At 71.7% G+C, this 57,671-nt stretch carries 48 protein-coding genes and 1 tRNA gene (1 of these 49 running past the window's edge); 14 read left to right on the forward strand and 35 right to left on the reverse strand.

Annotated elements, in window-relative coordinates:
* Positions 1-72 precede the first annotated feature (72 nt).
* The 11 genes from ACFWIS_RS17975 to ACFWIS_RS18025 all read right to left on the reverse strand — a co-directional run bounded on the left by ACFWIS_RS17975 (position 73) and on the right by ACFWIS_RS18025 (position 11,917).
* Entirely contained in the window at positions 73-450 is a 378-nt protein-coding gene (locus ACFWIS_RS17975) for a DUF2304 domain-containing protein (protein ID WP_380459346.1), read from the reverse strand.
* Complete coding sequence (locus ACFWIS_RS17980; protein WP_380459348.1) at positions 447-1,136, reverse strand: glycosyltransferase family 2 protein; 690 nt, start codon at positions 1,134-1,136, stop codon at positions 447-449. The genes ACFWIS_RS17975 and ACFWIS_RS17980 overlap by 4 nt, the downstream gene beginning before the upstream one ends.
* An 84-nt stretch (positions 1,137-1,220) precedes the next feature.
* Entirely contained in the window at positions 1,221-2,543 is a 1,323-nt protein-coding gene (locus ACFWIS_RS17985; RefSeq protein ID WP_380459351.1) for a hypothetical protein, read from the reverse strand.
* Between the two features lie 135 nt (positions 2,544-2,678).
* Positions 2,679-4,748 (reverse strand): hypothetical protein, encoded by a 2,070-nt coding sequence (locus ACFWIS_RS17990; RefSeq protein ID WP_380459354.1) that lies wholly within the window; start codon positions 4,746-4,748, stop codon positions 2,679-2,681.
* A 173-nt stretch (positions 4,749-4,921) separates the two neighbouring features.
* Positions 4,922-5,368 (reverse strand): GtrA family protein, encoded by a 447-nt coding sequence (locus ACFWIS_RS17995; protein ID WP_380459357.1) that lies wholly within the window; start codon positions 5,366-5,368, stop codon positions 4,922-4,924.
* On the reverse strand, positions 5,365-6,324 hold the full coding sequence (locus ACFWIS_RS18000) for a glycosyltransferase family 2 protein (RefSeq protein ID WP_380459359.1): 960 nt from the start codon (positions 6,322-6,324) through the stop codon (positions 5,365-5,367). Before ACFWIS_RS18000 ends, ACFWIS_RS17995 begins: the two co-directional genes overlap by 4 nt.
* 188 nt (positions 6,325-6,512) lie before the next feature.
* Positions 6,513-7,706 (reverse strand): elongation factor Tu, encoded by a 1,194-nt coding sequence (gene tuf / locus ACFWIS_RS18005; protein ID WP_326846505.1) that lies wholly within the window; start codon positions 7,704-7,706, stop codon positions 6,513-6,515.
* A 197-nt stretch (positions 7,707-7,903) separates the two neighbouring features.
* Positions 7,904-10,009 (reverse strand): elongation factor G, encoded by a 2,106-nt coding sequence (gene fusA / locus ACFWIS_RS18010; RefSeq protein WP_380459362.1) that lies wholly within the window; start codon positions 10,007-10,009, stop codon positions 7,904-7,906.
* 39 nt (positions 10,010-10,048) lie between these two features.
* Positions 10,049-10,519 (reverse strand): 30S ribosomal protein S7, encoded by a 471-nt coding sequence (gene rpsG / locus ACFWIS_RS18015; protein WP_030055803.1) that lies wholly within the window; start codon positions 10,517-10,519, stop codon positions 10,049-10,051.
* 2 nt (positions 10,520-10,521) lie between these two features.
* Positions 10,522-10,893, reverse strand: coding sequence for a 30S ribosomal protein S12 (rpsL, locus tag ACFWIS_RS18020; RefSeq protein ID WP_014144289.1), 372 nt, complete (start codon positions 10,891-10,893; stop codon positions 10,522-10,524).
* Positions 10,894-11,371: 478 nt separating this feature from the next.
* Positions 11,372-11,917: a DUF1707 and DUF4190 domain-containing protein gene (locus ACFWIS_RS18025; RefSeq protein WP_380459364.1), complete on the reverse strand. Its 546-nt coding sequence runs from the start codon at positions 11,915-11,917 to the stop codon at positions 11,372-11,374.
* Positions 11,918-12,189: 272 nt separating this feature from the next.
* Between ACFWIS_RS18025 and ACFWIS_RS18030 the strand changes: the two genes are divergently transcribed.
* From ACFWIS_RS18030 to ACFWIS_RS18045, 4 genes are all read left to right on the forward strand, one after another.
* Entirely contained in the window at positions 12,190-13,020 is an 831-nt protein-coding gene (locus ACFWIS_RS18030; RefSeq protein WP_380459366.1) for an ABC transporter ATP-binding protein, read from the forward strand.
* A gap of 17 nt (positions 13,021-13,037) precedes the next feature.
* A complete protein-coding gene (locus tag ACFWIS_RS18035; RefSeq protein ID WP_380459369.1) occupies positions 13,038-14,657 on the forward strand; it encodes a transporter in 1,620 nt (539 codons plus the stop codon).
* A gap of 69 nt (positions 14,658-14,726) precedes the next feature.
* Complete coding sequence (locus ACFWIS_RS18040) at positions 14,727-16,025, forward strand: DUF2786 domain-containing protein (RefSeq protein ID WP_380459372.1); 1,299 nt, start codon at positions 14,727-14,729, stop codon at positions 16,023-16,025.
* A 49-nt stretch (positions 16,026-16,074) separates the two neighbouring features.
* A complete protein-coding gene (locus tag ACFWIS_RS18045; RefSeq protein WP_380459374.1) occupies positions 16,075-17,190 on the forward strand; it encodes an ADP-ribosylglycohydrolase family protein in 1,116 nt (371 codons plus the stop codon).
* On the opposite strand, the gene ACFWIS_RS18050 is transcribed toward ACFWIS_RS18045, so the two are convergent.
* The 4 genes from ACFWIS_RS18050 to ACFWIS_RS18065 form a co-directional block, all read right to left on the reverse strand.
* Complete coding sequence (locus tag ACFWIS_RS18050) at positions 17,191-18,498, reverse strand: serpin family protein (RefSeq protein ID WP_380459376.1); 1,308 nt, start codon at positions 18,496-18,498, stop codon at positions 17,191-17,193.
* 36 nt (positions 18,499-18,534) lie between these two features.
* Positions 18,535-19,533 carry an ADP-ribosylglycohydrolase family protein gene (locus tag ACFWIS_RS18055; protein WP_380459378.1) on the reverse strand — a complete coding sequence of 333 codons (999 nt, stop codon included), beginning with the start codon at positions 19,531-19,533 and terminating at the stop codon, positions 18,535-18,537.
* A gap of 20 nt (positions 19,534-19,553) precedes the next feature.
* A complete protein-coding gene (locus ACFWIS_RS18060; protein WP_380459381.1) occupies positions 19,554-20,768 on the reverse strand; it encodes a cytochrome P450 in 1,215 nt (404 codons plus the stop codon).
* A gap of 102 nt (positions 20,769-20,870) precedes the next feature.
* The gene (locus ACFWIS_RS18065; RefSeq protein ID WP_380459383.1) at positions 20,871-21,611 is read right to left on the reverse strand and encodes an NAD-dependent deacetylase; all 741 of its coding nucleotides are present in this window, start codon (positions 21,609-21,611) and stop codon (positions 20,871-20,873) included.
* Positions 21,612-21,723: 112 nt separating this feature from the next.
* Between ACFWIS_RS18065 and ACFWIS_RS18070 the strand changes: the two genes are divergently transcribed.
* Positions 21,724-22,788 carry an ATP-binding protein gene (locus tag ACFWIS_RS18070; RefSeq protein WP_380459386.1) on the forward strand — a complete coding sequence of 355 codons (1,065 nt, stop codon included), beginning with the start codon at positions 21,724-21,726 and terminating at the stop codon, positions 22,786-22,788.
* Complete coding sequence (locus ACFWIS_RS18075; protein ID WP_380459388.1) at positions 22,785-24,578, forward strand: hypothetical protein; 1,794 nt, start codon at positions 22,785-22,787, stop codon at positions 24,576-24,578. Before ACFWIS_RS18070 ends, ACFWIS_RS18075 begins: the two co-directional genes overlap by 4 nt.
* 47 nt (positions 24,579-24,625) lie before the next feature.
* On the opposite strand, the gene ACFWIS_RS18080 is transcribed toward ACFWIS_RS18075, so the two are convergent.
* From ACFWIS_RS18080 to ACFWIS_RS18095, 4 genes are all read right to left on the reverse strand, one after another.
* Positions 24,626-25,237 carry a hypothetical protein gene (locus tag ACFWIS_RS18080; protein ID WP_380459390.1) on the reverse strand — a complete coding sequence of 204 codons (612 nt, stop codon included), beginning with the start codon at positions 25,235-25,237 and terminating at the stop codon, positions 24,626-24,628.
* A gap of 120 nt (positions 25,238-25,357) precedes the next feature.
* Positions 25,358-26,038 (reverse strand): response regulator, encoded by a 681-nt coding sequence (locus tag ACFWIS_RS18085; protein ID WP_380459393.1) that lies wholly within the window; start codon positions 26,036-26,038, stop codon positions 25,358-25,360.
* A complete protein-coding gene (locus ACFWIS_RS18090; RefSeq protein WP_380459395.1) occupies positions 26,035-27,222 on the reverse strand; it encodes a sensor histidine kinase in 1,188 nt (395 codons plus the stop codon). The genes ACFWIS_RS18085 and ACFWIS_RS18090 overlap by 4 nt, the downstream gene beginning before the upstream one ends.
* Before the next feature lie 82 nt (positions 27,223-27,304).
* Complete coding sequence (locus tag ACFWIS_RS18095) at positions 27,305-27,979, reverse strand: DUF4097 family beta strand repeat-containing protein (protein ID WP_380459397.1); 675 nt, start codon at positions 27,977-27,979, stop codon at positions 27,305-27,307.
* Between the two features lie 251 nt (positions 27,980-28,230).
* Between ACFWIS_RS18095 and ACFWIS_RS18100 the strand changes: the two genes are divergently transcribed.
* The 6 genes from ACFWIS_RS18100 (at position 28,231) to ACFWIS_RS18125 (ending at position 35,042) form a co-directional block, all read left to right on the forward strand.
* Positions 28,231-28,950: a Crp/Fnr family transcriptional regulator gene (locus ACFWIS_RS18100; RefSeq protein WP_380459400.1), complete on the forward strand. Its 720-nt coding sequence runs from the start codon at positions 28,231-28,233 to the stop codon at positions 28,948-28,950.
* Between the two features lie 111 nt (positions 28,951-29,061).
* A complete protein-coding gene (locus tag ACFWIS_RS18105) occupies positions 29,062-29,871 on the forward strand; it encodes a hypothetical protein (RefSeq protein WP_380459403.1) in 810 nt (269 codons plus the stop codon).
* Positions 29,868-32,078, forward strand: a complete 2,211-nt coding sequence (locus ACFWIS_RS18110; protein WP_380459406.1) for a hypothetical protein — start codon at positions 29,868-29,870, stop codon at positions 32,076-32,078. Before ACFWIS_RS18105 ends, ACFWIS_RS18110 begins: the two co-directional genes overlap by 4 nt.
* A 50-nt stretch (positions 32,079-32,128) precedes the next feature.
* Positions 32,129-33,079: a hypothetical protein gene (locus ACFWIS_RS18115; protein ID WP_380459409.1), complete on the forward strand. Its 951-nt coding sequence runs from the start codon at positions 32,129-32,131 to the stop codon at positions 33,077-33,079.
* Positions 33,080-33,150: 71 nt separating this feature from the next.
* Positions 33,151-33,672 carry a Pycsar system effector family protein gene (locus ACFWIS_RS18120; RefSeq protein WP_380459411.1) on the forward strand — a complete coding sequence of 174 codons (522 nt, stop codon included), beginning with the start codon at positions 33,151-33,153 and terminating at the stop codon, positions 33,670-33,672.
* A gap of 74 nt (positions 33,673-33,746) precedes the next feature.
* Complete coding sequence (locus ACFWIS_RS18125; protein ID WP_380459413.1) at positions 33,747-35,042, forward strand: M48 family metalloprotease; 1,296 nt, start codon at positions 33,747-33,749, stop codon at positions 35,040-35,042.
* A 64-nt stretch (positions 35,043-35,106) separates the two neighbouring features.
* On the opposite strand, the gene ACFWIS_RS18130 is transcribed toward ACFWIS_RS18125, so the two are convergent.
* From ACFWIS_RS18130 to ACFWIS_RS18190, 13 genes are all read right to left on the reverse strand, one after another.
* Positions 35,107-39,000 (reverse strand): DNA-directed RNA polymerase subunit beta', encoded by a 3,894-nt coding sequence (locus tag ACFWIS_RS18130; protein ID WP_380459415.1) that lies wholly within the window; start codon positions 38,998-39,000, stop codon positions 35,107-35,109.
* Positions 39,001-39,116: 116 nt separating this feature from the next.
* Positions 39,117-42,593, reverse strand: a complete 3,477-nt coding sequence (gene rpoB, locus ACFWIS_RS18135) for a DNA-directed RNA polymerase subunit beta (RefSeq protein ID WP_380459417.1) — start codon at positions 42,591-42,593, stop codon at positions 39,117-39,119.
* Positions 42,594-43,281: 688 nt separating this feature from the next.
* The gene (gene rplL / locus ACFWIS_RS18140) at positions 43,282-43,665 is read right to left on the reverse strand and encodes a 50S ribosomal protein L7/L12 (protein WP_380459419.1); all 384 of its coding nucleotides are present in this window, start codon (positions 43,663-43,665) and stop codon (positions 43,282-43,284) included.
* A gap of 90 nt (positions 43,666-43,755) precedes the next feature.
* Entirely contained in the window at positions 43,756-44,319 is a 564-nt protein-coding gene (gene rplJ, locus ACFWIS_RS18145) for a 50S ribosomal protein L10 (RefSeq protein WP_350503606.1), read from the reverse strand.
* 359 nt (positions 44,320-44,678) lie between these two features.
* A complete protein-coding gene (locus ACFWIS_RS18150) occupies positions 44,679-45,557 on the reverse strand; it encodes a hypothetical protein (RefSeq protein WP_380459421.1) in 879 nt (292 codons plus the stop codon).
* 134 nt (positions 45,558-45,691) lie between these two features.
* A complete protein-coding gene (locus tag ACFWIS_RS18155; protein WP_380459423.1) occupies positions 45,692-46,633 on the reverse strand; it encodes a hypothetical protein in 942 nt (313 codons plus the stop codon).
* 105 nt (positions 46,634-46,738) lie between these two features.
* Complete coding sequence (locus tag ACFWIS_RS18160) at positions 46,739-47,584, reverse strand: hypothetical protein (protein ID WP_380459424.1); 846 nt, start codon at positions 47,582-47,584, stop codon at positions 46,739-46,741.
* Between the two features lie 104 nt (positions 47,585-47,688).
* Positions 47,689-48,471, reverse strand: a complete 783-nt coding sequence (locus tag ACFWIS_RS18165) for a hypothetical protein (protein WP_380459426.1) — start codon at positions 48,469-48,471, stop codon at positions 47,689-47,691.
* A 198-nt stretch (positions 48,472-48,669) separates the two neighbouring features.
* Positions 48,670-49,392, reverse strand: a complete 723-nt coding sequence (gene rplA / locus ACFWIS_RS18170; protein WP_380459428.1) for a 50S ribosomal protein L1 — start codon at positions 49,390-49,392, stop codon at positions 48,670-48,672.
* 106 nt (positions 49,393-49,498) lie between these two features.
* A complete protein-coding gene (gene rplK / locus ACFWIS_RS18175) occupies positions 49,499-49,933 on the reverse strand; it encodes a 50S ribosomal protein L11 (protein WP_218198317.1) in 435 nt (144 codons plus the stop codon).
* A 165-nt stretch (positions 49,934-50,098) separates the two neighbouring features.
* Complete coding sequence (gene nusG, locus ACFWIS_RS18180) at positions 50,099-50,989, reverse strand: transcription termination/antitermination protein NusG (RefSeq protein ID WP_380463331.1); 891 nt, start codon at positions 50,987-50,989, stop codon at positions 50,099-50,101.
* A gap of 207 nt (positions 50,990-51,196) precedes the next feature.
* On the reverse strand, positions 51,197-51,523 hold the full coding sequence (secE, locus tag ACFWIS_RS18185; RefSeq protein ID WP_380463328.1) for a preprotein translocase subunit SecE: 327 nt from the start codon (positions 51,521-51,523) through the stop codon (positions 51,197-51,199).
* Between the two features lie 150 nt (positions 51,524-51,673).
* Positions 51,674-51,746, reverse strand: a tRNA-Trp gene (locus ACFWIS_RS18190).
* A 286-nt stretch (positions 51,747-52,032) separates the two neighbouring features.
* Here ACFWIS_RS18190 and ACFWIS_RS18195 point away from each other — a divergent pair.
* Together ACFWIS_RS18195 and ACFWIS_RS18200 are read left to right on the forward strand one after the other, a co-directional pair.
* Positions 52,033-53,280: a pyridoxal phosphate-dependent aminotransferase gene (locus tag ACFWIS_RS18195; protein ID WP_380463326.1), complete on the forward strand. Its 1,248-nt coding sequence runs from the start codon at positions 52,033-52,035 to the stop codon at positions 53,278-53,280.
* Between the two features lie 163 nt (positions 53,281-53,443).
* Positions 53,444-54,499, forward strand: a complete 1,056-nt coding sequence (locus tag ACFWIS_RS18200; RefSeq protein ID WP_380463323.1) for an adenosine deaminase — start codon at positions 53,444-53,446, stop codon at positions 54,497-54,499.
* Here ACFWIS_RS18200 and ACFWIS_RS18205 read toward each other — a convergent pair.
* The 3 genes from ACFWIS_RS18205 to ACFWIS_RS18215 all read right to left on the reverse strand — a co-directional run.
* The gene (locus ACFWIS_RS18205) at positions 54,496-55,539 is read right to left on the reverse strand and encodes a UDP-N-acetylmuramate dehydrogenase (RefSeq protein ID WP_380463320.1); all 1,044 of its coding nucleotides are present in this window, start codon (positions 55,537-55,539) and stop codon (positions 54,496-54,498) included. The genes ACFWIS_RS18200 and ACFWIS_RS18205 overlap by 4 nt on opposite strands.
* A gap of 62 nt (positions 55,540-55,601) precedes the next feature.
* Entirely contained in the window at positions 55,602-57,077 is a 1,476-nt protein-coding gene (locus ACFWIS_RS18210; protein ID WP_380463336.1) for an MFS transporter, read from the reverse strand.
* 250 nt (positions 57,078-57,327) lie between these two features.
* A protein-coding gene (locus ACFWIS_RS18215; protein ID WP_380463334.1) for a TetR/AcrR family transcriptional regulator crosses the window boundary here: on the reverse strand, positions 57,328-57,671 show its 3' portion. The gene runs 199 nt beyond the window's last position; only the last 344 of its 543 coding nucleotides appear in the window; the start codon falls outside the window, past its right edge — the gene reads right to left on this strand; its stop codon occupies positions 57,328-57,330.

Consider the following 57,671-nt stretch of genomic DNA (forward strand, 5'->3'; position numbering starts at 1 on the left):
CGGGCGTCGGTAGGGTTGTGTGCCGGCACCCCCGTCGGGGGTGCCGGCCCTCAGCCGTTCGCGAGGTCCGTCTCAGTGGTCGGAGCTGACCGGGACGTTGAGCCGGTCGTTGTTGTGGCGGACGCCCTCGGTGATGGCCACGGTGCGGGCCAGGTCGGTGAGCTTCTTCTCCAGCGAGCGGAAGCGCAGGTAGGTGTTGAGGGTCAGGAAGCCCATGGCGATGACCATCAGGTAGAGCACCAGGTCGGTGCCGCGGCCGACGCCCAGCGCGGTGGCCAGCTTGGTCACGCCGGTCGGCCAGAGGATCGCGACGACGTTGACGATCACGAAGAGCGTGAAGGCGATGCGCTTCCACGCCCGGGTGTTCGCCTTGTCCCAGCGCCAGACGAACACGAGCGCCATGACGACGGCCGCCACGACGAGGATGAGCTGGATCCAGAGGTGGTTCATCGGCCGTTACGCTCCCGCAGCGAGATGTCGAAGAGGATGTTCACGCCGTTGATCAGGGACTGGCCCTTGGCGCGCGAGTAGTCGGTGTAGAGGATGTCGACCGGGAGTTCGGCGACCCGCAGGTCCGAGCCGGCGAGGAAGGAGACGATCTCCGAGGCGTGCGCCATGCCGTTCATGGTGATCTTGATCCGGCTGGCGGCCTCGCGGTTCATCACCCGCAGACCGTTGTGCGCGTCGGTGAGCTTGAGCTTGCGGGCGGTCGGGCTGACCGCGGCGGCGGTGCGCAGCACCACCCGCTTGATCCACGGCACCTGGCCGGTCTGCTCGATGAAGCGGGAGCCGAGCACGATGTCGGCCTCGCCCTCGCGGAGCAGCGCCACCATCTTCTCGACGTCGGCCGTCTGGTGCTGGCCGTCCGCGTCGAAGGTCGCGAAGTACTCGGCGCCCTCCTGCGACAGCGCGTACTTCAGACCGGTCTGGAGCGCCGCACCCTGCCCCAGGTTGACCGGGTGCCGCACCAGGTGGGCGCCGGTCGTCATGACGTGCTGGGCCGTGTCGTCGGTGCAGCCGTCGTCGATCACCACGATGTTCGGGAAGGTCTTGCGAGCCCCCTCCACGACCTCGGCGATCACCTGGCCTTCGTTGTAGGCCGGGATCACCAGCCAGACGTTGTCATACTCGGACACAGGTGCTCCATGCTTGGCGAACGGCACGGCAGCCCGTGCCTCGGGTCTGTCTATCGGTGATGGATCGCATCGGGCCCCCGTACCTCAGGAGGTCCGCAGCGGCTCTGCTGCGGTCCGGTCGGCCGGGTCGGCGACGGGGCGGGAGGGGAACGCGCGGTACAGCGACCACAGCATCAGTACGGCACTGACCAGCGAGCCGGCCAGGTACGCGAGCTCCGCGCGGAGGCCGACGGCACCCGGAGCGAGCGCGACAGCCACCAATGCTACGGAACCGGCCGTCCAGCCCACCAATTGGCGGCGGTGCTGCGCGCTCGACATCAGGGCCTGGCCGAAGACCGTCGCGAGGACGTAGCAGAGCGTCCCGAACACCAGCCAGGTGAAGTCCAGCGGGCCGAGCACGTCCTTGGCGTTGAAGAGCAGCGGGTTGAGCTTGGAGCCGAGCACGATCACCGGCAGGCCGCCGCCGATGCACATCGCGGCGACGATCGCGGTGGTGCGGGTCAGCACCTTGCGGAACTCGGCGTGGTCGCCGGCCGCGGCGGCGCCGGAAAGCGCGGAGACCATCGAGGCCTGCAGGGCGCTGTAGGCGAACAGCGGCGCCCGGGCCATCACCACGGCCTGGCCGACCGCGAAGACCAGCGCGTCGGAGGCCTCGGAGTGCTTCGGCGAGAGCAGGCGCACGCAGACCACGGTCGCGTTGACCACCAGCTGGCTGAGCATCACCGAGGCGATCAGCAGGCCGAGGCCGCTGGTCAGCTGCTTCCAGGACACCTCCGGGCCCGGGGTGCGGTCGGCGAGGGTGTCGCGCAGGCCGATCAGCGAGGCGACCAGCGGGGAGACGAAGAGGATCAGGCCGAAGGCCATCGCCGAGTGCAGGCCGACCGCCGCGGCCAGCGCGGCCAGCCCGATCCGCAGCCCGCCGTCGACCGCCAGCTGGGTGCCGTACGGACCGAACAGCCCGAGGCCGGCCAGCGCGCCGCGGGCGACCGAGCTCACCGCGAGGCCGGCCAGGCCGCCGGCCAGCGCGACCACCAGGGTCCGGTCGCCGCTGAACAGCTGGTCGGCGATCGGGCGGGCGGCGACCGCCAGCACCGCGCACACCGCGACCAGGATCGCCATCGCGAGCAGCAGCATCCGGCGCACCGCGGGCAGGGATCCGTGCCCGGCCACCTTCCGGGCGGCCACCAGCCGGGTCAGCTCCAGCTCGACCGGCTGGAAGAGTCCCCACCCCACGGACATCACGATGGTCCAGAGCATCGTCACCCTGGCCGCGCCCACAGTGCTCAGGCTGTAGCCCACGAGCGCCATGTAGACGTACGCCGAGGCTCCGAGCACGACCGTGCCACCGACCACGAGCCGCGCCCCCGGGGGGAGCACCCCCAGCAGCCTGGCGATCGGGTTCTTCATCACATGACCACCGAATTCACCGGCCGGCCTTGCCACACGTTTCCGCACGAGGCCGGCCAGGCCGTGCGATTGCTGTGAATAGTAGCGGGTGGCCGTGAACGCTCGGTGCGCACGGACCCCTTCCCCGACGACGACTCAGACGCCGGGGAAGGTACGGCCCCACGGCTGGGTCCAGAGCAGGCCCGGATCGCTCTGCACCTTGACCGCCAGGCCCTGCTTGGCCAGGTCCCGCTTGATCCGGTCGCCCACGGACTGGTCGGCGGTCAGGATGGTCACCGGCGGGTGCGGCGCGGGGAGCTGCTCGATCGCTCCCTTCAGCCGGCCGAAGGACCGCTGGTAGTCCTCCTCCTTCACCTGCGGCCCGCCGATGTCCACCCAGTGGATGTCGTACAGCGCCTTCATGTCGCCGCCGCGCCGGTTCAGCAGCGAGGCGAGCCAGGTGGCCTTCAGGTTCTTGTAGTCGTCGTTGGAGACGAGGGCGATCACCGGGCCGCCGGTGCCGCGCAGCGGGGCCAGCGCCTCGATGCCCTTGGGGCCCATGTCGCTCTCGTACTCGCCGCGGCCCCAGGCCACCAGCGGGTTGCCGGACCAGGCGGACGGGTTGTCCTTGGTGGCCAGGAAGCCCCACTGCACGTTGGCGAAGAGGCTCAGCGCGGCGGCGACGGCCAGCCCGGAGAGCACCAGCTCGTTCAGGCGCCGGGTCAGCGTGCGGCCGCTCCCCCGGGACGCCGTCCGCAGGAAGGTCCCGACGGCGCCGAGCGAGATCAGGGCGACCACGACGCCCACGGCCGTCATCTTGTGGAAGTAGTACGAGTACCGCCCGATGCTGTGCAGCTGGTACGCGGCGAAGGCGGTGAGCAGGCCGCCGGTGCCGAGCAGCACCGCGAGGTGGGCCTGGCCGGTGGCGGTCCGGCGGTTGCGCGGCATGGCCGCCGCCAGCAGGCCGAGCAGCCCGCCGCCGATCAGGACCGAGCGGTCCGCGGCGACGCTCGGGCCGCTCATGTTCGAGGCGTCGGCGACGTTCAGGTTGCCGAACACCGACAGGACGCTCGGCAGCGCGGCCACGCCCAGCGCGCACGCCAGCGCGCCGAGCGTCCACCACCAGTGCCCGGCGAACCGGCGCCGGTGCACCACCAGGGCGCCCAGCAGGGCCACGCCGACGAACGCGCCGTAGATGTTGTAGGTGTAGGTGACGGTGATCAGCCCGGCCGAGGCGGCCAGCACGAACTCGGTGCGTCCCATCGCCGGCCGGACGAGCACCGCCAGCGCGAGCGCGATCAGCAGCAGGCCGATGAAGGTCGAGTCGAAGCCGTGGACCAGGAGGTCCAGGTAGTTGCTGGCGAACATGATCGACGCGACGCTCGCGCACACCGCGGCGGCCTGCCAGCCGCGCAGCCGCGGCCCGCCGATCCAGCGGGCGGCCCAGACCAGGGCCGTGCAGAACAGCGCGTACGCGACCAGCAGGTACAGCAGGTACCGGTTCATGGTCTGGAGCATGTCGCCGGGGTTGGCGGCGGAGTGCACCAGCGTGTCGGTCCAGGCCAGCAGGAAGTGCGAGCCCTGCGGGTAGGTCACCTCGGACGGCGGGATCAGGTACGCCTTGGCCGCCCCCTGGTGGAGGAAGTTGAAGCCGCCGACGCCCTCGATGCCGGAGAAGAACGAGAAGTGCGAGAGCCGGTCCTCGGCCGTGGCCAGGTAGGCGACCCGCTCGGCCGCCGACGCCCCGGCGATCGGGTGGTACAGGTAGTGCCAGAACCCGCCGAAGGTGCCCACCACCAGCAGGTCGGACCAGCGGAAGCGCAGCGGCAGCCGGGGGGAGCGCCGGGCGGCCCAGGCGGCCGCCGTCAGCACGGTGAACATCAGGCCGCTGGTGGCGACCGGCGACAGGCCCCACGGCCAGAGCGAGAAGGCCAGACCGAAGGTCAGCACCGACCCGGCCAGGATCAGCCCGGCGACGAAGAGCCGGTCGAGCAGCACACCGCCGACCCGGATCACTGCGGCTATCGCGAGCAGCAGTAGCGGCAGCAGCACCACCCCGAGGTGCACCGCGACCAGCCCGGCCGGCACCAGCCAGGACAGGGCGACTCCGCCGGCCAGCACCAGCGGATTGCGCCGCGGCCGTCCGTCAGCGGGCGGGCCCGGCGGCCCCGGCGGCGCGGTCGGACTCTGGAGCCCGCTGTCGGGCGAGCTGTGTACGGTCGACACGGTGCCGTGCCCCTCCGGTCAAGTCCCTGCCGCCCGTCTCCCCTACCGGGTCCGGACTTCATCTACCGTCTGCGGGCAGGCTACGAGGGCCCAGCATACCGAGGGCGCCGCTACGCCGGTCGGCCCAGGGGCGGCCGGGCCGTCCGCGAACCGACCGGGGTGGCGGCCCGGGATCACGCGTCCGTGGCCCCGGACTCCCGGCCGCGGAAGACCCAGACCTTCAGCAGCACGAACCGCGCCACCGTGGCCAGGCCGTTGGCGACGACCAGCCCGCCCACCTCCACCGGCCGGGAGGCGTGCGGCACCACCCGGTCCAGCAGGGCGAGCGCCCCGGAGCTGAGGCCGAGCCCGATCAGGAAGGCCACCGCGCCCTGCAGCTGGTCGCGGACCATCCCCCGCGAGCCGACCACCCCGAAGGTGAAGCGGCGGTTGGCCGCCGTGTTGGCCACCGCGCTGACGGCCAGCGCGATCAGGTTCGCCGCCTGCGGGTCGGTGAACCAGCGGGCGAGGACGAACAGCCCGAGGTAGAAGACGGTGCTGAGGACGCCGATGACCAGGAAGGACGGCAGCTGGCGGCGGGTCCCCCGGGCGGGCCCGGCGGGCTCCTCGGTGAGCGTCACCGGCCCCGGCCCCGCTCGTCGTCCTCGGCCGAGTCGTAGCCGACGAAGTAGGTCGGGCGGTTCTGCACCGCGGAGTAGATCCGGCCGACGTACTCCCCCAGCAGTCCGACGCAGATCAGCTGCACGCCGCCGAGGAAGAGCATCCCGATGAACAGCGAGGACCAGCCGGGCACCGTCGAGCCGAGCGCGTACGAGACGGTGGCGTGGATCGCGAGCCCGATGCAGACCACGAAGCTGACCAGGCCGAGGTAGGTGGCCAGTCGCAGCGGGGCGGCGGAGAAGTTGGTGATGCTGTCCAGCGCGAGCCGCACCATCTTGGACAGCGGGTAGTGGGTGCCGCCGGCGACCCGCTCCTCGCGGACGTACACCACCTCGCCGCTGGGGAAGCCGAGCCAGGGCACCAGCAGTCGGTACACCGGCTGGTGCTCGGGCAGCTGTTTGAGGGCGTCCACGGCGGCGCGGCTGAGCAGCCGGAAGTCACCGGCCTGGTTGGGCATCCGCTTGCCGACCAGCCGGCGCATCAGCCAGTAGTAGGCGCCGGCGGTGCGCCGCTTGAAGGCGGTGTCGGTGCCGCGGTCGCCGCGTACGCCGTAGACCACGTCGAGGCTCTGCTCGCGGGCCAGGGCGAGCATCTCCGGGATCTTCTCCGGCGGGTCCTGGAGGTCGGCGTCGATGCTCACCACGTAGTCGCCGACCGCGCGGTGGATTCCGGCGGTGAGCGCGGCCTGGTGCCCGGAGTTGCGGGCGAAGCGGACGATGCGGAACTCCGGCCAGTCCTGCCGGATCTTCTGCATGAGCACGGGTGTGGCGTCCCGGCTGCCGTCGTCGACGCCGACGACCTCGTAGTCGACTCCCAGCCCGTCCAGGATCGGACGCAGCCGCTCGACCGTCAGCGGGAGCGCCTCCTGCTCGTTGTAGATCGGCATCACGACCGACAACAGCGGTGCCGTAGACATGCGTTGGTCCCACTTTCCGCGACGGCGGGGCTGGCTGGTGAGCCGACCATAACAGCCGGCGATGAGCCGCCCGTGAGAGAAGGGCGCCCAGGTGAGCGCCGGGTGAGACGCCGAAGGGCCCCACGCACCGCGAGGGTGCGTGGGGCCCTTCGGACAAGCCTGACGGGGCAGGCAGGTCAGAACATCAATTACTTGATGATCTTGGTGACCTGGCCGGCGCCGACGGTGCGGCCACCCTCACGGATGGCGAACTTCAGGCCCTCCTCCATGGCGATCGGCTGGATCAGCGCGACCGTCATGCCGGTGTTGTCGCCCGGCATGACCATCTCGGTGCCCTCGGGGAGGGTCACGACGCCGGTCACGTCCGTGGTACGGAAGTAGAACTGCGGGCGGTAGTTGTTGAAGAACGGGGTGTGGCGGCCACCCTCGTCCTTCGACAGGATGTAGGCCTGGGCCTCGAAGTCGGTGTGCGGGGTGACCGAACCCGGCTTGATGATGACCTGGCCGCGCTCGACGTCCTCGCGCTTGATGCCACGGAGCAGCAGACCGACGTTCTCACCGGCCTGGCCCTCGTCGAGCAGCTTGCGGAACATCTCGATGCCGGTGACCGTGGTGGTGGTCTTGGTCTCCTTGATGCCGATGATGTCGACAGTCTCGTTGACCTTGAGGATGCCACGCTCGATGCGACCGGTGACGACGGTGCCACGACCGGTGATCGTGAAGACGTCCTCGATCGGCATCAGGAACGGCTGGTCCACGGCGCGGGCCGGGGTCGGGATGGCCTCGTCGACCGCGTGCATCAGGCCGAGGAGCTTCTCGCCCCACTCCTTGTCGCCCTCCAGCGCCTTCAGCGCGGAGACGCGGACGACCGGCAGGTCGTCGCCCGGGAACTCGTACTCGGAGAGGAGCTCACGGACCTCGAGCTCGACGAGCTCCAGGATCTCCTCGTCGTCCACCATGTCGGCCTTGTTCAGGGCGACGACGATGTAGGGGACGCCGACCTGGCGGGCCAGGAGGACGTGCTCCTTGGTCTGCGGCATCGGGCCGTCGGTGGCGGCGACGACGAGGATCGCACCGTCCATCTGGGCCGCACCGGTGATCATGTTCTTGATGTAGTCAGCGTGACCCGGGCAGTCGACGTGGGCGTAGTGACGCGCCTCGGTCTGGTACTCGACGTGCGCGATCGAGATGGTGATACCGCGCTGACGCTCCTCCGGGGCCTTGTCGATCTGGTCGAACGGCGTGAAGGGGTTGATCTCCGGGTACGCGTCGTGCAGCACCTTGGTGATGGCCGCGGTCAGCGTGGTCTTGCCGTGGTCGATGTGACCGATGGTGCCGATGTTGACGTGGGGCTTCGTCCGCTCGAACTTCGCCTTGGCCACTGAGTCCTCCTGAGGACAGTTCCTGTACGCCGTGCTGACGTCAGTTGGTCTTTGGTTACGGGCCCGGTACGGGTGCCCGAGGCACTTCGCACCCTCCCGTGGGTGGGGGGCCGGAGGGCCCGGGAGGATCCGGACGGATCCTCCCGAGTCGCCTCCTAACAGCCTAAGGGGTGTGAATCATCCCGAATATCGGGACGTCACTCGCCCTTGGACTTGGCGATGATCTCCTCAGCCACGGCCTTGGGGACCTCGGCGTACGAGTCGAACTGCATCGAGTAGCTCGCGCGACCAGAGGTCTTGCTGCGCAGGTCACCGACGTAGCCGAACATCTCGGAGAGGGGCACCAGCGCCGTGACGACGCGGGCACCGTGACGCTCGTCCATGGACCGGATCTGGCCACGGCGAGAGTTGATGTCGCCGATCACGTCGCCCATGTAGTCCTCGGGCGTGGTGACCTCGACGGCCATCATCGGCTCGAGGAGGACCGGCTTGGCCTTCCGCGCGCCTTCCTTGAAGGCCATCGAACCGGCGATCTTGAACGCGAGCTCGGACGAGTCGACGTCGTGCGACTGGCCGTCCAGCAGGCTCACGCGAACGCCCTGGAGCGGGTAGCCGGCGAGGACACCGAACTCCATGGCCTCCTGGCAACCGGCGTCGACCGACGGGATGTACTCGCGCGGGACGCGGCCACCGGTGACCTTGTTGACGAACTCGTAGCCCTCGGCCTGCTCGAGCGGCTCAATCGCGATCTGCACCTTGGCGAACTGACCGGAACCACCGGTCTGCTTCTTGTGGGTGTAGTCGATGCGCTCGACGGCCTGACGGATCGTCTCGCGGTACGCGACCTGCGGCTTGCCGACGTTGGCCTCGACCTTGAACTCACGCTTCATACGGTCGACCAGCACCTCGAGGTGCAGCTCGCCCATACCCGCGATGATGGTCTGGCCGGTCTCCTCGTCCGTGTTGACCTGGAAGGACGGGTCCTCCTCGGCGAGACGCTGGATGGCGACACCCAGCTTCTCCTGGTCACCCTTGGACTTGGGCTCGATCGCGACGCGGATGACCGGGGCCGGGAAGTCCATGGACTCCAGGATGACCGGGTTCTTCTCGTCGGACAGCGTCTCACCGGTGGTGGTCTGCTTCAGGCCCATGACGGCGACGATGTCGCCGGCGCCCACCGACTCGATCTCCTCACGCTTGTTCGCGTGCATGCGGTAGATCTTGCCGATGCGCTCCTTCTTGCCCTTGACGGCGTTCAGCACCGAGGTGCCGGACTCCAGGCGGCCGGAGTAGATCCGGACGAAGGTGAGCTTGCCCAGGTGCGGGTCGGACATGATCTTGAACGCCAGCGCGGCCAGCGGCTCGTCGTCCGAAGCCTTGCGGGAGATCTTGGTCTCCGGGTCGTTCGGCTTCGTGCCCTCGACGGACTCGATGTCCAGCGGCGACGGCAGGTACTTGACGACCGCGTCGAGCAGGGGCTGAACGCCCTTGTTCTTGAAGGCGGTACCGCAGAAGATCGGGGTGAAGTCCGAGTTCAGGGTGCCCTTGCGGATCGCGTCCTGCAGCAGCTCGACCGGGATCTCCTCGCCCTCCAGGGCGAGCTCCATGATCTCGTCGCTGACGTTCGAGACGGTGTCGATCAGCGTCTCGCGGTACTCGGCCGCCTGGTCCTGGAGGTCGGCCGGGATGTCGACGATGTCGTACATCTCGCCCTTGGCGGCCTCGGCGGACCAGACCAGCGCCTTCATGCGGACAAGGTCGACAACGCCCTTGAAGTCCGCCTCGGCACCGATCGGCAGCTGCATCACCAGCGGGGTGGCGCCGAGGCGCTCCACGATGGTGTCGACGCAGAAGAAGAAGTTCGCGCCCGTGCGGTCCAGCTTGTTGATGAAGCAGATGCGCGGGACGCCGTAGCGGTCAGCCTGCCGCCACACGGTCTCGGACTGGGGCTCGACACCGGCGACACCGTCGAACACCGTCACGGCGCCGTCGAGGACGCGCAGCGAGCGCTCAACCTCGACGGTGAAGTCGACGTGACCCGGGGTGTCGATGATGTTGATGGTGTTGTCGACGTCGTCGACCGTCCAGTGACAGGTCGTCGCGGCCGACGTGATCGTGATGCCGCGCTCCTGCTCCTGCTCCATCCAGTCCATGGTGGCAGCGCCATCGTGGACCTCACCGATCTTGTACGACACACCGGTGTAGAACAGGATCCGCTCGGTGGTGGTGGTCTTGCCCGCGTCGATGTGCGCCATGATCCCGATGTTGCGGACCCTGGCGAGGTCAAGGGAGGTTGCAGCCATTGTGGCTCGTTCTCTCTCTGTCTAGTGACGGGGTACGGACTACCAGCGGTAGTGCGCGAAGGCCTTGTTGGACTCGGCCATCTTGTGGGTGTCCTCGCGACGCTTCACGGAAGCGCCCAGGCCGTTGCTGGCGTCGAGGATCTCGTTCATCAGGCGCTCGGTCATGGTCTTCTCGCGACGGGCGCGGGAGTAACCGACCATCCAGCGCAGCGCCAGGGTGCTGGCGCGGCCCGGACGGACCTCGACCGGAACCTGGTAGGTCGCGCCACCGACACGGCGGGACTTGACCTCGAGGGCCGGCTTGACGTTCTCCAGCGCACGCTTCAGCGTGACGACCGGGTCCGAGCCGGTCTTCTCACGGACGCCCTCGAGGGCGCCGTAGACGATCCGCTCGGCGGTGGAGCGCTTGCCGTGCAGCAGGATCTTGTTGACCAGCTGGGTGACGACCGGGGAGCCGTAGACCGGGTCGATGATGACCGGGCGCTTCGGGGCGGGGCCCTTACGAGGCATTCTTACTTCTCCTTCTTGGCGCCGTAGCGGCTGCGAGCCTGCTTGCGGTTCTTGACACCCTGGGTGTCGAGCGAACCGCGGATGATCTTGTAGCGGACACCAGGAAGGTCCTTCACACGACCACCGCGAACCAGCACGATGGAGTGCTCCTGCAGGTTGTGGCCCTCGCCCGGGATGTAAGCGGTGACCTCGATCCCGCTGGTGAGGCGCACACGGGCGACCTTGCGGAGAGCCGAGTTCGGCTTCTTCGGGGTGGTCGTGTACACACGCGTGCAGACCCCACGGCGCTGCGGGGAGCCCTTCAGCGCGGGAGTCTTGTTCTTCTCGACCTTGTCCTGCCGGCCCTTTCGGACCAGCTGCTGGATCGTAGGCACCGTTTCTCCGTTTTCTGTGTGCCAAGGCTTGGTGGAACTAACCTGCGGTGTTCCCTCGCACACGACCCCGTGGTCGACCCACGCGGTCGGGTGTGTTGGGCTTTTCCGTCACGGAATCCCATGGCTGCTGTACAGCGACGGCGCTCTACGCGCGGCGCGCTGGGAAGCGCTCCGGCTCGGCGCGGCGACCGGTGTGCATGCACGCACAAGGACCCGGGGACACCCCAGGCACAAGGTCAGAGCGTACCTAGCGCATGGGGCTCGGTCAAAACAAATGCAACGCCGCAGGTCGTGGCCTTCGGCCGGGTGTCGCCCCGGTGTCCCGTACGCGACCGGCCGGTGTCGGGCCGCCCTCCACCCGCTCTACCACAGTCGGCGGACGGCCGCCAGCGGGGGCGCGGGCCCTGGGACGTGTCTGACAGTTCCCGCCGGGCGCGCGACGCCGCGTGCTGATCCGACGCGAACTGTCAGACACGCCCTAAGCGAAGGCCAACAGGATCATCAGGAACCAGAAGGAGCTTCCCAGGTAGCCGAGCACCAGACCGAGGACGGCCGCCCAGTCCCCGTCCATGTTGCGGTCCCGGATCTGCGCGCGGGCGATGTGGCCGGTCACCACCGCGGGCACCGCGAGGACGAAGGTCAGGCTGCACACCAGGGAGACCACCGCCAGCACGCTGGTGGGGCGGGCCTGCGGCACCGGCGGCGGGACCAGGAAGGTCGCCGGGACCGGCTGCGCGGCCTGCAGCGGCGCCGGCATCGGCCCGGACGGCAGGTCGGCCACCAGGGCGGCCAGCTCGCCGTAGGTGACCGCCCGGGCCGCGGCCTCGTGGCGCTGCCCGTACTCCTCGGCGGACAGCCGGCCCTCGGCGAACCCGGCCTTCAGCACGTCCACCGTCCGGTCCCGGTCCGCGTGGCTCGCCCGCATCGCCGCCTGCGGGGGCGGCGCGGGCTGCCAGCCGCCGACAGCCGGCCCGCGGCCGTACCGATCGGCGGGACCGTGCTGGCCCCACGGTTGAACGGACATCCGCCACCTCCCGGCCCCGCGGCACCCCCGCGCTCACTGCTCCTCATAGTGCAGGACGAACAAGGGAACTGAGTAGTTGCCGAACCGGACCGGCGGCTCCCGAAAGCCGGCCGCCGGGCGGCGCGCCTCACTCGTTCGGCGGACAGCCTCAGAGGATGCTCAAAGCGGGCGACAGCCCGTACGGGCGGTGCCACGCTGGGCTCCCCAGCCATCGCCCGACCATCCTCACGTCCATCCGTGCGTCCACCCACCACCACAGACAGAAGGCCGCCATGGCGTCAGCGTCGCCCTCCGAATCGACCCCCGTCGGCCCCGGCGGACCGGACACCCCGTCCGCCGTCAGCATCCGAGGACTGTGGAAGCGCTTCGGTGACCAGGCCGCCGTGGCCGGACTCAGCCTGGAGCTGCCCACCGGGGCGTTCTTCGGCCTGGTCGGGCCGAACGGCGCGGGCAAGACCACCACGCTGTCCATGGTCACCGGACTGCTCCGGCCCGACCAGGGCACCGTGCTGGTGCACGGCACCGACGTGTGGGCCGACCCGGTCACGGTCAAGGCCCGGATCGGCATCCTGCCCGAGGGCCTGCGGATGTTCGAGCGGCTCAGCGGGCGCGAGCTGCTCCAGTACACCGGCCGGCTGCGCGGCCTGCCCGCCGCCGAGGTGGACCGCCGCGCCGAGGAGCTGCTGGCCGTCCTGGACCTCGGCCGGGACGCCGACAAGCTGGTCGCCGACTACTCCACCGGCATGCGCAAGAAGATCGGCCTGGCCGCCGCGCTGCTGCACAACCCCGACGTGCTGTTCCTGGACGAGCCCTTCGAGGGCGTCGACCCGGTCTCCGCCCAGACCATCCGCGGCGTGCTCAAGCGGTACGCGGCGGCCGGCTCCACCGTGGTCTTCTCCAGCCACGTGATGGAACTGGTCGAGCAGCTCTGCGACTGGGTGGCCGTGGTCAACGCGGGCCGGGTGATCGCCCAGGGCCCGCTGGACTCCGTCCGCGGCGCGCGCAGCCTGCACGAGGCCTTCCTGGAGCTGGTCGGCGTCCGCGAGGACGACGGCCAGTCCCTCGGCTGGCTCGGCGGCGGACACTCCGGCGGCGCCCGGTGAACGAGCGAGCTGGGGGCATGAGCGCCGCCGCGATGGTGCCCGACGGGCGGACGGTGGTCCGCGGCCTGGTGTCCCTCAAGCTGCGGCTGCTGCGCAACGGGCTGCGGCGCAGCCCCGGCCGGACCGCCGTGTACGTCATCGGAGGCGTCCTCGGCCTGGTCGTGGCCGGCGGCATGGCCTTCGGCATGGCGATGCTGAACGGGCGCTACGCCGGCTCCGGGGACACCGGGGTGATGCTGCTCGGCGTGCTCACCCTGGGCTGGGCCGCGCTGCCGCTGTTCCTGTTCTCCAGCGACGAGAGCGCCGACCCGACCAGGCTCACCATGCTGCCGCTGCGGCCCGGCCCGCTGCTGCGCGGCTCGCTGCTGGCCGCGCTGATCGGGCCCGGTCCGCTGATCAGCCTGGTGCTGGTGACCGGCGCCGTGCTGTCCGGCGCGGCCGGGGTCGGCGCGGCCGCCACCGCGGTGGTCGCCGTGCCGCTCGCGCTGCTCTGCCTGGTCACGCTGTCCCGGGCGGTCGCGGCCGGGAACGCCCGGATGCTCTCCAGCCGACGCGGCAAGGACTTCGCGATCTTCGGCGGACTGGCCTTCGCGCTGCTCGTCCAGGCCGCCAACATCGGCTCGCAGAGCATCTTCGGCCGCCGGCACGGCCAGGACCTCGACCTCAGCCCGCTCAAGCCGATCGCCGCGGTGCTGCGCTGGATCCCGCCGGTCAGCGCGGCGGACGCCCCCCGCAGCGTCGGCGAGGGCGAGTACGCGGTGGCACTGCTCCAGCTGGCCGCGGCCGCCGCGCTGCTGGTCCTGCTGCTGCGCTGGTGGCGCGGCAGCCTGCAGCAGCTGATGGTGACCGCCGACTCCTCCACCCTGGAGGTGGCCCGCGGGGTGGAGAACGGCCGCGGCTGGCGCTTCCTGCCGGAGGGCCGCACCGGCGCGGTGATGCAGCGCCACCTGCGGTACGCCTGGCGCGAGCCGCGGGCCAAGGCAGCGCTGTTCACCAGTGTCGGGATGACCCTGGTGATCTGCGTGCTGTCGATGGTCCAGGGCTGGTCCAGCGTCTACCTGCTGGCGATGACCGGGACGTTCCTCGGGCTGCAGATGCTCAACCTGTTCGGCATGGACGGCTCGGCGTTCTGGATGGTCGCCGCCACCCTGCGCACCCCGGCCGACGCCCGGGACGAGCTGCGCGGCCGGGCGTACGCGGTGCTGTCGTACGCCGTCCCGGTCGCGCTGGTGCTCGGGCTGGTGCTGGCCGCCGCCACCGGCGAGTGGGCCGAGCTGCCGTCCGCGGTCGGCCTGGCGGTGGCGGTGCTCGGCTGCGGCATCGCGCTCGGCTCGGTGTTCAGCGTGCTGGCGCCGTACACCATGCCGGCCGACAGCAACCCGATGCGCAACGCCGCCCCCGGGCAGGGCGGGCTGATCCTGCTCAACCAGTTCGGCTCGATGCTCGGTGTCGCGGTGCTCGCCCTGCCGGTCGGCGGCTACCTGCTGTGGGCGCTCGACTCGGACGGGCCGACCTGGCCGCTGCTGCTGCTGGGCCCGCTCTACGGCGCCCTGGTCGCCACCCTCGGCATCCGGCTGGCGGCCGCCAAGCTGCTGGACCGTGTGCCGGAGATCATGGCCAAGGCCATCGAGCGGTAGGACCGCCTCGCCCGCCCCTCCGGCATCATGGGCCGGAGGGGCGGGACCGTCGAGGAGAGCAGGGACACCGTGGGCAAGCGCGCGCAGCAGGGCGACGGGAACGCCGGGCCGCTGCTGGAGCAGGCGGTGCGCTCGGTGCTCACCGCCCCCGACGACGCACTGGACCTCGCCCTGGACACCGGGGCCTCGCTGCTGGCCGCCTCGGCCGGGCAGTGGCCGGCCGTCAGCCGGGCGCTGCTCGGGTACGCGGACACCGCGGTGGGCCGCTGCTGGTCCGCCGGGTGGCGCCCGGCGGACCTGGTGCGGGTGGTGCGGCGCGGGCTGACCCCCGTCCACCTGGCGCTCGCGGTGGACCTGATCGCCGCCGAGGGCCGCCGCCACCCCGTCGCGGTCCTGGACCGGCGCTGGCAGGAGCAGCTGCGCGAGCTGGAGGCCGAGGTCTGGTGGCCGGCCGACGAGCAGTACCTCGGCGCCTTCGCCCACCGGCACCGGCTGGACCGCTTCGCGCTCGCCACCACCCTCCTGGAGCTGCTGCGCAGCTGGGGCCGACTGCCCCCGATCGCGCCGGTCGGCCCCGCGCCGGGGCAGTCCGGCCAGCCCGGTCCGGTGCGGCGCCCCACCGGACCGCGGCATCGCGGGGCATCGGCCGGCGAGCCGCGGATGCTGGCCCGGATCCGGGCCCTGCTGGCCAAGGCCGAGTCCACCGAGTTCCCGGAGGAGGCCGAGGCGCTGACCGCCAAGGCCCAGCAGCTGATGGCCCAGCACAGCATCGACGGGGCGCTGCTGGCCGCCGCCGCGGCCGACCGGGACACCCCGGCGGCGCTGCGGATCGGCGTGGACAACCCGTACGAGGGCCCCAAGACGATGCTGCTGGACGCGGTCGCGGTGGCCAACCGGTGCCGGGTGGTGTGGGCGAAGGAGTACGGCTTCTGCACCGTGATCGGCTTCGACGGGGACCTCGACGGCGTCGAGCTGCTCTACACCTCGCTGCTGGTCCAGGCCACCCACGCGCTCAACAAGGCCGGCTCCGGCAAGGACTCCCGCAGCAAGGCCTTCCGGCAGTCCTTCCTGGTCGCCTACGCGGCGCGGATCCGCGAGCGGCTGACCGCCGCCACCGAGCGGGCCACCAGCGCCGCCGCGGCCGGCCGGCACCTGCGCGAGGACGGCACCGAGGAGCAACTGCTGCCGGACGAGCGGCTGCTGCCCGCGCTGGCCGCCCGCTCGGCGGCGGTGGACGACGAGGTCGGCCGGCTGTTCCCGAAGCTGGTCTCGCAGCGGGTCCGGGTCAGCGACGGCGAGGGCTGGGCGGCCGGGCGGGCCGCGGCCGACCGCGCCGCGCTGCACGGGCGGGGCGAGATCCACAACTGACGCCGCGCCTGATAGAAACGACCCCGCCACGAACGAAGGGGGATTCGACGTGACGGAGTCCGCGGCGGAGTCGGGATACCGGGACCGGGTGCGCGGTGCGCTGCTCGGCGGCGCGATCGGCGACGCACTGGGCTGGCCGGTGGAGTTCCAGCAGCTCCACCAGATCCGGGACCGGTTCGGTCCGCAGGGCGTGACCGCGTTGCCGTCCGGGAGCACCGGGCCGGTGGAGGTCACCGACGACACCCAGATGACGCTGTTCACCGCCGAGGGCCTGATCCGCGGGTTCGTCCGCGGCTGGTCGGGCGGCGGCGGCTCGGTGCCGGAGGCCGTGCACGGCGCCTACCGGCGCTGGCTGCGCACCCAGTACCAGCCCGAGCCGGACGCCGGGCCGCAGCCCCGCCCGTACGACGGCTGGCTGCTCGGCCGGCCGTTCCTGTACGCCCGGCGGGCGCCGGGCAACGCCTGTCTGAGCGGGGTGTCCGAGCACCCGGTGTTCGAGGCGCCGTCCCCGATCGGGAGTCCGGGGCCGATCAACCCCGGCTCCAAGGGCTGCGGTTCGGTGATGCGCGCGGCGCCGTTCGGGCTGGCCCGGCTCGGTGTCGAGCAGTCCTTCGGGCTGGCCGTGCAGTGCGCCCAGCTCACCCACGGGCACCCGACCGGCTACCTCGCGGCCGGCGCCTTCGCGGCGCTGGTCGAGCGGCTGGCGGCCGGGACGGAGCCGTGGGCGGCGGTCGGCGAGACGGTGGAGCAGATCCGCGAACTGCCGAAGTCCAAGGAGACCGTCCAGGCGCTGGCCCGGGCGGTGCGACTGGCCCAGGAGGCCGAGCCCTCGGCGGACACCGTGGAGCGGGTCGGGCTCGGCTGGATCGCCGAGGAGTGCCTGGGCATCGCGGTGCACTCGCTGCTGGCGGCCACCCTCGACCCGGACCCGGTGCGCACCGCGCTGCTGCTGTCGGTGAACCACTCGGGGGACAGCGACTCCACCGGCGCGGTCTGCGGCAACCTGGTCGGGGCCGCGTACGGCGCCTCGGCGCTGCCCGCCGACTGGGCGGGGGCCGTCGAGGGCCGGGCCGAGCTGCTGACGGTCGCGGACGACCTGCTGGTGCTGTTCGGCAGCCGCGACCCGGGCCACCCGGCGCTCGGCGGGCGCTACCCGGCCTGGTAGCTACTTCGCCTGCGGATCGGTGACCTGACCGAGGAACAGCGGCCGCCCGGTGGCGGTGTCCCGGATCAGGAACAGGAACGGCCGGTCGATGTGCAGCTGGGCGGTCTGACGCGGGGACGGCGCCGCCGCCCCGGCGAGCCCGGCGCCGCTGCCGGCCGCCGCGACCGTACCGCCCTCGTCGACCTCGATGGTGGCCTTCTGCACCACCGTGCTGACGGCGAGGGGCTCCTTGGCGATGCCGCCGAAGTCGGCCTTGTCGAAGGCCGCGTGGACGCCGAGCGAGCGCAGCGCGGGGGTGAGCTCGTTGGACGTGTCGAAGTGGAAGCGCGGCAGCTGGAGGTCGACGGGCTGCTCGGCGAGGGCGCCGAGGATCCGGTCCAGCTGTGGCTGGTCCAGCCCCTTGGCGAAGGCCGCGAAGCCGCCCTGCGCGGGGACGATCAGGTCCATCGCCAAGTTGCTACTCGCGTACGGGAGTTCGACGGCCTGCCAGGGCTCGCCGACGATCCCGCCGGAGCCGTCCGCGTATTTGAACCCGCCGGTCTGGCTCATCAGCGGGACGGGCGGGGTGGAGCCGTCGAGCTTGTGGAACGGGCGGTCCTCGGTGTGGGCGGGCTTGAACTCCGAGGCCCACTTCGCCTTGAGGTGGAGCGCGTCGGTGAGGACCAGCCGGGTGTCCGGATTGATCGCCTTCGGGGGGAAGAGGTCCTTGATCCGCCCCTCGGTGGCCTTCTCCACGGCGGCGTTGACCGCCTTGCGGCTGCCGTCCGGGTCCTTCTTGAAGTCGGTCGTGTGCACTCCGGCGTCGAAGGCGGCGGCGAGCGTCGCCAGGTAGTCCGGCTCCACGGGGAAGCCCTGCTGCGTCCAGACCTCGTCGGCCTGGTGCAGGTCGGTGTTGCCGGTCCGCTGGTCGAGTGCCCCGACCGCGAGCGCGTACTGCTTCGGGTCGAGGTCGGTGTGCAGGGCCCTGGCCAGCTCCTCGGCGGTCGCGCCCCGCGCGCCGGGCACCAGCATCCCGAGCACGGTGGCCAGCCCGACGGGCGAGACCACCAGGTTGTGCCCGGCGCCGGCCGGGTCGGCGGTGAGGGTGTGCAGGAGGTCCAGGCCGAAGGCGTCGGTGCTCTTGGCGGTAGCGGCCACCTGGGCCGGATCCACCGCGGGCCGGCCGGCCGGCGCGGAGGACCGCAGTTCGCCGGTGGCGGCGGATCCGGTGCTGCCGCAGCCGCTGAGCAGCGGCGCGGCGAGGGCGGCGGCGAGGAGCAGCGCCGCCGGGCGACGGCGGTGGCTTCCGAGCGTGCTGCGGTTCGTCATGGACCTTCGACGCGGCGCTCCCGCCCCGGGTTCCGCTCAGTCCCAGAGCGCGCCGAACTCCAGCAGTTCGTCCCGGTGCTCGATCCGCTCGACCCACTCCCGGGGCCAGACCGCCTCGCCGTGGTGGGCGCCGGCGAAGGCGCCGGTCAGGCAGGCCAGCGAGTCGGAGTCGCCGCTGGAGTAGGCGGCCCGGCGGACGGCGGCCACCGGGTCGTCGGGCAGCAGCAGGAAGCAGAGCAGCCCGGTGCCGAAGGCCTCCTCGGCGACCCAGCCCTCGCCGGTGGCCAGGCAGGGGTCGGCCTCGACGTCGGGTGCGGCGAGCGCTGCCTCCAGCTGGTCGAGCACCTTGAGGCAGTCGTCCCAGCCCCGGGCGAGGACGGCCTGCGGGGAGGCGCCGTACCAGCGCTCGGCGAGGTCGCCGAGCCAGAACGCGTCGTACCGCTCGCGGCCCGCCAGCGCGTACGCCCGCAGCACCGCGGGCAGCCCGGCGGGCGGGACGCCGTCGGCGAGCTTGCGCACGGCGTACGCGGTGAGGTCGCTGGCGGCGAGCGCGGTCGGGTGGCCGTGGGTGAGCGCGGACTGCAGCTGGGCGGCGCCGGAGAGCTGGCCGGCGTCCAGCTCGCGGATCAGCCCGACCGGGGCGACCCGCATGTTGGCGCCGCAGCCCTTGGAGCCGACGTCGCTGGCCTGCTGCCAGCGGTACACGTCGTGGCTGAGCCGCTCGCAGGCGCGCAGGCAGGTCATGCCGGGGGCGCGGTTGTTCTCCGGGGAGCGCCACCAGTCGACGAACTCCTCGCGGACCGGGCGCTCCAGCCGCAGCGGGGTCAGCGGCCCGCGCGCCAGGGCGGTGCGCAGGCCGCGGGCGAGGGCGAGCGTCATCTGGGTGTCGTCGGTGACCAGCGCCCGCTGCGGCAGCGGGAGCCGCCGCCAGTCCGGGTGGTCGGCGGCGATCCGCTCGACGTCATGGAACTCGGTGAGCCGGCCCATCGCGTCGCCGATCGCCAGCCCCAGCAGTGCCCCCGTCGCCTTGCCCACGGCCTTCTCCCCCTCAGGTCTCAGACTTCGACCAGCAGTTCCTTGAGCCCGCGGATCACGTAGCCCGGGTTCCACTCGGGCTCGCGGACCAGCCGCAGGCCCGGGGCCCGGCGCAGCAGCGTGCCGTAGGACTCGGTGAGTTCCAGTCTGGCAAGCGGGGCGCCCAGGCAGAAGTGGATTCCGGCGCCGAAGGTGATGTGCGGGTTGTCGGTGCGGCCGAGGTCGAGGCGGTCGGGGTCGGCGAAGCGCTCCGGGTCGCGGTTGGCGGAGCCGAAGAGCAGGGCGAGCTCGGCGCCGCGCGGGATCGTGACGCCGCGGACCTCGACGTCGTCCAGCACCCAGCGCTCGAACATCTGCAGCGGGGTGTCCCAGCGCATCAGTTCCTCGACGGCGGTGGGCAGCAGTTCGTCCACCGAGCCGCGCAGCCGGGCGAGTTCGCCGGGGTGGCGGAACAGCGCCCACCAGCCGTTGCCGGTGGTGTTGACGGTCGCCTCGTGGCCGGCGTTGAGCAGCAGCACGCAGGTGGAGACCATCTCCTGCTCGCTGAGCGCGTCGGAGCCCTCCTGGGCCTGGATGAGCGCGCTGATCAGGTCCTCGCCCGGGGCCGCCCGGCGCTCGCGGATGAGGGCGCGCAGGTAGTCGGAGAACTCGGTGCTCGCGGTGACGGCCCGGCGGGCGGTCTCCTCGCTCGGGTTGAGCTCGAACATCCCGGTGATGTCGGCGGACCAGGGGCGCAGCAGGTGCCGGTCGGCCTCCGGCACGCCGAGCATCTCGGCGATCACGGCGACCGGCAGCGGTTCGGCGACGGCGGAGACGAGGTCCCCGCCGCCGGCCGCGAGCAGTCCGTCGACCAGTTCCCCGGCCAGCCGCCGGACGGTGGGGCGCAGCCCCTCGACCATGCGCGGGGTGAAGGCCTTGGAGACCAGCCGGCGGATCCGGGTGTGGTCGGGGGCCTCCAGGTCGAGCAGCCCGTGGTCGTTGAGGGTGTGGAAGGGCTCGTGCGCCGGGTCGGGCTCGGGGCGGCCGAACTCCTGGTGGCTGAACCGGTGGGTGTAGGTGCGGCCGAGCCGCCGGTCGCGCAGCAGGGCGCTGACGTCCTCGTGGCGGGAGACCAGCCACTGGTTCGTCGGCTCGTGGTACGTCACCGGCGCGTGCTCGCGCAGTTCGGCGTACGCGTCGTACGGGTGGGCCACGAACTCCGCCGACCAGGGGTCGAACTTCGCCGTCGTCGTCATCGCTCGATCACTCCAGGCCGTGAGGGGAAGCCGGGAAGATCATCGTATGCATGCGGTACGTCCGTAAAGGGTCCTTACGCCCCTTCGTTACGCCCCCCTTCGTTACGCCCCTTCCGCGACAAGCCTGCGCACCAGCTCCGGCAGCGCGGTGGAGATCGGCTCCCGGATCACCTCGGTCGCGGCCACGTCGTACGGCGTCTCCTCGCCGTTCACGATGATCAGCTTCGCCCCGCTCTTCACCGCGTTGTACGGCAGCCCCGCCACCGGGAACACCTGGAGGCTGGTGCCGACCGCGATGAACAGGTCGCAGGCCCGGACGATCGCGTCGGCCTGGCCGAGCACCTGCTGATCCAGGTTCTCGCCGAACATCACGATCCGCGGCTTGAGGATCCCCCCGCACTCCCGGCAGTCCGGGTCCGGCTCCCCCGCCTCGACCCGCGCCAGCGCCTCCGGCATCGACCCGACCACCCGGCAGCGCAGGCACTGGGTCTCCCGGACGTTGCCGTGCAGTTCGAGCACCTTTCGGTCGGTCAGGCCGGCCCGCTGGTGCAGCCCGTCGATGTTCTGGGTGAGCACCCGCACCGGCAGCCCGGAGCGCTCCAGGTCGACCAGCGCCCGGTGCCCGGCGTTCGGCTCGGCGGCCGACGCGCCGATGTCCAGCCGCATCCGCCAGGCCCGCCGACGCACCGCGGGGTCGTCCCGGTACGGGCCGATGGTGACCAGTTCCTCGGCCGACGGGTCCTTGCGCCAGAGCCCCTGCGGGCCGCGGTAGTCGGGGATGCCGGAGTCCGTCGAGATGCCCGCGCCGGTGAGCACGGCGATCAGGGGGCGCTTCGCGTTCATACCCCGGACGGTACGGGCGCCGGGCGGCCCGGGCCACCGAAAATCCGGATGCGCCCGGCCAACTCCCGCCGCACACTGGGCCGGTCACGCACCGTCGCCACGAAGGAGCCCCGTGCAGGGAGCAGTCAGCGTCTCGCCCGTCCAGGTCCCCGAGCTGCTGCTCGGCCTGGCCACCGTCCGCCCGGTGTTCCTCTGGGGCGCCCCCGGGATCGGGAAGTCCTCCCTGGTCAGGGCGTTCGCCGAGTCGCTCGGTCTGGAGTGCGTGAGCCTGGTCGGCACCCAGCTCGCCCCGGAGGACCTGATCGGCGTCCCCCAGCTCACCCCCGAGGGCCGCTCCCGGTTCTGCCCGCCCGAGCAGATCGCCCGCGACGAGCCGTACTGCCTGTTCCTGGACGAGCTGAACGCGGCCTCGCCGGACGTCCAGAAGGCCTTCTACTCGCTGATCCTGGACCGCCGGATCGGCTCCTACGAGCTGCCGCCCGGCTCCATCGTGATCGGTGCCGGGAACCGCGCCACCGACGGCGCGCTCGCCCGGCCGATGGCGTCCGCGCTGGTCAACCGCATGGTCCACGTCCATCTGCGGGCCAGCGCCGAGGACTGGCTGCGCTGGGCGGCCGACGCCGGCATCCACCCCTGGATCCTCGACCACCTCACCGACCGGCCCGACCACCTGTGGTCCGCCCCGCCCAAGACCGAGGAGCCGTTCTCCACCCCGCGCGCCTGGCACATGCTCTCCGACGCGCTGCACTCCTTCGGCCCCACCCTGGACGAGGGGACCCTCAAGGTGGTCGCGTACGGGCTGCTCAGCCCGCAGCACGCGATCGCCTTCTGCGGCTACGCGAAGATCGTCCGCAACTCCTACGGCCTGGAGGCCATCCTCAAGGGCGACGCCCGCTGGCCGCACCGGCTGGAGGACCGCGACCTGCTCTACTACCTGGCCGACGCCTTCCGCGGCCGGCTGGTCAAGGAGCTGCCCGCCGGAAAGGAACACGCCTCCGGGGCGCAGCGGCAGACCGCCTTCCGGGCCAAGTCGCTGCTGGTGCAGCTGGCCGAGATCTCGGTGGAGGTCGCCCAGACGGTGATCGCCGACGGCTCGGACGGCAACCCGGTGCTGCCCTCCTGGTTCCTGATCGAGGCCGCCCGGGACATGCCCCGGCTGGTCGAGGCCCGCCGGTGAAGCGCGCCCAGGCCGCCGCGAAGAAGCCCGACCCCGGCACCGAGGCCTTCGACGAGGGCGTCCGGCTACTGCGCCGCAACCCGGCCCTCGCCGCGCTGCGGGCCGACGTCTGCCGCACCGAGGAGTGCACCACCGCCCCGCCGGACGGCTGGGCGGTGGTCGACTCCAACGGCACCCTGCACGTCAACCGGCGCCGCCGGGCCGAACCCGAGGAGTGGGCCTGGGTGCTGGCGCACTGCCTGCTGCACCTGGGCTTCGGCCACCTCCCGGGCGCCCGCGGCAACCGCCCCCAGCCCGACGCCTACCAGGCCGCCGCCCGCTGCGCGGTGGTCAACCGCTTCCTCGCCACCTTCCCGGTCGGCCGCGCCCCGGTCCCGCTCCCGCAGGAGTACCCGGGCGGCGACGAGGAGGAGCTGGCCGCCCGCTGGCGCGGCGACGGCCTGCCCGCGCTCGACGCCGCCGGGGCGGCCGGCACCGCCGAGCGCGACCAGCTGCTGGTCGAGTGGCACGGCCACGGCCAGGCCCGCGAGGACTGGCCGACGGCCTTCGCGGCCGCCCTCACCCGCACCATGTCCGCCGCGATGGACCGGGCCGGCGGCCGGATCGACGCCGCCACCGGGGAACGCCTGCCCGAGCGGCCCTGGAACCGGGCGCTCAACTGGTTCGTCTCCTCGTACCCGCTGCTCGGCGGCATCGCGGCCGGCCTCACCGTGGTGGCCGACGCCGAACTCGCCCGGGCCCACGACATCGCCGTGGCCGCCGTCAACGCCGAGGTGGGCGAGATCTACGTCAACCCGCTGCGCCACTACGGCGACGAGGAGTGGCGGTTCATCCTCGGCCACGAGATCCTGCACGCCGCCCTGCGGCACGGCGAGCGCCGCGGCGGGCGGGACCCGTTCCTGTTCAACGTCGCCGCCGACTACGTCATCAACGGCTGGCTGCTGGAGATGGGCGTCGGCGAGATGCCCGACGGGCTGCTGCACGACCCGCAGTTGAAGGGCCTGTCGGCCGAGGAGGTGTACGACCGGATCGCCCGCGACCAGCGCCGGATCCGCCGCCTCGCCACCCTGGCCGGGAAGAACCGCCCGGACGTCCTCGGCGAGCCGTTGGGAACGCCCCGGGACTACGTGGACCTGGACGACTTCTACCGGCGCGGCCTCCAGCAGGGCTTCGAACTGCACCAGCGCGGACGCGGCCTGCTCCCGGCCGGCCTGGTCGAGGAGATCCGCGCACTCGCCCACCCGCCGCTCCCCTGGGACGCCCTACTGGCCCGCTGGTTCGACGAGTTCGTGCCGCGTCCGGAGCCGGTGCGCAGCTACTCCCGCCCCGCCCGTCGGCAGTCCGCCACCCCGGACATCCCCCGGGCCGGCCGCTACCACCCCGAGGAGGAGGTGCCGCGCTGCACCTTCGGGGTCGTCCTGGACACCTCGGGCTCGATGGACCGCACGCTGCTCGGCAAGGCGCTCGGCGCGATCGCCTCCTACGCCGCCGCCCGGGACGTCCCGGCCGCCCGGGTGGTGCACTGCGACGCCGCCCCGCACGACGCCGGGTACCTCCCGGTCGAGGAGATCGCCGGACGGCTGCGGGTGCACGGGCGCGGCGGCACCGTCCTCCAACCCGGCATCGACCTGCTGGAGCGGGCCGAGGACTTCCCGCCCGGGGCGCCCGTCCTGGTGATCACCGACGGCGAGTGCGACGTGCTGCGGCTGCGCCGCGAGCACGCCTTCCTCGTCCCGCGCGGAGCCGGCCTGCCGTTCACCCCGCGCGGGCCGGTCTTCCGGATGAGCTAGGGCGGGCCGGTCTTCCGGACGAGCGCGGGGATCCGCCGGGCAGTCGGCTAGGCCAGCGCCGTACGGGGCGCCACGCAGGGCCGGACCAGCGGGGACAGCGCCACCAGGTAGCAGGCGGCGGCCAGCGGGATGAAGGCCAGGTCGGCGCCGCTGGCGACGGTGCCCACCAGCATCAGCACCGGGCTCCACCAGCGCAGCGCCCGCCCCGCGCCCGCCGAGGCCGCGACCAGCAGCGCCAGCAGGCCGACGTAGAACAGCACCGGGCCGACCTGGTAGACGGCCGGGAGCGCCCCGGGGACGTCCTGCACCCGCTGGAACAGCCGATCCTGCTCGGCCTTGTCCGCCGCGGCCAGGCCGACGCACAGGTCGATCCCGATCTGCACCAGCGAGGCCGCCAGGCCCGCGAACGCCGTCCCCAGCGCGGCGTTGGCGGCCAGCCGACCGGCGGTGGTGCCGCGCGGGGCGAGCAGCCGGCGCAGGGCCAGCAGCACCGGGGCGAACAGCAGCAGGCCGGCGAACATCGCGGTGTGCCCGGCGGTCCAGCCGAGGCCGGGCTCGCGGGAGCCCGGGACCAGGCGGATGCCGCCGTAGAGGGCCATCAGGGCGGGGGCACCGACGACGGCGTAGGCGGTGAGGCGGGTGTTCCAGGTGGCGTTCATCTGACGATCTCCTGCGGTGTCCGGGGTCCGTTCCGACACCCCAGAGCCTCCCGGCCGGGCCCCTCGTCGCGGATCGCCCGCACCGGCGAACCCGCCCCCTCCCCCTCAGGAGGGAGTCGCTCAGGACTCCCCCGCCACCACCGCCCCGGCCTCGTACGCGAACACCACCGCGTGCACCCGGTCGCGCAGCCCGAGCTTGCTCAGCACATTGCTGACGTGGGTCTTCACGGTGTGCTCGCTGACCACCAGCTCGGCCGCGATCTCCGCGTTGGACAGCCCGCGCGCGATCAGCCGCAGCGTCTCCTGCTCGCGCACCGTCAGCTGCTCCAGCAGCTTGGACGGCGGCCGCACCGCCCGCTCCCGGCCACCCGGCCGGCGGGCGGCGAACTCGCCGATCAGCCGCCTGGTCACCGAGGGCGCGAGCAGCGCCTCCCCCGAGGCCACCATCCGCACCCCGTGCGCCAGGTCGTCCCGCCGGACGTCCTTCAGCAGGAAGCCGCTGGCGCCCGCGTACAGCGCGTCGAAGACGTAGTCGTCCACGTCGAAGGTGGTCAGCATGATCACCTTGGTGGCCGGGAACTCCGCGCACACCCGGCGGGCCGCCTCCAGGCCGTCCATCACCGGCATCCGGACGTCCAGCAGCAGCACGTCCGGGGTGTGCGCGCGCACCGCCTCGACGGCCTCGGCGCCGTCGCAGGCCTCGGCCACCACCTCGATGTCCGGCTGGGCGTCCAGGATCATCCCGAACCCGGCACGCACCAGCTCCTGGTCGTCCGCGACCACCACCCGTATCGGCGTCATCCGCCCACCCTCTCCACCACGCCCGCCGGCCCCAGCGGCAGCCGGGCACTCACCAGGAAACCCCTGCCCTCCGGCCCCGGACCGGCCTCGGCCCGGCCGCCGCAGGCCGTCGCCCGCTCGCGGATGCCGACCAGCCCGCGCCCACCGGACCAGCCGGCCACCAGACGGCCGGCGGTCAGCGGTACCCCGCGGCCGTTGTCGGAGACCACCACCTCCAGCACCTCGCCGGTGCACCGCACCCGGATCGCGACCCGGTCGGCCCCGGAGTGCTTGACGGTGTTGGTCAGCGCCTCCTGCACGATCCGGAACGCGGCCGCCTCCACGTCCACCGGCAACCCGGCCGGCCCGTCGGCGAGTTCGAGGTCCACCCGCAGGCCGGCCTGGCGCACCCGCTCGGCCACGTCGGCGAGTTCGGCCAGTCGGGGCTGCGGCGCCAGCTCCCGCTCGGCGTCCGGGTCCTTCAGCACCCCGAGCACCCGGCGCAGTTGGACCATCGCGTCGCGGCCGGCGTCGGCGATGGTGTCGAAGGCGCGGATCGCCCGGTCCGGGTTGTCGCGCACCACCAGCGGCCCGGCCTCGGCCTGGATGACCATCAGCGACACCGCGTGCGCCAGGATGTCGTGCATCTCCCGGGCGATCCGGGCCCGCTCCTCGGCCACCGCCCGCGCCGCGTCACTGGCCGCCCGCACCCCGGCCTCCCGCGCCCGCTCCGCCTGCATCAGGGCCAGCTCCCGCTGGGTGCGCACCAGGGCGCCGAAGACGAAGGAGCCGCCCGAGGTGAGCACGCTGAACAGCGCGCCGTTCGGCGAGTGGGTGCCGATCACGTTGGCGACCACCACCACCGCCAGCACCGGCCAGCGCTGCCGGTCCGGGAAGCGCTCCGCCACCGTGTACATCCCGATCACCGCGTACAGCGGCACCTGCGGGTTCGCCGAGTGCGCCACCACCGACAGCACCAGCGAGGGCGCGCTGCCGAGGATCAGCAGGGCCAGCGTGGCCCGGCGCCGCCAGGGCAGGAACAGCGCGGTGGACGCCGCCAGCAGGTACACCCACCAGGGCCAGTCCGTGTCGTCGTTGTAGACCGACCAGAGCGACACCCCCGCCGAGCAGACCGCCAGGAAGGTGTCCAGCACGTACGGGCTCAGCCCGGCCGTGCGGCTCCGCCAACGCGCCGCGTGCTCCACCGTCGTACCTCCCCCGTACCCGGGGAACCCGCCCCCGCGGAGAAGATCATGCCCTACCGGCAGAACGTCCGGCACCGCCCGGTCAGACACCGCTGACCGTCACACCGCCGGTCTCCGCCCGGGCGGTGATGGTGTGCGCCGCGCCCGGCTGCGAGGGGACGCCCACGTCCGTGCCGCCCTCCCGCGCCTCGGCGGTCACCGCGTACGCCGCCCCGGACGGCACCGCCAGCCGCACCCCGCCGTTGCCGACCCGGGCGTCCAGCGCGGTCGGCGCCGCCGCGAAGTCGGCCCGCACCCCGCCGTTGGTGGCGCTCAGGCGCGCCGTCGGGGAGGTCAGGCCGGTCGCCTCGACCCCGCCGTTCTCCACCGCGGCGTCCACCTCGGCGGCCAGCCCGGCCAGCCGCACCCCGCCGTTCTCCTCCTTGATCCGCACCTTGGTGCCGGCCGGCACCCGCACGGTGTAACCGACCCCGCAGGAGTCGCAGCTGTACGCGAGCCGCAGCACGCCGTCCTTCACCTCGTGGGTGGTCCTCGGCGCGCTCCCCCGGTAGCTCTGCCGCTCGACGACCTGCACCGAGTCCCCGGCGCCGGTGACCTCCACGCCACCGTTCTCCGCCTCGACCACCAGCTCCTTGACCTGCTCGGCCACCCCGTAACTCACCGTCCGGTGCTCGTCCGACTCCCAGAATGGCAGGCACCCCTGCATCCCCAGCACCACCGCCGCCGTGATCGCCACCGCGCCCAGTACCCGCTTCATGTCCGGCCCCCTTCGTCAGCCCCGTCATCCCGACACCGAGAACCCTGCCGCGACCACCCCTCGTCGCACCTCCCCCGCCGGAGCGGTTCGCCCGGCTCCCCCACGCGGGGGATGACGGGCAATTCACGGATTCACCGGCGCGGACGCCGCTGCGCCGGTAGCTTGTTTGCCCGCGCTCAACCCTCCCGGCCCGCCCCTCCCGGCCCCGGGCCCGAGCGCGCCGAGGCGAGGACGACGAGGGCTGATCAGCAATGGCCAACACGCCGCCGGGCGGACCGGGCACCGCCACCGGCCACGGCCTCGACGACCGGGTGCCGTTCCTGGCCCGGCTCGACCACGCCGACCGCACCGCCCTGCTCGCCCTCGGCCACCGGCTCGCCTACCCCGCGCGCTCCACCGCCCTGCGCGAGGGCGAGCCCTCAGACCACGTCCTGCTCGTCCTGCACGGCTGGCTCAAGGTGACCGCCCTCGCCGAGAACGGGTACGAGGCCCTGCTCGCCCTGCGCGGACCGGGCGACATCGTCGGCGAATCCGCCGCCCTCAGCGGCCGGCCCCGGGCCGCCACCGTCACCGCGCTGGAACAGGTCGAGGCCGCCGCCGTCGACCGCGCCGCCTTCACCGCCTACCTCCAACGCACCCCCGCCGCCTCGATGCAGCTGCTCGCCCTCGCCACCGACCGGCTGCGCGCCGCCGACCACCACCGGCTCAAGTTCGCCTCGCTCAGCGTCAGCGAACGGCTCGCCGACCTCCTGCTGGAACTCGCCCGCACCCACGGCCGCCGCACCGCCGAGGGCATCGTGGTCTCCGTCCCGCTCAGCCAGCAGGAACTGGCCGGCTCCGTCGGCGCCTCCCGGGAGGCCGTCGCCCGGCTGCTCAAGTCCCTGCGGGAGCGCGGCATCGTCGCCACCAGCCGCCGCTCCCTGGTCATCGCGCGCCCCGACCTGCTCCGGAGGCCCGGTCAACTCCGCTGATCCGCACAGGGGTTCTGTGCACACCGTCACAGAGCGAGTACCTCAACGGCGCTCACACCAGGACGCCCGCAACGGGCAGGCTGAGCCGCGACGACGAACCGAGAGGCGACCATGACCGACCCGGTGAACCACACCATCCTGCTGCTGGACATCGAGCAGTTCGGCAGGCGGGACGACGTCGAGCAGGCCTTCATGCGCCGCATGCTCTACTCCGTCCTGCACGAGACGCTGCGCAGCGCCGGGGTCGAACCCGCCGAACAGCGCCTGGAGGACCGTGGCGACTCCGTGATGGCCCTGATCAGCCCCACCGTCCCCAAAGCCCGGCTGCTGCACGCACTGATCAACGAGACCCCCACCCTGCTGCACGCCAACAACCGCCTCGCCGCCGACAGCGCCCGGGTACGGCTGCGGATCGTGCTCGCCTCCGGCGAGGTCGCCGTCCAGGAACTCGGCGGAGCCCTCGGCGGCGCCGTCGGCTGGGACCTCAACCAGGCCTTCCGGCTGCTCGACTCGACCGCCCTGCGGGAGGCACTGCGCCACCGGGACGGGCCCTGCGTCCTCGCCGTCTCCGAGGCGCTCTACCAGGGCATCGTCCGGCACGGCCACGGCGGACTGGCCCCGGAGGCGTTCCACCGGGTCACCGTCCAGGGCAAGGAGGGCGACTTCCCGGCCTGGCTGCACGGCGAACCCGCGCCCACCACCGACCCCGGCACCTACGGCGCCGCCCCGATCGCCCACGCCGCGCCCGTCCCGGCCGCCGCCCCGGCTCCCCAGGCCGCCCAGCAGGCCGCCACCTTCCAGTTCCTCGGCGGCACCCCCACCTTCGGCGGCAACCTGATCGGCGGTGACCAGCACATCGTCTCCGGCGGCGAGGTCCACGGCGACGTCAACACCGGCAACACCGTCGGCGGTGACCGGTGACGGCCACCCCGGAGGCGGACGCCGTCTCCGACCAGGACGAGCTCCAGGAGGCCCCGCCCGAGCAGCCCCAGAACGCCTTCGAGGCGGTCCAGGAGCTGCTGGAGCACGTCCCGGACGGCTTCGCCGGCCGCAACTACCTCTTCGCCGGCGGCAACCCCGGCTTCGGCGGCGACCTCGTCGGCGGGGACCGGCACACCGTCTCCGGCGGCCAGGTCCACGGCGACGTCGTCACCGGCCCCAAGACCACGGTCTACCAGTTCGGCTCCGCCCTCGGCGCACCGCTGCACGCCTCCGGGGAGGTACCGGCGGAGGAAATCGCCGCGTTGGTCAAGGTCTTCTACGGCGGGCTGCTCTTCGAGCAGACTGTCAAAAAACTACGCGAACAGCGGCTTCTGATCCTCACCGGCCGAGCCGGCACCGGGCGCCGCTCCGCCGGACTGATGCTGTTGGCCTGGCTGGGCATCCGCCGGATCCGCAACCTCGACCCCGATGTCTCCCCTGCGGCCCTGCTCACCGGCGTCGAACAGGCCAAGGGCTACCTCCTCGCCGACTACGCCACCTCCCGCACCCGCCCGCTGCGCCAACCGGATCTCGACCGCCTCCACGAGACCCTCACCAAGCAGAACAGCTACCTGGTCATCACCACCGTCCGCTCTCCGGCGATGCGCGAACTGCCCACTGTCAGCTGGGAGCCGCCCGAGCCCCGCGCAGTGCTCGCCGAACACCTTGGCACCTTGCTGGAGTCCCAACCGGCCGAACGGCTCGAAGAGTTGCTCACCCTGGCCCCCGTCCGGGAGTTCCTGACGCGAGCCCGGCCGATGCGGGAGCTGGCCGAGTTCGCCGTCAAGCTGGCCCAGTACTCGCCGGAAACGGGCAACCTCTCGGACCTCACCAAGTTCGGTCACAGCATCGTCCAGGAGCAGGTCGGCCGCTGGTTCGGCAGCGATGAACTCCCCCTCCGCGACAAGGCCTTCCTGATCTCCCTGGCCGTCTTCGACCACGCCCCCTACACCCTCGCCGCCGAATCCGCCGACAAGCTGTTCCGCCGCCTGGAGACGATCCGCACCGCCGGGGAGCCCGACGGCATCCCGCCCTTCGGCAGCTCGATCGAGGACCGCCTGACCCTCGCCCGCGCCGAACTCACCGAGGAGACCGAACAGACCCCCTGGGGCCCGGTCCCCCAGCGGATGGCCTCCTTCCTGGACCCCCGCACCTCCCCCACCCTGCTGCGCGAGGTCTGGACGAGCCACCCCTCGGCCCGCCCCGCGATCACCGGCTGGCTGAACGCCCTGGCCACCGACTCCCGCGCGCTGGTGCGGACCCGGGTGGCCTCCACCACCGCCCTGCTGGCCTCCGTCGACCTCTCCGCCACCATGAGCGGCCTGCTCGGCCCCTGGTCCGGCGCCAAGGACTTCCGGCTCTGCCTCCAGGCCGCCAACAGCCTCGCCCTCGCCTACCACGCGGGCACCGCCGCCGTCCCGCGCATCCTGCGCGGCTGGGCCGGCGACGACAGCGCCCGCCGTCGCTGGACGGCGATCCGCTGCTACGCCCTGCTCGGCCCGCTGCTGCCGGCCCAGGCCCTGGAGGCCTTCGCACTGGCCGCCGAGCGTCTGAGCACCGAGGAGCTGGACCAGCTCGCCGCCAGGTTCCAGCCCGGTACGCACCCGCCGGAGCAGCCCGACCGCTTCCAGGTGCTCGGCCTGCTGGAAGCCGCCGAACTCCTGCTGCTCTCCGCCGAGGCCGAGCAGGCCCTGCGCGCCCTGGTCCGCTGGCTCTCCGAGTCGGGCCAGCTGCGGCAGCTGGCCCTGGCCACCTTCCTGACCGCCGCGCAGCGCACCGAGGACACCGCGGTCGGCAGCCCGCTGCTGCTCGACTGGTACGCCCGCAGCCCGAGCCCCGAGCCGGGGGGCGTACTGAGCGTCACGGTGCTGCCCGCGCCCGACGAGCCCGTGCCGGTCCGTTCGCTGCTGGTCACCCTGTGGCGTACGGCACTCGACGACCGCCGCTACCGCGACGCCGCCCTGGGCGTGCTGCGCGGCTGGCTGATCGGTGCCACCGACCAGCCGGAGACCACCGCACGGCTCACCGAACTGTTCGACGACCTGGCCGTCACCGAGCGCGACCGCCAGCGGCTGGACCACCTGGTCCGCACCGTCCGTGGCGGCCCGACCGGCGGCCCGGCGGCACCGGCCCTGCCCGGCGGCTGAGACCGCACCACCCGAACCGACGACCCGTCCCGATCCTGGAGCACCCGCGCATGTCGGCACGACACCGCCCAGACCTCCCCGCCGGCGACCTCATCGACCCGGTCCTGAAGGTCCACCCGCTGGGCCGCGCGCTCGGCCTGCCCAAGCGGCCGGACGCCCGGGCCGACTCCGCCCTGGTCCTGACCACCCCGTCCGGTGAGCACCAGGTCTTCCTGCCGCCGCACCGCCCGGGCTTCAGCGATCTGGTCGGCCGCGGCTACCAGGCCGCGTTCGAGGTCGACCTCGGCCTGCACCACCTGCGGATGACGGAGCGGCTGCCCGGCCGGGACGACGTCGGCGCCTTCGAGGCCGTGGTGGAGGTCGACTGGCAGGTCACGGCCCCGGAGCTGGTGGTGGCCAGCCGGATCGGTGACGTCCCGGCCCTGCTCGTCCCCCGCGTCCGGCAGCGGATGCGGGCGGTCACCCGCGGCCTCACCACCGACCGGAGCGCGGAGGCCGAGTCCGCCGTCCAGCAGGCACTGGACGAGTACCCGGTGGCCGAGGCCGAGGGCCTACGGGTGCGCTGCGCCGTCCAGTTGGACCTCGACCAGGCCGCCCGCGACCAGAAGGAGCGGCTGCGCGGCTACCACTTCGACACCCAGGCCCACCCGCACGCCCTCCGGCAGGTCCAGGAGGCCAACGAGGTCCTCGCCGCGAAGGCGAAGTTCTACCAGTACCACCTGGAGCAGGGCGGGGTGACCGCCTGGGCCCTCCAGGTGGCCGCCCACCCCGAGGACCTGCCGCGGGCGCTCGGTTACCTCAAGGACGAGCAGCAGGAGCTGGTCCAGGGCCAGCTCCACCTGATCCAGCGACTGCTCGACCAGAACGCCCTGGAGGACTTCGAGTTGGACGGCCCGCGGCAGGACGCGAAGGCCGCGCTCGAAGCGATCCTGCGCCACCGGCCCGCCGGCCCGGACGCGCCCCGGCTCGACAAGGGCCCCAATCCTCCGCCGGCGCCCTGAAGTCGCCGTGAAGTCGCCGTGAAGTCGCCGTGAAGTCGCCGTGAAGTCGCCGTAGCCCGAGGAGGCCCACCGTGTCCGCCCCGCCCGCCCCCGGCCCGCCACCGCCACCGCCACCGCCCGGTACCGCCCTGCTCGCCGAGCTGCGCACCGAGATCGCCCGCGCGGACAGCAAGGCCGCCGTGCTGGTCGCCGCCCTCGGCGTCATCGTCGGGGTACTCGGCGGCCTGCTCACCGGCAACGGCTGGGCGCCGCAGCAGCTCTCCGGCGCCGCCGCGGTGCTGCTGGCCCTCGGCGGCCTGGGCATCGCCGTCTCGCTGGTCTCGCTGCTGTTCGCGGTACTGCCCCGCTTCCGGCGCAGCACCTGGCGCCCGGGCCGCCCGCTCGGCTACTTCGGGGACATCCGGCTGGCCGCCGAACAGGGGCTGCTCGCCGACGCCCTGGCCGACACCGAGGCCTTGGCCGCCGAGGCCGTCCGCGCCGCGCTCGCGGAGAACAGTCTGATCGTCTCGCGGAAGCACTCCTGGGTACGGGTCGGCGTCCTCGCCTTCGGCGTCGGCCTGTTCCCGCTGGTCACCGCCCTGTTCCTGGGCTGACCCGGCTCCCTCACACCCGTCCACCACCGTACGGACGCCGCTGCCGCGCGCGTCCCGTCCCCGAGGACCTCGCCATGACCGAACCGACCTACCCGGACGCCCCGCCGCCCCAGTACCCCGCCGGTCCCCCAGCGCAGCACCCGACCGTTCCGCCGCAGTATCCGCAGGCCGCTCCCCAGTACCCCACCCCGGCACCGCCGCCGCCGCAGTACCCGACCGCCCCGCCAGCGCAGCAGTACCCCGCCACCGCCGCCCCCCAGTACCCGACGGCACCTCCGCCCCAGTACCCCACCGCCGCCGTCCCGCCCCAGTACGCTCCCCCCGCCCACCCCCAGCACCCCCCGCAGCCGCCCCGCATCCCCGCCCAGGGCTTCGCCCCGCCGCCGGCCCCGTCGCAGCCCCCCGCGCTCGACCCCACCGTCGACATCGACCCGCACACCGGCCGGATCCACCTGGCCACCCGCCAGCGCGGCGCCGACGCCACCGCGGTCGGCCAACTGGTCTTCCAGCTCCCGCACTTCCTGTGCAGCCTGCTGGTGGTGATGCTGGTCTCGCTGCTCCTCCCGGAGCCGCTCAACCTGGTGCTGATCGGCCTCTGGATCGCCTCCGGTGCGCTGGTCTTCCACCGCCCGACGGAGAAGGTCCTCGCCCGCTACCTGTTCCGGATGCGTCCGGCGCTGCACTCCGAGCTGACCAGGCTGGAGCCGATCTGGCACCAGGTGACCGCCAGGGCGGGGGTGAACCCGGCGACGTACGACCTGTGGATCGAGGACCACAAGGCGGTCAACGCCACCGCGGCCGCCGGCCACATCGTCGGCGTCACCCGGTACGCGCTGGAGACCCTCCCCGACGCCCAGCTGGCCGCCGTGCTCGCCCATGAGCTGGGCCACCACCGCGGCGGTCACGCCTGGGCGACCCTGCTGGGCTACTGGTACTCGATGCCGGCCCGGATCGCCTGGGCGGTGTTCCGGATCGCGGCGGTGATCGCGTTCCGGATCGCGGCGGTGTTCTCGCTGCTCGGCGCCCTCGTGGTCGGGCTGGTCTCGATCGTCCTGGTGGTGGCCGTGGCGGTGTCCTTCCCGCCGCTGCTGCTGGTGCTGGTCACGCCGTACCTGCTCGCCGCGGTCGGCCGCCGCTCCGAGCTGCGGGCGGACGTCCAGGCCGCCGAACTCGGTTTCGCCGACGCCATGATCGAGGTCTTCCACGGCTTCCTGCGGGACGAGGAGCAGGCCATGGCGATCGCCGCGCGGGAGAACGGCGGCCGCGCCGTCCGGCCGGGCCTCGGCCAGCGGCTGCTGTCCAGCCACCCGGACACCCACACCCGGATCCGCCGCCTGGAGGACTGGCGCGCGGCCACCGCCCCCCGATAGCCGGAAACGCCGCAGGGCGGCCACCCCGTGAGGGGTGACCGCCCTGCGATCAGTGACGCTCGACTCAGCCGCTGTACGGGCCGTAGTCGTAGTCGTCCAGCGGAACCGCCTGGCCGGAGCCGGCGCCGAAGGGCGACAGGTCGTAGTCGTCGTAGCCGACGGCCGAGTACATGGCGGCCTTGGCCTCCTCGGTCGGCTCGACCCGGATGTTGCGGTAGCGGGGCAGACCCGTACCGGCCGGGATGAGCTTACCGAGGATGACGTTCTCCTTGAGGCCCAGCAGCGGGTCCGACTTGGCGTGGATCGCCGCGTCGGTGAGGACCCGGGTCGTCTCCTGGAAGGAGGCGGCCGACAGCCAGGACTCGGTGGCCAGCGAGGCCTTGGTGATACCCATCAGCTGCGGACGGCCGGAGGCGGGGTGACCGCCCTCGGCGACCACACGACGGTTCTCGGTCTCGAAGCGACCGCGCTCGACGAGCTCGCCCGGGAGCAGCTCGGCGTCGCCCGACTCGATGATCGTCACACGGCGGAGCATCTGCCGGATGATGATCTCGATGTGCTTGTCGTGGATCGACACACCCTGCGAGTTGTAGACCTTCTGGACCTCGGCGACCAGGTGGACCTGGACGGCACGCTGGCCCATGATGCGCAGGACGTCGTGCGGGTTGGTGGCACCCATGGTCAGCTTCTGGCCGACCTCGACCGCCTCGCCCTCGCTGACCAGCAGCTTGACACGCTTGGAGACCGGGTAGGCGATCTCGTCGGTGCCGTCGTCCGGCGTGATGACGATCTTGCGGGTCTTCTCGGTGTCCTCGATCCGCGCCCGGCCGGTGGCCTCGGAGATCGGGGCCACACCCTTCGGGGTACGGGCCTCGAAGAGCTCGACGACACGCGGCAGACCCTGGGTGATGTCGTCACCGGCCACACCACCGGTGTGGAAGGTACGCATGGTCAGCTGGGTACCGGGCTCACCGATGGACTGGGCGGCGATGATGCCGACCGCCTCACCGATGTCGACCAGCTTGCCGGTGGCCAGCGAGCGGCCGTAGCAGAAGGCACAGGTGCCGACGGCCGACTCACAGGTCAGGATCGAGCGGGTCTTGACCTCGCTGATGCCGTGGCGGATCAGCTCGTCGATCAGCACGTCACCGAGGTCGGTGTTCGCGGTGGCCAGCAGCTTGCCGTCGACGGTGATGTCCTCGGCGAGCATGCGGGCGTACACGCTGGTCTCGACGTCGTCGGCCTTGCGCAGCACGCCGTCGGCGCCCACGGAGCCGATCGCCAGCTTCAGGCCGCGCTCGGTGCCGCAGTCCTCCTCGCGAATGATGACGTCCTGGGAGACGTCGACCAGACGACGGGTGAGGTAGCCGGAGTCGGCGGTACGGAGGGCGGTGTCGGCCAGACCCTTACGGGCACCGTGGGTGGAGATGAAGTACTCCAGCACGGTGAGACCCTCACGGAACGACGCCTTGATGGGTCGCGGGATGGTCTCGTTCTTGGCGTTCGACACCAGACCACGCATACCGGCGATCTGGCGCATCTGCATCATGTTTCCACGAGCACCCGAGTCGACCATCATGAAGATGGGGTTCGTCTTCGGGAAGTTCGCGGCCATGGCCTCGGCGACCTCGTTGGTCGCCTGGGTCCAGATGCCGACGAGCTCCTGCTTGCGCTCGTCGTTGGTGATCAGACCGCGCTCGTACTGCTTCTGGACCTTCTCCGCCTTGGCCTCGAAGCCCTCCAGGATCTGGGGCTTGCTCGGCGGGACGATGACGTCCGAGATCGAGACGGTGACACCCGAGCGGGTCGACCAGTGGAAGCCGGCCGCCTTCAGGTTGTCCAGGGTCGCCGCGACGACGACCTTGGGGTAGCGCTCCGCCAGGTCGTTGACGATCGCGGAGAGCTGCTTCTTGCCCACCTCGTAGTCGACGAACGGGTAGTCCTCGGGCAGCAGCTCGTTGAAGAGCGCGCGGCCCAGGGTGGTGCGCAGGCGGAAGGGCTCGCCGTCGAACCAGCTCGGCTGGCCCTCCTCGTCCACCGGCGGGGTCCAGCCGCGGGGCGGGACGGTGCCGGCGCCGAGGCGCAGCTCGATCGGGGCCTGGACGTCCAGCTCGCGGGCGTCGAAGGCCATGATCGCCTCGGCGGTCGACGAGAAGGTGCGGTCGGCGCCCTTCACGTCGTCGCGGTCCGAGGTCAGGAAGAACAGACCGAGCACCATGTCCTGGGTCGGCATGGTGACGGGGCGACCGTCGGCCGGCTTCAGGATGTTGTTCGAGGACAGCATCAGGATGCGGGCCTCGGCCTGCGCCTCCGCGGAGAGCGGCAGGTGGACGGCCATCTGGTCACCGTCGAAGTCCGCGTTGAACGCGGTGCAGACGAGCGGGTGGATCTGGATGGCCTTGCCCTCGACCAGCTGCGGCTCGAAGGCCTGGATGCCGAGGCGGTGCAGGGTGGGCGCACGGTTCAGCAGGACGGGGTGCTCGGCGATGACCTCTTCGAGCACGTCCCACACGACCGGGCGGGCACGCTCGACCATGCGCTTGGCCGACTTGATGTTCTGCGCGTGGTTCAGGTCGACCAGGCGCTTCATCACGAACGGCTTGAAGAGCTCCAGCGCCATGGCCTTCGGCAGACCGCACTGGTGCAGCTTGAGCTGCGGGCCGACGACGATGACCGAACGGGCCGAGTAGTCGACTCGCTTGCCGAGCAGGTTCTGGCGGAAACGACCCTGCTTGCCCTTCAGCATGTCGCTGAGGGACTTCAGCGGGCGGTTGCCCGGGCCGGTGACCGGACGGCCGCGGCGGCCGTTGTCGAACAGCGCGTCGACGGCCTCCTGGAGCATGCGCTTCTCGTTGTTCACGATGATCTCGGGGGCACCGAGGTCGAGCAGGCGCTTCAGGCGGTTGTTGCGGTTGATGACGCGGCGGTACAGGTCGTTCAGGTCGGAGGTCGCGAAGCGGCCACCGTCCAGCTGCACCATCGGACGCAGGTCCGGCGGGATGACCGGGACGCAGTCCAGGACCATGCCGTTGGGCTTGTTGCTGGTCTGCAGGAACGCGGAGACGACCTTGAGGCGCTTGAGCGCACGGGTCTTCTTCTGGCCCTTGCCGGTGCGGATGATCTCGCGGAGGCGCTCGGCCTCCTCCGCCAGGTCGAAGGTCTCGAGGCGGTCCTTGAGGGCCGCCGCGCCCATCGAGCCGGAGAAGTAGGTGCCGAAGCGGTCGCGCAGCTCGCGGTAGAGCAGCTCGTCGCCCTCGAGGTCCTGGACCTTGAGGTTCTTGAAGCGGGCCCACACCTCGTCGAGGCGGTCGAGCTCGCGCTGCGCGCGGTCGCGCAGCTGCTTCATCTCGCGCTCGGCGCCCTCGCGCACCTTGCGGCGCACGTCGGCCTTGGCGCCCTCGGCCTCCAGCTCGGCCAGGTCGGTCTCGGCCTTCTTGGCGCGGCCTTCGAGGTCGGAGTCGCGGCGGTTCTCGATCTGCTGGCGCTCGACCGAGACGTGCGCCTCCAGGGACGGCAGGTCGCGCTGGCGGCGCTCGTCGTCGACCCAGGTGATCATGTAGGCGGCGAAGTAGATGACCTTCTCGAGGTCCTTCGGCGCCAGGTCCAGCAGGTAGCCGAGGCGGGACGGCACGCCCTTGAAGTACCAGATGTGGGTGACCGGGGCGGCCAGCTCGATGTGGCCCATCCGCTCGCGGCGCACCTTGGCGCGGGTCACCTCGACGCCGCAGCGCTCACAGATGATGCCCTTGAAGCGGACGCGCTTGTACTTGCCGCAGTAGCACTCCCAGTCCCGGGTGGGGCCGAAGATCTTCTCGCAGAAGAGCCCGTCCTTTTCCGGCTTCAGGGTGCGGTAGTTGATGGTCTCCGGCTTCTTGACCTCGCCGTGGGACCACTGGCGGATGTCGTCGGCGGTGGCCAGGCCGATGCGGAGCTCGTCGAAGAAGTTGACGTCAAGCACTGGTCGTCAAGCCCTCTTTCGTGATTCGAGAGTTTGTCTGTGGTCTGAGGGGGGCCTGGGGGCGGGCCGGCTGCACGCTCTGTTCGGTTCAGGAGCGCGAGCCGGCCCAACCTCCGTCAGACCTCTTCGACGCTGCTCGGCTCGCGCCGGGACAGGTCGATGCCGAGCTCTTCGGCGGCGCGGAAGACGTCCTCGTCGGAGTCCCGCATCTCGATGGACTGGCCGTCCGAGGACAGCACCTCCACGTTGAGGCAGAGCGACTGCATTTCCTTGATGAGAACCTTGAAGGACTCGGGAATGCCGGGCTCGGGGATGTTCTCGCCCTTGACGATGGCCTCGTAGACCTTCACGCGGCCGAGCACGTCGTCGGACTTGATGGTGAGCAGCTCCTGCAGGGCGTACGCAGCGCCGTACGCCTCGAGGGCCCACACCTCCATCTCACCGAAGCGCTGACCACCGAACTGCGCCTTACCACCGAGCGGCTGCTGGGTGATCATCGAGTACGGACCGGTCGACCGGGCGTGCAGCTTGTCGTCGACCAGGTGGTGCAGCTTGAGGATGTACATGTAGCCGACCGAGACCGGCATCGGGAACGGCTCGCCGGAGCGGCCGTCGAACAGGCGGGCCTTGCCGGTGGAGTTCACCAGGCGCTCACCGTCACGGGTGAGGGTGGTGTTGTCCAGCAGACCGGTGATCTCGTCCTCGCGGGCGCCGTCGAAGACCGGGGTGGCGAGGTTGGTGCCACCGTCGACCTGGTCGGCGCCGATCGCCTGCAGGCGCTGGGCCCACTCGTCGGCGAGACCGGAGACGTCCCAGCCCTGCTTGGCGAGCCACCCGAGGTGGATCTCCAGGACCTGTCCCGGGTTCATTCGGGACGGGACACCCAGCGGGTTGAGGATGATGTCGACGGGGGTGCCGTCCTCGAGGAAGGGCATGTCCTCGACCGGGAGGATCTTGGAGATGACACCCTTGTTGCCGTGACGGCCGGCGAGCTTGTCACCGTTGGTGATCTTGCGCTTCTGGGCCACGTAGACGCGGACCAGCTGGTTGACACCCGGGGGGAGCTCGTCGCCCTCCTCGCGGTCGAACACGCGCACACCGATGACCTTGCCGGACTCACCGTGCGGGACCTTCAGCGAGGTGTCGCGGACCTCACGGGCCTTCTCGCCGAAGATCGCGCGGAGCAGGCGCTCCTCGGGGGTCAGCTCGGTCTCACCCTTCGGGGTGACCTTGCCGACGAGGATGTCACCGGTGACGACGTCGGCGCCGATCCGGATGATGCCGCGCTCGTCGAGGTCCGCGAGGACCTCCTCGGAGACGTTCGGGATGTCCCGGGTGATCTCCTCGGGGCCGAGCTTGGTGTCACGGGCGTCGACCTCGTGCTCCTCGATGTGGATCGAGGAGAGGACGTCGTCCTGCACGAGGCGCTGCGACAGGATGATCGCGTCCTCGTAGTTGTGACCCTCCCACGACATGAACGCCACGAGCAGGTTCTTGCCGAGGGCCATCTCGCCCTCGTCGGTGCACGGGCCGTCGGCCAGCACCTGGTTGACCTCGACCCGGGCGCCCTCGTCCACGAGCACCTTCTGGTTGAAGGCGGTGCCCTGGTTGGAGCGGGTGAACTTGGCGGCGCGGTACGTGGTGTACGTGCCGTCGTCGTTGGCCACGGTGACGTAGTCGGCCGAGACCTCCTGCACCACGCCCGACTTCTCGGCGGTGATGACGTCGGCGGCGTCGACGGCGCAGCGGTACTCCATACCGGTGCCGACCAGCGGGGCCTCGCTCTTCAGCAGCGGCACCGCCTGACGCATCATGTTCGAGCCCATGAGCGCGCGGTTGGCGTCGTCGTGCTCGAGGAACGGGATCATGGCGGTCGCGACCGACACCATCTGGCGCGGCGAGACGTCCATGTAGTCGATCTCGGTGCCCGGGATGTAGTCGATCTCGCCACCACGGCGGCGGACCAGGACGCGCGGCTCGGCGAAGTGCAGGTCCGCGGTCAGCGGGGCGTTCGCCTGGGCGATGACGTAGCGGTCCTCCTCGTCGGCGGTGAGGTAGTCAACCTTCTCGGTGACGACACCGTCGACGACCTTGCGGTACGGGGTCTCGATGAAGCCGAAGGCGTTGACCCGGCCGTACGAGGCCAGCGACCCGATCAGACCGATGTTCGGGCCTTCCGGGGTCTCGATCGGACACATGCGGCCGTAGTGCGAGGGGTGCACGTCACGGACCTCGAAGCCGGCGCGCTCACGGGAGAGACCACCGGGACCGAGGGCGGACAGACGACGCTTGTGGGTCAGGCCCGACAGCGGGTTCGTCTGGTCCATGAACTGCGACAGCTGGCTGGTGCCGAAGAACTCCTTGATGGAGGCGACGACCGGCCGGATGTTGATCAGGGTCTGCGGCGTGATCGCCTCGACGTCCTGGGTGGTCATGCGCTCGCGCACGACGCGCTCCATGCGGGCGAGACCCGTACGGACCTGGTTCTGGATGAGCTCGCCGACGTTGCGCAGGCGGCGGTTGCCGAAGTGGTCGATGTCGTCGACCTCGACCACGATGTCGCGGCCGGTCTCGTCACGCCACTCGGTCTCGCCCGCGTGCAGCTTCACCAGGTACTTGATCGCACCGATGATGTCGGGCTCGGTGAGCACGCCGGAGTCCAGGGACTCGGCGTTGCCCAGCTTCCTGTTGAGCTTGTACCGGCCGACCTTGGCCAGGTCGTAGCGCTTCGGGTTGAAGTACAGGTTCTCCAGAAGCGTCTGCGCGGCCTCGCGCGTCGGCGGCTCGCCCGGACGCAGCTTGCGGTAGATGTCCAGCAGCGCGTCGTCCTGGCCCTGGGTGTGGTCCTTCTCCAGGGTGTTGCGCATGGACTCGTACTCGCCGAACTCCTCGAGAATCATCTCGTTGGTCCAGCCGAGAGCCTTCAGCAGCACGGTGACGGACTGCTTGCGCTTGCGGTCGATGCGGACGCCGACCATGTCGCGCTTGTCGATCTCCATCTCCAGCCAGGCACCACGCGAGGGGATGACCTTGCAGGAGTAGATGTCCTTGTCGGACACCTTGTCCAGGGTGGAGTCGAAGTACACACCCGGGGAGCGGACCAGCTGCGACACGACGACACGCTCGGTGCCGTTGATCACGAACGTGCCCTTGTGGGTCATGAGCGGGAAATCGCCCATGAAGACCGTCTGAGACTTGATCTCACCGGTCTCGTTGTTGGTGAACTCGGCCGTGACGAAGAGCGGGGCCGCGTACGTGAAGTCACGGTCCTTGCACTCGTCAATGGAGTTCTTCGGCGGCTCGAAACGGTGGTCGCGGAAGGTCAGGGACATCGACCCGCTGAAGTCCTCGATCGGCGAGATCTCCTCGAAGATCTCCTCCAGACCGGACTTGGTGGGGACGTCCTGACCAGACTCCAGCGCCTGCTCGACCCGGGACTTCCAGGCCGCGTTGCCGAGCAGCCAGTCAAAGCTCTCGGTCTGCAGGGCCAGGAGGTTCGGGACCTCGAGGGGCTCCTTGATCTTCGCGAACGAGACGCGGAGCGGGGCGGTGGATGCGGCGGAATTGTTCGAGGCGTTGCGCGGCGCGGCCAAGAGGGGGGTCCTTCCGAGGGCTCGGAGCTCACTACGCGCGTACCAGCCGGGCCTGCTTGAGCCTGGATTCCGCCTCCCTCGCCACTGGCCTCCGCCGGGGTCGAAACCCCAGGTCAGAGCCGCTTTGCGGAGGCGGTGCCAGACCCCTTCAGGGCAACGCAAACTCCGGGCGACGAGTCACGGAGCAGCTAACAGGCAGCGCAAAGGGACAGTGTAGCCAATGGCCACACTGCTGTCCAGCTCTGATTCGGAAACCGAATCGGAGACTCCTCCCGGTAGCCGGGGGGCGCGGGCGCCCACCGGGTACTGCTCTAACTCACGTGGAGTCATTTCCCGCCGGAGCCGCTGGTTATGCATCCAGCCGCAAACCAACCGGGGCGGACTCGCGCCTTGAGAATCGCGCGCCTCGCCAGGTTCGTCAAGGGCCCGTCGGCGGGGGCGGACCTCGACCCGTTCATCGGCCCGAACCCCCTCGGCGTTACAGAAGCCGTGGTCGGGGGCCACCGTCGATGACGGTGATCACCATACTCCTCGTGGCCGACAGCACCCAGTGCGCGATCGGCCACACCGGTGGCCGCGCTGGTCCGGGCTGGGGAAGGCCGGCCGGGGCCGGGAACGCAAAAGACCGGGCCGACCACCCGCAAGGGTGATCGGCCCGGTCTCAGGCCCCCTCAGAGGGGGCGAGAAGTCACTTGACGGTGACCTTGGCGCCGGCACCCTCGAGGGCGGCCTTGGCCTTCTCGGCAACGTCCTTGGCAACCTTCTCCAGGACCTTGGCACCAGCGGTGTCAACGAGGTCCTTGGCCTCCTTCAGGCCGAGGGAGGTCAGGGTGCGCACCTCCTTGATGACCTGGATCTTCTTGTCGCCGGCGGCGTCGAGGATGACGTCGAACTCGTCCTGCTCCTCGACGGCCTCGGCCACGGCGCCCGGGCCGGCGATGCCGGCAACGGCGACCGGAGCGGCAGCGGTGACGTCGAACTTGTCCTCGAAGGCCTTCACGAAGGCAGCGAGCTCGATGAGGGTGAGCTCCTCGAACTGCGCGAGCAGCTCGTCCTGGGTCAGCTTCGCCATGATTGGCGTCCTTCCACTAAATCGGCAGGTGGTGCCGGATGTACGGGTTGGCGGGCGTACGGGCCCGCAGCGAGGCGTGAGCCTGCCGAATTACTCGGCGGCCGCGTCCTCGGCGGCGGGAGCCGGCGTACCGGCACCGCCCTGCTCGACCTTGTCGCGCAGCGCGTCCACAGTGCGGACGAGCTTCGACGGCAGGGCCTGGAAGAGCGCGGCAGCCTGGGACTGCTTGGCCTTCAGGGCACCCGCCAGCTTGGCGAGCAGCACCTCGCGGGACTCGAGGTCCGCGAGCTTCTTGATCTCATCGGCGGACAGCGCCTTGCCGTCAAGGACACCGCCCTTGATGATGAGAGCGGGGTTCTCCTTGGCGAAGTCACGCAGAGCCTTCGCCGACTCCACCGGGTCACCGGTGACGAAGGCAACAGCCGTCGGACCGTTGAACAGGTCGTCGAGCTCGGAGATCCCGGCCTCGTTGGCCGCGATCTTGGTCAGCGTGTTCTTCACCACGGCGTACTCGGCGTTGTCGCCGAGCGAGCGACGCAGGGTCTTGACCTGCTTCACCGAGAGACCGCGGTACTCGGTCAGCAGCGCCGCGGAGGAGCCACGGAACTTGTCCGTGATCTCGGCGACGGCGGCAGCCTTGTCGGGCCTGGCCATAGGCTTACGCCTCCTTCCGTGATGTCGAAGTCCGGCCGACCGCAAAGTCGACCATTCACACCTCGAACCGGCCGGAACGGAAGGAAAGCTCTTGCGGAAACGCAATGAGCCCCGGTGCGCAGGCGCACGGGGCTCGTGACGACCTCGACGGGCATTCGCGCGGACGCGGTTCCCGGAAGTCGAAGCTCCAGACACACCTGCGCGGGCTGCCTGCGACGAATCGCAGATCCTTCGGCCACCCGCTCCCTGACGGGGGCGAGGCGACAACCAGCGGTCTTTGGCTTCGGCAACAGTAACCGGACCCGTCCGTACGAAGCAAATCGCCCTCGGACGGGTGAACCGCCCGGTCCGAACCGGGCTCAGCGCGCCAGCGGGGAGACCGTCCGGACGCCGGTGTCCACGGTGTCCGTCTCGGCCGGGGCCTGGGCCGAGAGCAGCGGCCCGGCGAGGTCGGAGTAGAGCACCGAGTCGTCCGCCCGGCCGGTGTCCCCGTTGCCGGTGCGCTGGAGCCGGACCAGCTGGTCCTTGTCGTTCAGCCAGAGGTCCAGGGTGAGCGAGATCGAGCCGCCGGGGGCCAGGGCGGCCCGCAGGCCGTCCCGGCGGGACTGGGTCAGCGGGGTCTGGGCGGCCGCGTACTTCTCGGCGGTGGTGGTCACCCGGTAGTGCTCGACCGTGGAGTCCTCGTACTTCTCCTCGCCGACGAAGGCCGGGTCCACCCCCTCCGCGGTGGCCGCGGCCAGTGCTTCGACCGGGTTCAGCAGGTCGATCAGTCCCGCGTACGGGACCTCCTTGTGGCCGTCCGGGTCGGGCGGGACGGAGAAGCGCTCCCAGTGCTTGCCGCCGCGCTTGGCCGCGGTGGCGGCGTCGCCGCCCTGGTAGCCGACGGTGTCCACGACGATCAGCTGCTCGGCGTCGCCCGGGGTGGAGCGCTTGATCTGCAGCGCCGTCTTGGGCGACCAGAACAGCGGGCCGGAGCCGGCGTCCGCGCCGAGCCGGTAGCTGACCTTGGCCCGGCGGGCGGTCTGCATGGCCAGCTGGGCGGAGAGCAGCACCCCGTGCGGCGAGCGGTCGGTCGGCTTGGCCGGCCCGGTCGGGGTGGCGGCGGTCGCGGGGGCGCTGCTCGCGCTGGAGCCGGTGGACGGCGAGGCGGGCGCGTCCCCGCCCCCGCCGCAGCCGGTCAACCCGCTCGCGAGCACGGCGACCACGGCCAGTGCCGCCAACCGCTGCCGTCCCGCCATCGTCCGTTCCTCTCGCACCGGGCCACCTTGCCATCCGGACCGGGCCCGACCGGTGGTGGCCCCCTGGTCGGTCCCCGCCGGGCCCGGCCCGTCCACCGGGACGGACGAGTCGGGCGCCGGGGCGGGGCGCGGGATCAGCTGTCGGTGCCGGCGTTCCGGCCGGCCTTCGCCAGCTCGGTGATCTCGATCGTGTCGGACTTGTCCGGCGCGGTCGTGGCGACCGGAGTGCCGTAGTCGGAATAGGTCACGGCGAACTTCATCGCGCCGGCCTTGGTGTCGGCCTGCGCGGCCTGCTTGAGCACGAGCTGGTCGGCGTCCACCCAGATGTCGACGGTCTCGCTGGTGATCCCCGCGGTGGTCATCGACTGCTTCACGTGGTCGAGCTGCTCGGGGGTCAGCTGGTTGGTGTTGGCCGCCACCAGGTCGGCCACCTTCAGCGTGCCGGTGTAGTGGGTGGCCGGCTTGCCGTTCACCGTCTCCTTCCCGACCTCGGTCACAGTGCCGGAGGCGATCACGGAGCGCACCGCCTCCACCGGATCGGCCTTCTTCAGCTGGTCGGCGCTGCCCGCGCCGCCGGCGCCGCCCTGCAGCTTGGCCATGTCGTCGTAGCCGACGTGCACCCAGTGCCGCCCGTCGGAGGCCTTCAGGGCGTCGCCACCGAGCTTCATGTACATGCCGTCCTGGACGAACCGGTACGTGAACGCGGTGCCGCCGATGCTGCCGGCCATCTTGTCGGCGCCCGGGGTGCCGGACATGTCCATCGTCATGTCGCCCTGGAGACCGTCGCCCCAGGCCAGGGCGCCGTCGGCCTTCATCGAGACGGAGCCGACCGTGATCTCCTCGGCGATCTTGGCCGACTTGGCGGCGCCGGTCTTCTTGGTGACCTGCTCCAGGTAGACCGCCGGGCTCACCTTGACCGGCGGAGCGGCGGCGGTGGTGGTGGTCGCGGCGGCGGCCGTGGTCGGCGCGGCCGGGGCGGCGTTCTTGCCGTCGGAGTCGTTGTTGTCGCAGGCGGTCGCGGTCAGCGCCAGAGCGGCGAGGACGACGGCGACGGCGGCCTTCTGGGTTCCAGCCATGGTGTTCCCCCCTTGAGAACCCCCGGGCGCGCGACGCGCCCGGGGCGGTAGCCGGTGTTGCTGCGGATGGAGCCGACGGGGCTCCGGTTCGAGGGTCCGGCCGGATCAGCCGAACAGCTTGAGGAGGTCGGCCTGGGAGCCGAGGTCGCCCGCGGCGGGCGCCTCGACCTTGCCGCCCTTGCCGAGGTCGGAGTACTTGACGGTGACGGCCTTCTGCTCGCCGTTCGTGTCGCCGTACTCCTGGTACTTGACGAGCTCCTGCTTGGCGTTCAGCCAGAAGTCGATGGTGAGGGACTTGCCGTCCTCCTCCAGCGTCTTCTGGACGGCCTGGCGCTGCTCGGCCGTCAGCGAGGTCATCCCGGCCACCAGGGTGGCGGTGTCCTCGACCGCCCGCAGGTGGGTGGTCTGGACGCCGTCGACGCTCTCCTGGCCGACCTTGCTGAGCTTGCCGCTCGCGCTGGCGATGGTGAGCTGGGCGACCGGGTTCATCATCTGGCCCATCACCACGAAGGCGCCGCCCATCTCCTCCGAGGAGGGCACCTTGACCCAGTGCTTGCCCTGCAGGGCCGCAGCCGCGTCGTCGCCGCCGACGTAGGCGTCCGCCCCGATCACCCGGATCTTGAGCTTCTTGCCGTCCATGTCGGCGGCCACGTCCAGGGCGGCCTTGCCCGGGTCCTTCCAGTCGGCGGTGCCGCTGCCGCCCGGGCTGGAGGCGTCCGGGGAGGTCATGGCGACCTTGCCGTTGCCGGCCTTCTGCATCACCACGGCGGCGGCGGCGAGCGCGGTCTTCGGGTCGGCGGTCAGCCCGGCCGCGGCGGCGGCCGCACCGGCGTCCTTGGCGTCGTTGGCGGTGCCCTTGGCGTCGCTGCCGCCCTTGCTGCCGCAGGCGGTGAGGGCGGCCAGCAGAACGGCGGCGGTCGCGACGGTCGAGGCGAGGCGGACAGCACGCATGGAGGTTCCCCCCGTAGGTTTTTCGGAAGAGCCGATCCTCGGCTCCTGCTCAGCCGGACTCTAACGGATTGCCAGGTCCGGCCCGCACCGGATATCTCCTCCCGTCACCCGGCCGCGGCGGGTGACTTCTCCCCCGTCGCGGTACCTGAGACATCCGTCGTGGTCACCGTGGTTCCGGCGCTCCCGCTGGCCGTCTCACGCAGCCTCAGCAGCCGTTGGCCGGGGCCGACCCAGACGTCGTAGCCGATCTGCGCGACCCCGCGCTGCCGGTACCAGCCGACCACCGCGGCGAGTTGCCGGGGGCTCAGCTCCCGGTCCGCGCCGAAGTAGTCGGCCACCGGGGCGGTGCCCCGGTAGTGCGCGACGGTCGCCCCGTCGAGCTGCTCGCCGCCCAGCGAGCCGAGCCGGTCGGTCTGGGCCATCGCGTACGCCCGGCTGCCCGGGTTGGTGACCAGCGCGGTCATCCAGCCGCCCGCGTAGCCGGCCGGGTCGGGGCCGGCCGCCGGGTCGAGCGACTCCGCGGTGGCGCGCTCCGCGTGCTTGTCCGCGCCGCCCTGGTAGGCGAGGTCGAGGGCGCCGTCCCGGAGCGCCAGCCGCGCGGTGCCCAGTTCGTCGGTGACGGTCAGCGCGGCCTCGTCCCGGTCGCCCCAGACCAGGGTGCCGCTCGCGGTGCGCCGGCCGTCCGGGCCCTCCCGCACCAGGTCGATCCGGGCGCCGCCGGTGTCGTCCAGGGCCTGGGCGGCCGCGAGCACCACCTGCTTGGGCGGGATCGGCGCCGGCTCACCGGGGACGCGGGTGCCCGGGGCGGCCAGCACGCTGCACCCGGTGGAGGCGCCGAGCAGCAGCAGGGCCGCCGCGAGCGCGGCGGGGCGAAGGGCGGGCGGCACGGCACACTCCGGCGGTCACAGGTTCTCCACATGATCTGACCGGCAGAGCGTACGACGACTCGGGCACGCGTTCCCATCCTCCCGTGTCCCGATCCGGCAACCGTTCGGGCGGCCCCGGAGGCAGCAACGACGGCGGGCCCGCACCCCCGGCGAAGGGGGTACGGGCCCGCCGTACGGACTGCTCTAGAGCGCTGGGGCTCAGACCGCGGCCGGGTCCTCCTCGACGAGGAGGTTGCGGGTGCGGTTCGGGTCCACCTGGATGCCGGGGCCCATGGTGGTCGAGAACGCGGCCTTCTTGATGTAGCGGCCCTTGGCGGCGGACGGCTTGGCGCGGAGCACCTCGTCCAGCGCGGCGGCGTAGTTCTCGACCAGCTGCTCGTCGGTGAAGGAGGCCTTACCGATGATGAAGTGCAGGTTCGAGTGCTTGTCGACGCGGAACTCGATCTTGCCGCCCTTGATCTCGTTCACGGCCTTGGCGGTGTCCGGGGTCACGGTGCCGGTCTTCGGGTTCGGCATCAGGCCACGGGGACCGAGCACGCGGCCCAGGCGACCGACCTTGCCCATGAGGTCCGGGGTGGCGACGACGGCGTCGAAGTCGAGGCGGCCCTTGGCGACCTCGTCGATGAGCTCGTCGGAACCGACGATGTCGGCACCCGCAGCACGCGCGGCCTCGGCACGCTCGCCGGTCGCGAAGACCAGGACCCGAGCGGTCTTACCGGTGCCGTGCGGGAGGATCACGGTGCTGCGGACCATCTGGTCGGCCTTGCGCGGGTCGACGCCCAGACGCATGGCGACCTCGACGGTGCCGTCGAACTTGGTGGTGCTGGTCGCCTTGGCGAGGCGGACGGCCTCGAGGGGGGCGTAAAGGCGCTCGCGGTCGACCTTGGCGTCCGCGGCCTTCAGAGCCTTGCTGCGCTTCACTGCTGCTCCTGAATGGTGATTGGAGTTGTGGTATTCGACGGGCCTGCGCAGGCCCTACCACAGGGACGGCTGAGCCGGTTTGCCCCTGACGGGACGGGGGGCTTGATCAGCCCTCGACGGTGATGCCCATCGACCGGGCGGTGCCGGCGATGATCTTCTCCGCCGCGTCCAGGTCGTTGGCGTTCAGGTCGGGCATCTTGGTGGTGGCGATCTCGCGGACCTGGGCGCTGGTGAGCTTGGCGACCTTGGTCTTGTGCGGCTCGCTGGAGCCCTTGTCGATACCGGCGGCCTTCAGGATGAGGCGCGCGGCCGGCGGCGTCTTCGTGATGAAGGTGAAGGAACGGTCGTCGTAGACCGTGATCTCCACCGGCACGATCATGCCGCGCTGCGACTCGGTCGCAGCGTTGTAGGCCTTGCAGAACTCCATGATGTTGACGCCGTGCTGGCCCAGCGCGGGGCCGACCGGCGGCGCCGGGTTGGCCGCACCGGCGTTGATCTGGAGCTTGATAAGCCCCGTGATCTTCTTCTTCTTGGGAGGCATGTCTCTCCGGGTCCTTCCGAGAGGTGATTGCTGGTGCATGCGGAACCGGGGCGACACCCGGCCGCCAGCACACACATCAGGCCAGGCTAACGCGTCCGCGCCGCTGGACCAAAACGGGTTCGGGGCAGAGCCCTCGGCTCTGCCCCGAACCCGAAGACCGTATGACTAGTTCTTCTGGATCTGGTCGAAGGAGAGCTCGACCGGGGTCTCCCGGCCGAAGATCTCGACCAGGCCCTTGACCTTCTTCGAGTCGGGGTTGATCTCGTTGATGGTCGCCTGGAGGGTCGCGAACGGGCCGTCGGTGACGGTGACCGAGTCGCCGACCTCGAAGTCCAGGACCTGGATCTCGCTGGGCTTGACCGGCGAGGGCTTGCCGGCCTCCTTGGCCGCCTGGCGCTCGACGTCCGGGGCGAGCATCTTGACGACCTCGTCCAGGGTCAGCGGGTACGGGTCGTAGGCGTTGCCCACGAAGCCGGTGACACCGGGGGTGTTGCGCACGACGCCCCAGGACTCCGGGGTGAGGTCCATGCGCACCAGGACGTAGCCGGGGAGCTTGTTCTGCCGGATGGTCTTGCGGTCGCCGTTCTTGATCTGGACGACCTCCTCCTGCGGCACCTCGGCCTGGAAGATGTACTCCTCGACGTTCAGCGAGACGGCGCGCTGCTCCAGGTTCTGCTTCACCCGGTTCTCGTAGCCGGCGTAGGTGTGGATCACGTACCACTCGCCCGGCATGAAGCGCAGGTCCTCGCGGAACTTGGCGACCGGGTCGACCTCGACCTCGTCCTCGGCCTCGGTCTCGTCCTCGGCGGGCTCCTCGTCGGCCGACTCCTCGGCGACGGGCTCCTCCTCGTCCTCCACGCGCAGCGCGGCCTCCTCGGCGGGCTCGCCGGCCTCGGCCTCGTCGTACGCCTCGACCTCGTCCTCGTCGCTGTCCGCGGCGTCGACGATCTGCTCGGCGGACTCGACGTCGTCAGCCAGCTCGGCCGCGTCCAGCTCGGCGGCGACATCCGCCTCACGGACGGTCTCGTCGGCGTCGTACAGGGGGGACTCAGACACGGTGGCTGCTTCTTTCCTGGAGATGGTGAAGGTGGCGCGCTCCGAAACCGGACCGGCGCGCGGCCGCTCGCGCGGGCGCCAGGAGAGGTCTCGGAGACTTCAACAGTACCGAGTCCACGGTACGCGCGCGTACGTCCGCCGCCGACAGCTCGACCCGGACCGATGATTCGGCCCGGGTCGGGAGGTGGTTCGGAGGTGGGGGCTCGATCAGCCGAAGACCAAGAGGCTCAGCTTGGCGAAGCCGTAGTCGAGGCCGTAGACGAAGCCCATCACGACCACGACGAAGGTCACCACGACGGCGGTGTAGTTGGTGAGCTCGCTCCGGGTGGGCCAGACGACCTTGCGGAGCTCCGCGATGATCTGGCGGTAGAACAGGCCCATCCGCGCGAAGAGGCCCTTCTTGGCCCGCTTGCCGGACTTCTTCTGCTTGCCGGACGTCTTGTCGCCCTCGGCAGACGTGGTCTCGGCAGCGCCGTCGGCCCCCTCGGGGTTGCCGCTCTCAGGCGTTGCGGTGGAGCCCGTGGTCTCCGTCACTCGTCCTCACCTGAATCCGGGTCCGGCCGAACATCACCTGCGTACCCGTTTCAGGCACGAGCGGTCGGCTTAAGCGGTGCTGATCGGTGCCCTTTCCGCATCAAGCCCGCTCGCTCTGTGGAGCGAACGGGCTGAATACGGATCAAGCAGCAGGGCAAGAGGGACTCGAACCCCCAACCGCCGGTTTTGGAGACCGGTGCTCTACCAATTGAGCTATTGCCCTTCGGAGCCTCACGGCTCCTGCGTGGCGACCAACCTACCGCATCTCCCCCCGCTGTTCGCACAGGCGGTGAAAGCTCCGGTCTTTTTCGGTGGGCCGTCGAGGAGCGAGTGTACGTGGTCGAGGGGTGTTTGGTCGAACCTCTTCTTCCGGGGCCGCCGTCCGCCCGGCGGATGTCCGGCCCGGTGGGGCGGTGACCGGCGGATCGCCGGGGCCGCGATCCGGACGGGTCCGTACGGATGCTGGAACCTCGCTGCCCGGTCCGTCCCGGTTCTGCGACGATGCAGGCATGAGCGCTTCCACCCCGCAGCCCGACCAGTCCATCCGCCCCGCCGACCGCCGGGTCTCCGCCCGGATCGGCGCGATCGCCGAGTCCGCGACCCTCGCCGTGGACGCCAAGGCCAAGGCCCTCAAGGCCGCCGGCCGTCCGGTGATCGGCTTCGGTGCCGGCGAGCCAGACTTCCCCACGCCGGACTACATCGTCGAGGCGGCCGTCGAGGCCTGCCGCGACCCGAAGAACCACCGGTACACCCCGGCGGGTGGCCTGCCCGAGCTGAAGGCCGCGATCGCCGCCAAGACGCTGCGCGACTCCGGCTACCAGGTGGACGCCTCCCAGGTGCTGGTCACCAACGGCGGCAAGCAGGCGATCTACGAGGCCTTCGCCGCGATCCTCGACCCGGGCGACGAGGTCATCATCCCGGCCCCGTACTGGACCACCTACCCGGAGTCGGTCCAGCTGGCCGGCGGCGTTCCGGTGGCCGTCGTCGCCGACGAGACCACCGGTTACAAGGTCTCGGTCGAGCAGCTGGAGGCCGCCCGCACCGAGAACACCAAGGTGGTGCTGTTCGTCTCGCCGTCCAACCCGACCGGCGCGGTGTACACCGAGGCCGAGGCCGAGGCGATCGGCCGCTGGGCGCTGGAGCACGGCCTGTGGGTGCTCACCGACGAGATCTACGAGCACCTGGTCTACGGCGACGCGACCTTCACCTCGCTGCCGACCCTGCTGCCCGAGCTGGCCGACAAGTGCATCGTGGTCAACGGCGTCGCCAAGACCTACGCCATGACCGGCTGGCGGGTGGGCTGGGTGATCGGCCCCAAGGACGTGATCAAGGCCGCGACCAACCTGCAGTCGCACGCCACCTCCAACGTCTCCAACGTCGCCCAGCGCGCCGCGCTGGCCGCCGTCGCGGGCGACCTGGACGCGGTGGCCGAGATGCGCAAGGCCTTCGACCGCCGCCGCAAGACCATCGTGCGGATGCTCAACGAGATCGAGGGCGTCCTCTGCCCCGAGCCCGAGGGCGCGTTCTACGCCTACCCGTCGGTCAAGGGCCTGCTGGGCAAGGAGATCCGCGGCAAGCGCCCGCAGACCTCGGGCGAGCTGGCCGCGCTGATCCTGGACGAGGCCGAGGTCGCGGTCGTCCCGGGCGAGGCCTTCGGCACCCCCGGCTACCTGCGGCTCTCCTACGCGCTCGGTGACGCCGACCTGGCCGAGGGCGTCGGCCGGATGCAGAAGCTGCTCGGCGAGGCCCGCGACTGACCACGCGGCCGACCGCGCGCCGACCCCGCGGGTCAACCCGACACCCGGGATTCACCCGCTCCACCGGCGAGCGGGCGAGCGGCGGCACCGCCCTCTTTCACCCCTTCGGGGGACGGGAAGAGGGCGGTTCCCGTTTGGGGGTCGGATACGGCAGTATCGGCGAATGGAACGCCTGTTGAACCCGCGAGACGTCAGGGACCTCCCGAAGGCCCACCTGCACCTGCACTTCACCGGCTCGATGCGGCCCGCCACCCTGCTGGAGCTGGCCGACAAGCACGGCGTCCGGCTGCCGGAGGCGCTCAGCTCCGGCGAGCCGCCCGAACTGCGCGCCACCGACGAGCGCGGCTGGTTCCGCTTCCAGCGCCTCTACGACACCGCCCGCTCGGTGCTCCGGGACGAGTCGGACATCCGCCGGCTGGTCCTGGAGACCGCGCAGGACGAGCGGCGGGACGGCTCCCGCTGGCTGGAGATCCAGGTCGACCCGACCTCCTACGCGCCCCGGCTCGGCGGACTGATCCCCGCGCTGGAGCTGATCCTTGACGCGGTGCGGCAGGCCGCGGCGGCCACCGGGGTGGGCATCCGGGTGCTGGTCGCGGCGAACCGGATGAAGTCCCCGATGGACGCCCGGACGCTGGCCCGGCTCGCCGTCCGCTACGCCGACCACGGCGTGGTCGGCTTCGGCCTCTCCAACGACGAACGCCGCGGCCTGGCCCGGGACTTCGACCGGGCCTTCGAGATCGCCCGCAAGGGCGGGCTGCTGGCCGCCCCGCACGGCGGCGAACTGGCCGGACCGGAGTCCGTCCGGGACTGCCTGGACGACCTGGGGGCCGGCCGGATCGGCCACGGCGTCCGGGCCGCCGAGGACCCCCGGCTGATGGCCCGGCTGGCGGACCGCCAGGTCACCTGCGAGGTCTGCCCGGCCTCCAACGTCTCGCTCGGCGTCTACGAGCGCCCCGAGGAGGTGCCGCTGCGCCGGCTGTTCGACGCCGGGGTGCCGCTGGCGCTCGGCGCGGACGACCCGCTGCTGTTCGGCAGCCGGCTGGCCGCCCAGTACGAACTGGCCCGGGACGCCCTGGGCTTCGGCGACGCCGAACTCGCCGAGCTGGCACGGCAGTCGGTGCGCGGCTCGTGCGCGCCGGAGGCCGTCCGCAAGGAGCTGCTGGCGGACATCGACGGCTGGCTGGTGGGCGCCCCGGTGCCGGTCGGGAGCACCGCCTAGAGCTTGACGCCCACCATCACGGGCTCGTTCACCAGCTCCACCCCGAAGGCCTCGCGGACCCCGTCCCGGATTTCCCGGGCCAGGGCCAGCAGGTCCTCGGCGGTGGCCGCGCCGCGGTTGGTGAGCGCCAGGGTGTGCTTGGTGGAGAGCGTCGCCGGACCGTCGCCGTAGCCCTTGCCGAAGCCCGCCCGGTCGATCAGCCAGGCCGCCGAGGTCTTGGTGCAGCCCTCCGGGGCCGGGTAGGCGGGGGCGTTCTCGGCCCCCGGGCGGGTGCGGAAGGACTCGTACTGCGCCGCCGTGAGCACCGGGTTGGTGAAGAAGGAGCCGGCCGACCAGGTGTCGTGGTCCGCCGGGTCCAGCACCATGCCCTTGCCCGAACGCAGCCCCAGCACCGCCTCGTACGCCTCGCCCAGCGGCACCCGCTCGCCCTGCTCGACGCCGAAGTGCCTCGCCACCTCCGTGTACTTGACCGGGGTGGAGAGCCCCGCGTGGTCCGCCAGCGCGAACCGCACCCGCAGCACCACGTAGCGGTCCGGCTCGGCCTTGAAGCGGCTGTGCCGGTAGGAGAAGCGGCACTCGGCGTTGTCGAGGGTGACCACCTCGCCCGCCGTGCGGTCGTACGCGACCACCTCGGTGACCGTCTGGGCCACCTCCTGGCCGTACGCGCCGACGTTCTGCACCGGGGTCGCGCCGGCCGAGCCGGGGATGCCGGCCAGGAACTCGATCCCGGCCAGGCCGTGCTCCCGCACCGTACGGGTGACCGCCTCGGACCACACCTCGCCGGCCGCCAGCTCCAGCACCGTGCCGTCCAGGGCGAAGCCGGTGGTGGCGATCCGCAGCACGGTGCCGGGGAAGCCCGCGTCGCCGATCACCAGGTTGGAGCCGCCGCCGAGGACCAGCAGCGGCTCACCGGCCGCGTCGGCCTCGCGGACGGCGGCGATCACCTCGTCGTCGGTGTGGGCGGTCACCAGCCGGCGGGCCGGGCCGCCGAGCCGGAGCGTGGTCAGCGGGGCGAGGGGGGCGTCGTTTTCTACCAGCACGCCCACCAGCGTACGGGGACGGGGGCGACCGCCCGGCCGCCCCCGTGACCCGCGTCCGCGGTTCAGGCCTTCGCGGCCTCGGCCGGGACGGGCTGCCCGTCCCCGGGCCCGGCGACCGCCGCCTCGATCGCCGCGGCCTCCGCCATCTGCTCGACCTGGTCGACCTGCGCGGCCTGCGCGGCCTGCTCGACTGCCGCGCCCACCGCGACCGGCTCCACCGGCTTCGACCGGCGCGGCAGCAGCAGCGCGCAGGCCCCGGCCGCCAGCACCACCCCGGCGCCGACGTACAGCGCGGGCACCATCGCGTCCACGAAGGTCCCGGCCGAGCCGTCGCCGCCCTGCTCGGAGAAGACCGCCGCCAGCACGGCCACCCCGAGCGCACCGCCGACCTCGCGCAGCGCGTTGTTGGCACCGGAGGCGATGCCCTGCTCCTCCGGCCGGACGCTGTCCATCACCATGGCGGCGGTCGGCGCGAAGTACATCGACATGCCGATCCCGCACATCACCACGGCGGGCACCACCGGGCCGTACGCGTAGTGCCCGAGCCCGGCGTTGATCACCGCGTACAGCGCCAGGCCGACGCCCTGCAGCGCCAGGCCGAGGACCACGATCAGCCGTCCGCCGAGGCGGTCGGCCAGGATGCCGGCGAGCGGAGCGACGATCAGCCCCACCCCGGTCCACGGGAGCATCCGGATGCCGGCCTCTTCCGGGGTGTAGCCGCCGACGGTCTGCAGGTGCTGGCTGATCAGGAAGATCGAGCCGAACATCCCGAGGGACATCAGCAGGCCGGAGGCGTTGACGGCGGTGAACGTCCGGCTGCGGAACAGCCGCATCGGCAGCATCGGGTGCCGGGCGCCGCGCTGCTCGTACCGCACGAAGGCGATCAGCAGCACCACGCCGCCGGCCAGCGCGGCCAGCACCAGCGGGCTGGTCCAGCCGTCCGGGTTGCCGCGGATCAGGCCGAGCACCACGCCGAACAGGCCGAGGCTCACCAGGACGGTGCCGACCGCGTCCAGGGCCGGGTTGGCACCCCGGCTCTCCCGCAGCTTCAGGGCGGCCAGCGGCACCAGCACGACGCCGACCGGGACGTTCACCCAGAAGATCCACTGCCAGGAGAAGTTCTCGGTCAGGGTGCCGCCGACCAGCGGCCCGGTGGCGATGGCCAGGCCGTTGATGCCGGCCCAGATGCCGAAGGCCATCCCGCGCTTGGCCGCCGGGATGGCGGCGGTCAGCAGGGTGAGGGTGAGCGGCATCGACACCGCGGCCCCGACGCCCTGGACGGCGCGGGCGGCGATCAGCTCGCCGATGCCGGGCGAGAGCGCGGCCGCGGCCGAGCCGACGGTGAAGAGCGTGAGCCCGATCACGAACATCCGGCGGCGGCCGAAGCGGTCGCCGAGCGCCGCGCCGAACATCAGCAGCACGGCGAAGGAGAGGGTGTAGGCGCTGACCGTCCACTCCAGGTCGGAGAGCCCACCGCCGAGCTCCTCGCGGATGGACGGCAGCGCGGTGGTGACGACCAGGTTGTCCAGCGCGGCCATGAAGCCCGCGAGGGCGGTGATCACCAGGGTCCAGACGCCGGTGCGGCCGATGCCCGGCTTCTCCGTGGCGATCTCCGTCGTGCCCCCGGCCGCCTTCGCCACCGCGTTCCCGGTCGTGCTCCCGGCTGTGTTCCCGGCTGTGCTTTCCGCCGTGTTCTCCGTCATGACTCCCCCAGGCTTCCTAGATAGTTATTGATCACTAACTTTCATGGGCCGAGAAAAGGCCGCACGGACTCCGCCGCGCGACCCGCTACTCGGCCTCCTCCTGCTCGCCGAAGCCGTCCCAGATCCGGTGCTCCCGGGGGAAGCCCAGTGCCACCAGGGTGTTGATCAGCATCCCGTAGGCGAAGAACTCCGTGGTCCCCTGCACGTCACCGCCGACCCGCTCCCGGACCCGCTCGAACAGCTCCCCCCACAGCCGCCGGGCGGTCTCGCCGATCTCGTCCTCACCGGCCATCCGGGAGGCGAACACCGAGACGTAGAGCTGCATCTGCATCATCAGCTGCTCGCCGTCCTCGACCAGGCCCATGTACGCCTCGGACATCTTCGCGGCGGCCTCTTCGCCGGTCAGCCCCGCCGACGCCTCGTCGAAGA

Origin of the sequence: Kitasatospora sp. NPDC127060 (assembly GCF_042724935.1) — a bacterium.
Classification (GTDB): Bacteria; Actinomycetota; Actinomycetes; order Streptomycetales; family Streptomycetaceae; genus Kitasatospora.

Excerpts from the sequence above, each read along its gene's own strand:
- rpsG (WP_030055803.1), bottom strand. The coding sequence starts at position 10,519 with ATGCCTCGTAAGGGCCCCGCCCCGAAGCGCCCGGTCATCATCGACCCG.
- rplK (WP_218198317.1), bottom strand. The coding sequence starts at position 49,933 with ATGCCTCCCAAGAAGAAGAAGATCACGGGGCTTATCAAGCTCCAGATC.
- ACFWIS_RS18065 (WP_380459383.1), bottom strand. The coding sequence starts at position 21,611 with ATGAACGCGAAGCGCCCCCTGATCGCCGTGCTCACCGGCGCGGGCATC.
- ACFWIS_RS18115 (WP_380459409.1), top strand. The coding sequence starts at position 32,129 with ATGTCGGCACGACACCGCCCAGACCTCCCCGCCGGCGACCTCATCGAC.
- ACFWIS_RS18105 (WP_380459403.1), top strand. The coding sequence starts at position 29,062 with ATGACCGACCCGGTGAACCACACCATCCTGCTGCTGGACATCGAGCAG.
- ACFWIS_RS17975 (WP_380459346.1), bottom strand. The coding sequence starts at position 450 with ATGAACCACCTCTGGATCCAGCTCATCCTCGTCGTGGCGGCCGTCGTC.
- ACFWIS_RS18160 (WP_380459424.1), bottom strand. The coding sequence starts at position 47,584 with ATGCGTGCTGTCCGCCTCGCCTCGACCGTCGCGACCGCCGCCGTTCTG.
- ACFWIS_RS18050 (WP_380459376.1), bottom strand. The coding sequence starts at position 18,498 with ATGACGAACCGCAGCACGCTCGGAAGCCACCGCCGTCGCCCGGCGGCG.
- ACFWIS_RS18030 (WP_380459366.1), top strand. The coding sequence starts at position 12,190 with ATGGCGTCAGCGTCGCCCTCCGAATCGACCCCCGTCGGCCCCGGCGGA.
- fusA (WP_380459362.1), bottom strand. The coding sequence starts at position 10,009 with ATGGCTGCAACCTCCCTTGACCTCGCCAGGGTCCGCAACATCGGGATC.
- ACFWIS_RS18085 (WP_380459393.1), bottom strand. The coding sequence starts at position 26,038 with ATGACGCCGATACGGGTGGTGGTCGCGGACGACCAGGAGCTGGTGCGT.
- ACFWIS_RS17985 (WP_380459351.1), bottom strand. The coding sequence starts at position 2,543 with ATGAAGAACCCGATCGCCAGGCTGCTGGGGGTGCTCCCCCCGGGGGCG.
- ACFWIS_RS18100 (WP_380459400.1), top strand. The coding sequence starts at position 28,231 with ATGGCCAACACGCCGCCGGGCGGACCGGGCACCGCCACCGGCCACGGC.
- ACFWIS_RS18095 (WP_380459397.1), bottom strand. The coding sequence starts at position 27,979 with ATGAAGCGGGTACTGGGCGCGGTGGCGATCACGGCGGCGGTGGTGCTG.
- ACFWIS_RS18150 (WP_380459421.1), bottom strand. The coding sequence starts at position 45,557 with ATGGCGGGACGGCAGCGGTTGGCGGCACTGGCCGTGGTCGCCGTGCTC.
- rplJ (WP_350503606.1), bottom strand. The coding sequence starts at position 44,319 with ATGGCCAGGCCCGACAAGGCTGCCGCCGTCGCCGAGATCACGGACAAG.
- ACFWIS_RS18125 (WP_380459413.1), top strand. The coding sequence starts at position 33,747 with ATGACCGAACCGACCTACCCGGACGCCCCGCCGCCCCAGTACCCCGCC.
- ACFWIS_RS18000 (WP_380459359.1), bottom strand. The coding sequence starts at position 6,324 with ATGTCTACGGCACCGCTGTTGTCGGTCGTGATGCCGATCTACAACGAG.
- ACFWIS_RS18200 (WP_380463323.1), top strand. The coding sequence starts at position 53,444 with ATGGAACGCCTGTTGAACCCGCGAGACGTCAGGGACCTCCCGAAGGCC.
- rplL (WP_380459419.1), bottom strand. The coding sequence starts at position 43,665 with ATGGCGAAGCTGACCCAGGACGAGCTGCTCGCGCAGTTCGAGGAGCTC.
- ACFWIS_RS18025 (WP_380459364.1), bottom strand. The coding sequence starts at position 11,917 with ATGTCCGTTCAACCGTGGGGCCAGCACGGTCCCGCCGATCGGTACGGC.
- ACFWIS_RS18195 (WP_380463326.1), top strand. The coding sequence starts at position 52,033 with ATGAGCGCTTCCACCCCGCAGCCCGACCAGTCCATCCGCCCCGCCGAC.
- ACFWIS_RS18035 (WP_380459369.1), top strand. The coding sequence starts at position 13,038 with ATGAGCGCCGCCGCGATGGTGCCCGACGGGCGGACGGTGGTCCGCGGC.
- ACFWIS_RS18080 (WP_380459390.1), bottom strand. The coding sequence starts at position 25,237 with ATGAACGCCACCTGGAACACCCGCCTCACCGCCTACGCCGTCGTCGGT.
- ACFWIS_RS18155 (WP_380459423.1), bottom strand. The coding sequence starts at position 46,633 with ATGGCTGGAACCCAGAAGGCCGCCGTCGCCGTCGTCCTCGCCGCTCTG.
- ACFWIS_RS18210 (WP_380463336.1), bottom strand. The coding sequence starts at position 57,077 with ATGGCCGCGCTGGACAACCTGGTCGTCACCACCGCGCTGCCGTCCATC.
- ACFWIS_RS18060 (WP_380459381.1), bottom strand. The coding sequence starts at position 20,768 with ATGACGACGACGGCGAAGTTCGACCCCTGGTCGGCGGAGTTCGTGGCC.